Source organism: Aquimarina acroporae (genome assembly GCF_023195925.1).
GTDB classification, from domain to species: Bacteria; Bacteroidota; Bacteroidia; order Flavobacteriales; family Flavobacteriaceae; genus Aquimarina; species Aquimarina acroporae.
Map to the genome: position 1 here is coordinate 1 of NZ_JALPRE010000016.1, position 57,671 is coordinate 57,671.

Here is a 57,671-nt window from a genome sequence, read left to right on the forward strand (position 1 = left end):
AACTTCTCCGGTAGCAGCATTGATACCTGTGAACTGTGCCTGGTCCGCTCCTCCACTGATCGTATAGGTAACTCCTCCAATTGGAGTACCTGTAAGCGCAGGGGCACTAGCCGTATAAGGGGCGTTCTCAGGGGCATTCTCTGTAACATTAGCTAAATTTGGATCACAAGTATTAACCGAATTATTTGTTACTGCGCTAGTAGAATTCTGAGGGCTACCAGAAATAGTTGGAATACCAGAACTATTAACCCCTGTAGCAGAGTTTGCCAAGTTCTCATCTACCGTAAGATTTGAAAAGACAAAACTACCTGCTCCTTCTAAAGCATCAGGACAACCATCATTATCACTATCAATATCTAAATGATTTGCTACACCGTCATTATCAGTATCTAGACTAGTACAATATGTGAAATTTGAAAACAAGAAAGTAATATTTCCGCTATTTGCCACATTACCATCTTGTCTTAATTTATTGGTTATTACACTAAAAGAAGTAATTCGACCATCAATGCTTATATCTGAATAATTAATTGTTGTATCTCCTGAACCATTTGTAAAAGAAGTTATTGTCGGCGATAAACTGTTATTCCCTGTAATAACATGCGAACTCCCACCTGAAGTAGTTGCATAGGAACTATTAGGAAAAGTCGAAGGCGACATTAAGTATCCAACATTTATACTCTGTACACCAGGTCCAGCAGCATTTACAGTAACTTTATCTCCTTGATCTATTCCTGACCATCTAAATTTAACATTAGATACTGCCTGACTAAATGTAAATATATACGTAACATTTTCACCTATTCCATCGTCGATTGCTTGTCCTTGCACCCTTAATGCTGTAGTATTTTCAACCTGTAATTGAGAGAGCGTACCTCCATTTACCTGATTTACAGTTGTAGTTAAGTCTACATCAACACCATTGAAATCAAAAATATTATTGATTTCCCCTACGGCATTTTGGTTTCCCGCTGGTGCAGTTCCAACATTAATATCTGAACTGGCACAGTTTAATCCTTCATTAGTATCTAAAATTCCGTCATTATCATCATCGTCATCACAAGCATCTCCAACTTCGTCATTATCACTATCTACTTGAGTATTCATAACTGTTGGACAATTGTCTAATACATCGCTAGTTCCATCACCATCAGTATCTATAACAAAACCATCAACAGAAGAAGCTACATTGGTTCCCGCTATTGCCGTAATAATTGTAGGGTCATCTCCCTCAGTTTGAATTGCGTTTGTAGGAAGATCTGTATCTGAATCTAAAACATCAATAGTTGTACTACCAGGGGGCACCGTGGCACTATACGTTCCATCAGGATTAGTCTGAACGGTTTGAGTGTTTCCATTTGCATCAGTTATTACAATGGTTACAGATCCAATTCCAGATTCACCGCCATTTTGGCTTCCATTACCATCTGCATCATTATACACCAATCCGCTAATCGTTCCAGGGTTTGCACAGGTTACTGCACTATTCGCTATACCTGTAACCGATTCTCCGCTAGCACCACTTGTTGCTCCATTAGTAGGAAACTCTGTTACTGCGGCACTAGTGGTGGTTCCGTTTGATCCTCCATTAATATTAATAGTTGGTGTACCCGCTGAGATAGCCACGAATCCAGCTCCTCCTCCTCCTCCGGGACCTTCACTTTCATTATTGGTGATTAATTGATCACCTCCATCCCCTCCATTTGCACTTAAAGTTAATGTATTCGCAATAGAAGCTGCTCTCAAGACAATACTTCCACCACCTCCACCTCCACCTGGTGCGTCGTTATGACCTCCTACTGTTGGTAGAGCGTTGGCTCCATTAGCTATTATATTTCCAGAACCTGTAATCGAAGTAGCTCCTAGCAAGATCATACCACCTCCGTTTGCAGCATCTTGACTAGCACTATTATTTCTATCTCCAGCTCCTCCTCCTCCTCCGAGGAATATTCTATTTTGTTCATTAGCAATAAGAGGTCTTCCTCCCAGTCCTCCAACTGGATCACGTCGGTCTCCTGACCAAGCACTATTTCCTGGAGCTATGGTTAATGCATTTTGATTACTCGCACCATAAGAGTACCCTCCTCGTCCTCCACCTGAAGAATTTGTAAGAGCATTTCCATTGGCTATATAATCTGGATCTAATGTCCAAGCCGAAGAACCTGTACACGTCGAACACATTACTCCTGCCCCATTAAACCAAGTATTACTATTATTACCATTGGATCCTCCTCCACCTCCAGAGTTGTGTCCATTTCCACCACCTCCACCATTGGCAGGGGCTCCTCGTCCATATCGCCCTCCTAGGGCATCATAATCTGCTTGATAACCTACAATACTCTCACCTTTCTCAGCAGAATCTCCGCTGCTGGCAGTTACATAATCTGATTCTAAATTCGCTCCAGTAGGAGACGTACTATTTTCAATTTCTCCTCCTCTAAACCCGAGACCAGAAGCATCAATATCCCCTTCTATATCAATAGTAACAGCATTTATCACCACTACACCACCTCTTCTACTACCGGCAAAATCTTCCCAAGCCAAAGGTACAACCGACGCTCCAGCCTGAATGGTAAGTGTATTGTATTGAGGTACTTTGACCACTTGAGTTCTTCCCGCTACAAAATAAGAATTCGCCACAGAGCATGTGAGTGTAATCGCGTTTATCGATACTGAAGAAACGTAGGCAAATTCATATAATCCAGAACTTCCATAATCCGTAATATCACCATAACTGACCGTATTAGTCGTATTTATAGTAGCTCCTTGAGCTTGGTAAATTAGGACAAGATCACCACTTGCTAGTCCTCCTAAATCTGAGGCCACATCATTTACATCGATAGTTGTATCTCCCGCTGTAATATCTGAAGTTACTGGACTGTAAGTATTTAAAACTGTGTTGGCTGCTGTAACTATTAAATCTCCATCCTTACCAGATTGAGCATTAAGGGAAAAATAGGTTGCCATTAACAGAATCAAAAAAGACAAAACTCTTCCTTGACCCACTAGACTTGGAGTAATTTTTTTCATAGTTGACGATGTGTTTACAATCTCATCTATAAAAAACGATAAAGGGGATGTTTTTTATAGATTATTTACAAAACCGCATTAAAACTAAAATTCACATTACGGTTTTACCGTAATTCGACACGAAAATAGTTAAAATAAACGTTAAAATGACATATTCTGTCGTTTAATTACCTACAAAATATCGATAAAATGCATTTTATATCGATAAAAAGCATATTTATATTCGTTAATAATCATCTAGGGGAAACTGCTAAAAATTACCAAATAACCTAAATACTGCATCTTCTCAAGAACCAATTATTTGTCTAATTAACAATTTACCGGTTTACTTATTGTTAGGTTTGGTGTTGCAAAAGTTGTACATAAAATTAAAAATTTAACAATTATTCTTATGGTTTTCCATAACAAAATCGACAAAATACACAGTGAAGCGATAAAAGACACTATAAAATCTAAAAAATACTCTTTCCTTATATATTATTTGATAGTGCAAATCTATCTCTGGTTGATTTTTTAAATATTATATTTGCATCCTTATTTGATAGATTTATGAAATTTACTGAGGAAATCAACAGAAGAAGGACATTTGGAATTATATCACACCCTGATGCAGGAAAGACTACACTGACCGAAAAACTTCTTCTTTTTGGAGGTGCTATACAAGAAGCCGGTGCCGTTAAATCTAATAAGATAAAAAAAGGCGCTACTAGTGACTTCATGGAAATTGAACGCCAAAGAGGTATTTCTGTAGCTACATCTGTACTAGCATTTGAATATCAGGACATCAAAATCAATATTCTAGATACTCCTGGACACAAAGATTTTGCTGAGGATACATTCAGAACATTAACCGCAGTAGATAGTGTAATCGTAGTAATCGATGTAGCCAAAGGTGTTGAGGAACAGACAGAGAAATTGGTCTCTGTATGCAGGATGCGAAATATCCCTATGATTGTATTCATCAATAAACTTGACAGAGAAGGGAAAGATGCTTTTGAATTATTGGATGAAATTGAGCAAAAGCTTGGTTTAACCGTTACTCCATTAAGTTTTCCTATAGGAATGGGGTATGATTTTAAAGGTATTTACAATATTTGGGAAAAAAACATTAACCTTTTTAGTGGAGACAGTAGAAAAGATATAGAAGAGACCATAGAAATCTCAGATCTTTCTTCTTCAGAACTTAATACTTTAATTGGTGATGATGCAGCCGATACGCTTAGAGAAGAAGTAGAGTTAGTAGAGGGTATTTATCCGAAATTTGAAAACAAAGAATACCAAAACGGAACCTTACAACCTGTGTTTTTTGGTTCGGCATTAAACAATTTTGGGGTAAGAGAACTTTTAGATTGTTTTATCTCTATTGCTCCACCCCCACGCCCTAAGGAAAGTGATATAAGACTGGTAAAACCTGAAGAACAAGACTTTACAGGATTTGTTTTTAAAATACATGCCAATATGGATCCAAAGCATAGAGATAGATTAGCGTTTATCAAAATTGTTTCGGGGACCTTTGAACGTAATGTACCGTATTTACATACAAGGCATAAGAAAAAATTAAAATTTTCTAGTCCTAATGCATTTTTTGCAGAGAAAAAGGAAATTGTAGACATTTCATACCCTGGAGATATCGTTGGTTTACATGATACCGGGAACTTTAAAATTGGCGACACGCTTACCCAAGGAGAAATACTGCACTATAAAGGAATTCCTAGCTTTTCTCCAGAACATTTTAGATATATTAATAATGCTGATCCTATGAAATCTAAGCAACTAGCTAAAGGAATAGATCAATTGATGGATGAAGGTGTAGCGCAGTTATTTACATTAGAATTGAATGGGCGTAAAGTAATTGGAACCGTAGGAGCACTGCAGTATGAAGTTATTCAATATCGTTTGGAGCATGAATATGGAGCAAAATGTACATATGAAAACCTCAATGTTCACAAAGCATGCTGGGTAGATCCTGAAGATCCTCTGAATGAAGAATTCAAAGAATTTAAACGAGTAAAGAATAAATTCCTTGCCAAAGACAAACAAGGACAATTGGTATTTCTAGCTGATTCTTCATTTAGTCTTCAGATGACACAACAAAAGTATCCTAGTATTCAGTTTCATTTCACTTCTGAATTCTAGAGCATTCTAACATAAGTTATACATTAGCATAAAGGTAAATACAAAAAAAGACAAAAACCCGCTTAAAACTGTTTATTTTAAGCGGGTTTTAAATTTTAAATTATGAAAAACAATACTATTTTTCATATCTATAGGAAATACCTATACACTAAGCTTCTCCTGTAGGTCCAAAATTCATAGGAATTGGAACCTGTTCATAATCTTTTATTTCTCCATGAGCCGATTCGAAACGATTAACATTATCATTCAGAGCTTTCAAAAGTCTTTTTGCATGTTGAGGAGTTAAAATAATTCTACTTTTAACCTTGCTCTTTGGTCTGCCCGGCATAATATTTACAAAATCAATCACAAACTCTGAAACAGAATGATTGATTATAGCTAAGTTACTATAGATCCCATCTGCAACCGCCTCATCAAGTTCTATATTTAATTGATTCTGCTTTTGGTTTTTGTTTTCGGCCATATTAAAGGTCTTGTTTATTGCTTTCTATAAAAAAGAAAGCCTGCCTAAAAAGGCAGGCTCTATAATTAGTTATAATTAACTTCTTGTCGCTGTTCCATTCTATCTTCATATTCTTCTTTGGAACCTACAATGATACTTTCATAGTCTCTCATACCTGTACCTGCTGGAATTCTATGTCCAACAATTACATTTTCTTTAAGACCTTCAAGTGAATCAACTTTACCGCTTACCGCAGCTTCGTTTAATACCTTTGTAGTTTCCTGGAAGGAAGCTGCAGAGATAAATGACTTAGTTTGTAGCGAAGCTCTTGTAATACCTTGCAGTATTGGAGTCGCTGTAGCTGGAGATGCATCTCTTGCCGTTACTAAGTTTTTATCATCTCTACGTAAAACAGAATTCTCATCTCTTAAATCTCTTGGAGAAATGATCTGACCAGGTTTTAGGTTTTCACTGTCACCGGCATCTTCAACTACTTTCATTCCAAAGATTGCATCATTTTCTTCGATAAAATCAGATTTATGAACTAATTGATTCTCTAGGAAAATAGTATCACCTGGATCCTGAATTCTAACTTTACGCATCATTTGTCGTACTACAACTTCAAAGTGCTTATCATTAATTTTTACACCTTGTAATCGATATACTTCCTGCACTTCGTTAACAAGATATTGTTGTACCGCAGAAGGCCCTTTAATTTTAAGGATATCTTCTGGAGTTACAGATCCATCAGATAACGGCATTCCCGCTCGTACATAGTCATTCTCCTGTACCAGAATCTGGTTAGAAAGTTTCACCAAATACTTCTTGATCTCTCCTATTCTAGATTCAACAATGATCTCTCTGTTACCTCTTTTGATTTTTCCGAAAGAAACAACACCATCGATCTCGCTCACCACTGCTGGGTTAGAAGGGTTACGAGCTTCGAATAATTCGGTTACCCTTGGAAGACCTCCTGTAATATCACCCGCTTTAGCAGATTTACGAGGAATCTTCACTAAGATCTTACCTACTCCAATCTTATCATTATCATCAACCATAAGGTGTGCACCTACTGGTAAGTTGTACGAACGAAGTACTTCGTCTCCTTTACCCATAATTAAAAGGGTAGGGATTTTCTTCTTATCTCTAGATTCAGATATCACCTTTTCCTGGAATCCGGTTTGTTCATCAATTTCTACCTGGTATGTAATACCCTGTTCAATATTTTCATATTTCACTTTACCGGCAAATTCTGAGATGATTACACCATTATATGGATCCCATTGACAGATCACCTGATCTGTTTCTATTTTATCTCCATCCTGAACGAATAACTGAGAACCGTAAGGAATTAGATTTGTACTTAAAACGATTTTCGTTTTAGGATCAATTACCTTAATCTCAGAAGTACGAGAAATTACTACATCAATTTCATTTCCTTCTGTGTCTTCTCCTTTTACAGTTTTTAATTCTTCAATTTCAGCTTTACCTGCAAATTTAGATTTTAACTGATTCTCTTCAGAAATGTTACCTGCAATACCTCCTACGTGGAAGGTACGTAATGTAAGCTGAGTTCCTGGTTCACCGATTGACTGTGCGGCAACTACACCAACAGCTTCTCCCCTTTGAACAGTTTTACCTGTAGCAAGATTACGTCCGTAACATTTTACGCAAATACCTTTCTTGGCTTCACAAGTCAGAGCAGAACGCACTTCAACAGACTCTACTGGAGAGTTCTCTATAATTTCGGCTGTTGCTTCATCTATTTCAACACCTGCTTCTACAAGAACTTCTTGTGTCAATGGATTCACCACATCTACTAATGAAGTTCTACCTACAATTCTTGCAGCTAATCCTTCAATAATCTCTTCATTCTTCTTCAGCGGTGTAACTTCAACTCCTCGAAGCGTACCACAGTCTTCAATATTTACAATAACATCTTGAGCCACATCAACCAAACGACGTGTAAGGTATCCAGCATCTGCCGTTTTTAATGCGGTATCTGCAAGACCTTTACGAGCACCGTGAGTAGAAATAAAGTATTCAAGAATCGAAAGCCCTTCCTTAAAGTTAGAAAGAATCGGGTTTTCGATAATTTCACCTCCGGCAGAGTTAGATTTTTTAGGTTTTGCCATCAATCCACGCATACCTGTCAACTGACGAATCTGTTCTTTAGATCCCCTAGCTCCAGAGTCAAGCATCATATATACCGAGTTAAACCCTTGTTGGTCCTCTCGAATACGCTTCATAGATAACTCTGTTAACTCAGCATTGGTCGAAGTCCAAATATCGATTACCTGATTATAACGTTCATTGTTTGTAATAAGTCCCATGTTATAATTGGCAACGATATTATCAACCTGACTATTTGCATCAGCAATCATTGTATGCTTTTCTGCAGGAATAATAATATCTCCTAAACTGAATGATAATCCTCCCTGGAATGCGAAATTATACCCTAGGGTTTTAATTTCATCAAGGAAGCTTGCAGTTTCAGGAACACTAGTTACTTTAAGAATTCTACCAATAATATCTCTTAAAGATTTCTTAGTTAAAACCTCATTTACGTATCCACCTGCTTCAGGTACTTTTTCATTAAATAAAACTCTACCTGTCGTGGTTTCTATAATTTGATTAACAAGTTCTCCTTCTTCATTAAAGTCTTTTGTTCTAACTTTAATATTTGCATTAATATCTAATCGTTTCTCGTTATACGCAATGATAACTTCTTCTGGAGAATAAAACGTTAATCCTTCTCCCTTGATTTCCAATTCAGGAGTAGATTTACGAGACTTAGTCATATAGTAAAGTCCCAATACCATATCCTGAGAAGGTACGGTTACCGGAGAACCGTTTGCAGGGTTAAGAATATTATGAGAAGCCAACATCAATAATTGAGCTTCTAATATTGCTTCTGGTCCTAAAGGTAAGTGTACCGCCATCTGGTCACCATCGAAATCTGCATTAAATGCTGTACATACCAATGGGTGCAACTGGATTGCTTTACCTTCTATAAGCTTTGGCTGGAACGCCTGAATACCTAAACGGTGAAGCGTAGGAGCACGGTTCAATAATACCGGATGTCCTTTAAGAACATTCTCTAAGATATCCCAAACAACAGGCTCTTTTCTATCTATAATCTTTTTAGCAGACTTTACAGTTTTAACAATACCTCTTTCAATCAGTTTTCTGATTACAAAAGGTTTGTATAATTCTGCTGCCATATTTTTTGGAAGACCACACTCAAATAATTTCAATTCTGGTCCTACAACGATTACCGAACGAGCAGAATAATCAACACGTTTACCCAGTAAGTTCTGACGGAAACGTCCTTGCTTACCTTTTAACGAGTCTGACAATGATTTTAATGGTCTATTTGAATCTGTTTTAACAGCAGATGCTTTACGTGTGTTATCGAATAATGAATCTACAGATTCTTGAAGCATACGTTTCTCGTTACGTAAAATTACTTCAGGAGCTTTGATCTCCATTAAACGCTTCAAACGATTATTACGAATGATTACACGACGATATAAATCGTTAAGATCTGAAGTTGCAAAACGACCACCATCAAGAGGTACTAACGGACGTAATTCTGGTGGAATTACCGGTACCACTTTAAGGATCATCCACTCTGGACGATTCTCTCTATTTTTATTAGCATCACGTAACGACTCAACAACCTGAAGACGCTTTAAAGCTTCAGTCTTACGTTGTTTAGATGTTTCGTTATTTGCTTTATGTCTCAATTCATAAGAAAGGGCATCTAGATCGATTCTTCTTAAGATTTCGATTAAGCATTCTGCACCCATCTTAGCGATGAATTTATTTGGATCATTATCATCTAGATAAAGATTTTCCTGTGGAAGACTATCTAAGATATTAAGATACTCTTCTTCTGTAAGGAAATCCATTTTCTGAACAGGTTCTCCCTCTTCATTTTTAGCGATACCCGGTTGAATTACCACATAACGCTCATAGTAGATAATCATATCAAGCTTCTTTGAAGGAAGCCCTAATAAATATCCAATTTTATTAGGTAGAGAACGGAAATACCAAATATGCGCTACAGGAACAACAAGATTAATGTGTCCTACACGGTCTCTACGAACTTTCTTTTCTGTTACTTCAACTCCACATCGGTCACATACGATCCCCTTGTAACGAATTCTTTTATATTTACCACAAGCACACTCAAAGTCCTTTACAGGTCCAAAAATACGCTCGCAAAACAAACCATCACGCTCAGGTTTGTGAGTACGATAATTAATAGTTTCAGGTTTTAAAACCTCTCCATTTGATTGCGCCAAAATAGATTCTGGAGAAGCTAAACCAATAGAGATTTTGTTAAATCTCTTTACTGCATTCTTATCATTATTTCTTGCCATAATATATGGTTGCTAAAGAATTATTGTAATTTAAATTTGAATAGTCATTAGAATAACCTGTATGCTTTCTGAAATTCATCAGAAGCATACAGTTATCATATACTATTCCTCTAATCTGATATCAAGTCCCAGACCTTTCAATTCGTGCATTAATACGTTGAACGATTCTGGCAAACCTGGTTCTGGCATAGGCTCTCCTTTAACAATACTTTCGTATGTTTTAGCTCTACCAATAACGTCATCAGATTTTACAGTCAATATTTCACGAAGCGTACTTGAAGCTCCATAAGCCTCTAGTGCCCAAACTTCCATCTCTCCAAAACGCTGACCTCCAAATTGCGCTTTACCTCCAAGAGGTTGCTGAGTAATCAACGAGTATGGTCCAATAGAACGAGCGTGCATCTTATCATCTACCATGTGACCAAGTTTAAGCATGTAGATCACACCTACAGTTGCTGGTTGGTCAAAACGATCTCCGGTTCCACCATCATAAAGATATGTGTGCCCAAATCTTGGTATTCCCGCTTCATCGGTAAGCTCATTAATCTGATCAAGAGAAGCTCCATCAAAAATAGGTGTAGCAAACTTTCTACCCAATTTCTGTCCTGCCCATCCTAATACAGTTTCATAAATCTGACCAATGTTCATACGCGAAGGTACCCCAAGTGGATTAAGTACAATATCTACTGGTGTTCCATCTTCTAAGAAAGGCATATCTTCTTCTCTTACGATACGAGCAACAATACCTTTGTTACCGTGACGACCTGCCATCTTATCACCTACTTTAAGTTTACGTTTCTTAGCAATGTAAACCTTAGCAAGTTTAATAATTCCTGATGGTAATTCATCTCCAACAGAGATTGTAAACTTCTCTCTTCTTAAATTACCTTGTAAATCATTTTCTTTGATCTTATAGTTGTGAATTAAATCAGCAACCATTCTATTAAGATCATCGTCGGTAGTCCAGGTTCCTTTAGTAAGGTGTGTATAATCATCAACACTATTCAGCATTTTTTGAGTATACTTTTTACCTTTTGGAAGTACTTCTTCTCCTAGATCGTTCATAACCCCTTGAGAAGTTTTTCCACCAACAATAGCAAATAATTTATCTACCAATTCAGACTTTAACAGTTCGAATTTTGTATCATAAGATCTTTCAAGGATTTCGATATCTTCTTTATCCTGAGATCTTTTTCTCTTATCTTTTATTGCACGAGCAAATAATTTTTTATCGATAACTACACCGTGTAACGAAGGAGAAGCTTTTAAAGAAGCATCTTTAACATCACCAGCTTTATCACCAAATATCGCTCTCAATAATTTTTCTTCCGGAGTAGGATCGCTTTCTCCTTTTGGAGTAATCTTACCGATAAGAATATCACCTGGTTTGATTTCTGCACCAACGCGAATCATCCCGTTTTCATCTAGGTCTTTAGTAGCCTCTTCAGAAACGTTAGGAATATCATTGGTTAATTCTTCATTACCAAGTTTGGTATCTCTAACTTCAAGAGAATACTCATCGATATGAATAGAAGTAAAGATATCATCTCTTACCACTTTTTCAGAAATCACAATTGCATCCTCAAAGTTATACCCTTTCCAAGGCATGAAGGCTACTTTCATATTTCTACCAAGAGCTAATTCTCCATTTTCTGTAGCATATCCTTGACATAATACCTGTCCTTTAGCTACTTTATGTCCTACTCTTACAATTGGTTTAAGATTGATACTAGTTCCCTGATTGGTTTTACGGAACTTGATAAGATCATATGTCTTAGAGTCTCCATCAAAACTAACCATTCTTTCTTCATCGGTTCTATCGTATTTGATAGTAATTTTATTAGCATCTACATATTCTACAACACCAGAGCCCTCAGCGTTAATTAAAACTCTCGAATCTGAAGCTACTTGACGTTCTAAACCTGTTCCTACAATAGGAGCATCTACTCTTAATAATGGTACTGCCTGGCGCATCATGTTTGATCCCATCAAGGCACGGTTCGCATCATCATGCTCCAAGAACGGAATCAAAGATGCAGAAATAGAAGCAATCTGGTTTGGTGCAACATCTGCATAATTTACGTTGGTTGGTTCAATAACTGGGAAATCCCCTTCCATACGTGCAATTACCTTATCAGACTCAATTGTTCCATCTTCTTTTAATGGAATATTGGCTTGAGCAATAAGCTTCTCTTCTTCTTCTTCTGCACTTAAATATGTGAATCCACTAAGGTCTACTTTACCATCCTCAACTTTACGATAAGGTGTTTCAAGGAATCCCATTGAGTTCACTTTTGCAAATACAGAAAGAGACGAAATTAAACCAATATTCGGTCCTTCAGGTGTTTCAATCGGACAAAGTCGCCCGTAATGTGTGTAGTGTACGTCACGCACCTCAAACCCGGCTCTCTCTCTTGATAAACCTCCTGGTCCTAATGCAGAAAGTCTACGTTTGTGAGTGATCTCTGCTAATGGATTTGTTTGATCCATAAACTGAGATAACTGGTTGGTACCAAAGAAGGAATTGATCACCGATGATAATGTCTTAGCATTAATCAAATCGATAGGTGTAAACACCTCATTATCCCTTACGTTCATTCGCTCACGAATGGTACGCGCCATACGAGCTAAACCAACACCGAATTGCTGAGATAACTGCTCTCCCACGGTTCTAACACGACGGTTAGATAAGTGATCGATATCATCTATCTCTGCTTTAGAGTTAATTAACTCAATTAAATATTTTATAATGGTAATAATATCTTCTTTGGTAAGCACTTGCTTATCCATTTCAATATCAAGACCTAATTTCTTATTCATTCTGTAACGACCAACCTCACCTAAGTTATAACGCTGATCAGAGAAGAATAACTTATCTATAATACCTCTTGCCGTTTCTTCATCTGGCGGTTCTGCATTACGAAGTTGACGATATATATGTTCTACCGCTTCTTTCTCAGAGTTAGTAGGATCTTTTTGCAATGTATTATGAATAATTGCGTAATCTCCTTTCTGATTATCTTCTTTGTGAAGTAGAATGGTTTTTGCTCCAGATTCTATGATTTCTTCAAGATGATCTTTATCAAGAACAGTATCACGATCTAAAACAATTTCGTTACGCTCGATAGATACCACTTCTCCAGTATCTTCATCCACAAAGTCTTCATGCCACGTATTTAGAACACGAGCAGCTAACTTTCTTCCTAAAACTTTTTTCAACCCGGACTTAGAAACTTTTACTTCCTCTGCAAGGTCGAAAATTTCTAAAATATCTTTATCACGTTCAAAACCAATTGCACGGAAAAGTGTAGTAACCGGTAATTTTTTCTTTCTATCGATATAAGCATACATCACGCTATTAATATCGGTAGCAAATTCTATCCAAGAACCTTTGAAAGGAATTACTCTGGCAGAATATAATTTTGTTCCATTTGCGTGGAACGATTGTCCAAAGAATACTCCCGGAGATCTATGTAACTGAGAAACTACAACACGCTCAGCCCCGTTAATACAAAAAGTACCACTAGGTGTCATGTAAGGAATAGTACCAAGATATACATCCTGTACAATAGTCTCAAAATCTTCGTGCTCTGGATCTGTACAGAATAATTTAAGACGTGCTTTAAGAGGCACACTATAAGTAAGACCTCTTTCAATACACTCCTGAAGGTCATACCTTGGAGGGTCAACAAAATAATCTAAAAATTCAAGTACAAATTGATTACGAGTATCAGTAATCGGGAAGTTTTCCATGAAGGTATTATAAAGACCTTCGTTTCCTCTTTCTTCAGATTTTGTTTCTAATTGAAAGAAATCCTGAAATGATTTGATCTGGATATCTAGAAAATCTGGATATTCAGGTCTGTTCTTTACAGAAGAGAAATTCAATCTTTCAGTTTGCGTTGCTAACATCAATGGACGGAATTAAATTAAAATTTTTAAAAGGGGTGCGTATAAAAAAACACTTAACATTTATATACGCAAAATGGTTTAGACCTCAGAGAATACTCTCTGGGTCTAAACCTATGTGTTAATCTATGGTAAGCTTACTTAAGCTCAACCTCAGCTCCAGCCTCTTCTAATTGAGTTTTAAGAGCTTCTGCTTCATCCTTAGCTACTCCTTCTTTAATTGGTTTAGGAGCACCATCAACTAATTCTTTAGCATCTTTAAGACCAAGACCTGTTAATTCTTTAACAAGCTTTACAACTGCTAATTTAGAAGCACCTGCAGCCTTTAGGATTACGTCGAATTCTGATTTTTCTTCAGCAGCATCTCCACCTCCAGCAGCAGCTCCACCAGCTACAGCAACTGCAGCAGCAGCAGGCTCAATACCATATTCTTCTTTTAATATATCAGCTAACTCATTAACTTCTTTTACTGTTAAGTTAACTAATTGTTCTGCGAAATCTTTTAAATCTGCCATTTTCTATCGTTTTAAATAATTTTTTTTAATTGAAATATAATTTGTTAAAAAGTGCGTACACTATTAAATGATTATCCTTCTTTTTCGGATAATGTTTTAAGGATACCTGCAAGTTTACCTCCACCTGACTTTAATGCAGAAACTACATTCTTAGCAGGAGACTGTAATAAGCCAATAATATCTCCGATAACTTCTTCTTTAGACTTAATGCTAACTAAAGCGTCTAAGTTTTCGTCACCAACAAATATAGCTTCTTCAATAAATGCTCCTTTTAAAAGAGGTTTTTCAGATTTCTTACGAAATTCTTTGATAACCTTTGCAGGTGCATTACCAGCCTCAGCAAACATAATTGAAGTGTTACCTTTTAATACAGTAGGTAACTCTCCAAAATCCTTATCTGAATTCTCCATAGCTTTTGCTAATAGAGTATTCTTTACTACTTTTAATGATACATTAGCTTTGAAACAAGCTCTTCTCAAATTTGAAGTTGTTCCTGCGTCTAAACCTGAAATGTCGGCTAAATAAATATTAGCGTTTTCAGCTAACTGAGCAGTTAAGTCTTCAATTACTAGTGATTTCTCTTCTCTTGTCATAATCGTTTATCTTAATTACCCAGCAAAGTTTTTCGCATCCACTTCAACACCAGGGCTCATTGTAGAAGACATGTATATTGATTTAATATACACTCCCTTTGCAGCTTGAGGTTTTAACTTTACTAATGTTGTTATTAATTCTTTCGCGTTACCCGCTATTTTTTCTGCGTCAAAAGAAGACTTTCCAATAGCAGCATGAACGATACCAGTTTTATCAACTTTAAAGTCTATTTTACCAGCTTTAACATCAGACACAGCTTTAGCCACATCCATTGTTACCGTTCCTGTTTTTGGGTTTGGCATTAATCCTCTAGGTCCTAAAACACGTCCTAAAGGCCCTAATTTACCCATAACGCTAGGCATAGTAATGATTACGTCAACGTCTGTCCAACCACCTTTGATTTTATCAAGGTACTCATCTAAACCTACGAAGTCTGCACCTGCCTCTTTAGCTTCAGCCTCTTTATCTGGAGTTACCAAAGCTAATACTTTAACGTCTTTTCCTGTTCCGTGAGGTAAAGTTACCACACCACGTACCATTTGATTTGCTTTACGTGGATCTACGTTCAAACGAACTGCAAGATCTACAGAAGCATCAAAATTTACGTTTGTTATTTCTTTTACTAAAGCAGAAGCTTCAGCCAATGTATAGGCTTTATTCTTTTCAACCTTAGCTTGGGCTTCTTTTTGCTTTTTAGTCAATTTTGCCATTTTGTAATCGTTTTTTGATTAAAAAGGAGCTTGTCCTTTTACGGTTACACCCATTGAACGAGCAGTACCAGCGATCATTTTCATAGCAGACTCTACTGTAAATGCATTTAAATCCTGCATTTTATCTTCTGCTATAGCTTTTACCTGATCCCAAGTAATACTTGCTACCTTCTTACGGTTAGGCTCACCAGAACCTTTCTTCTGTTTTGCTGCTTCCAGTATTTGAACTGCTGCTGGAGGAGTTTTAATAACAAAGTCAAAAGACTTATCGCTATAAACACTAATAACAACAGGTAATACCTTACCTTGCTTATCTTGTGTTCTACCATTGAATTGCTTACAGAATTCCATGATATTCACTCCGGCAGCACCTAGAGCAGGTCCAACTGGTGGTGATGGATTTGCAGCACCTCCACGAACTTGAAGTTTTACAACTTTACTTAACTCTTTAGCCATTTTTCTAATTTTAAATTAGAATTGTTCTACAGTTGGAAGCAAAAGAACAATTCTGGAATATATAATGTAACAATTATTATACTTTTTCTACTTGCATATAACTGAGTTCAAGTGGAGTCTTTCTACCAAAAATCTTCACCATTACTTCTAGTTTACGCTTTTCTTCATTTACCTTTTCTACAGTACCATTAAACCCATTAAAAGGTCCATCTATTACTTTCACAATCTCTCCTACTGTATACGGTATAGCAACGTTATCAGTTTTTACCGCTAACTCATCTACTTTACCTAACATTCTATTAATCTCTGCTTTTCTAAGCGGTACAGGATCTCCTCCCTTAACTTCACCCAAAAAACCAATAACACCATTAATAGATTTAATAATGTGAGGCACTTCACCTGCCAGGTTAGCCTCTATCATTACATATCCTGGAAAGTATACTCTTTCTTTATTGATCTTCTTTCCATTTCGAATTTGCACTACCTTTTCGGTAGGAACAAGAATCTGAGAAACAAAATCCTCAAGACCCATGTGCGCAATTTCTCGCTCTATATAGTCTTTAACTTTATTCTCTTGACCACTAACAGCCCTTACCACATACCATTTCTTCGAATTATCCACTTCAGCCATTACAGTAATTTAAGATTTAACCCAAGTAAAATATTGTTCTATAACCCTACTAAATACGGTATCAACTCCCCAAATAGCCAGAGAAAAAATCACTGAAAAAACAATTACTACCAATGTCAACCTTTGAGCTTCAGACCAAGGCGTCCAGGTTACATGATTTTTCAATTCATTGTATGAGTCGGTAACATAATTTATTAATCCAGCCATTGTTATTTATTTTTCAAGCAAACAAGAACATCCTTTTTGCCATCATTATCATTTAAATCTTTAGTAATTTTTACTATGAAATTTACTAACTATTCTTGCACGGGTTGAGAGGCTCGAACTCCCGACACCTGGTTTTGGAGACCAGTGCTCTACCAACTGAGCTAAACCCGTATACATAAGTCAAGGTATTCGCTAGGCGAATACCTCACTTATATATAATATATGTATTAGTCTAAAATTTCGGTTACCTGACCAGCACCTACTGTTCTACCTCCTTCACGGATTGCAAAACGAAGACCAACGTTCATTGCGATTGGTTGAATTAACTCAACAGTAATAGTTAAGTTATCTCCTGGCATTACCATTTCTACTCCATCAGGAAGCGCAATGTTACCAGTTACGTCTGTTGTACGAACGTAGAACTGTGGACGGTAGTTATTGTGGAATGGAGTGTGACGACCACCTTCTTCTTTCTTAAGGATATACACCTCAGCTTTGAAGTTTTTATGTGGAGTTACAGATCCAGGCTTAACGATTACCATACCTCTAGAGATTTCAGTTTTCTCGATACCTCTTAAAAGGATACCTACGTTATCTCCAGCTTCACCTCTATCTAATATTTTACGGAACATTTCAACCCCAGTAATAGTAGAAGTCAATTTCTCAGCTCCCATACCAATAATCTCTACAGGATCTCCAGTGTTTGCCACACCAGTTTCGATTCTACCAGTAGCAACAGTACCACGACCAGTAATAGAGAATACATCTTCGATAGGCATTAAGAAATCTTTATCTACATCACGCTTTGGTAATTTGATCCACTCATCAACAGCAGCCATAAGCTCCATTACAGTATCTACCCATTTCTTCTCTCCGTTAAGAGCTCCAAGAGCAGAACCAGCGATTACAGGACCATTATCTCCGTCATACTCATAGAAAGAAAGTAATTCTCTAACTTCCATTTCTACTAATTCAAGTAATTCCTCATCATCAACCATATCCACTTTGTTAAGGAATACAACGATACTAGGAATACCTACCTGACGTCCTAATAGGATGTGCTCACGAGTTTGTGGCATAGGTCCGTCTGTAGCCGCAACTACTAAGATCGCACCGTCCATTTGAGCAGCACCAGTTACCATGTTCTTTACGTAATCCGCGTGACCAGGACAGTCAACGTGAGCGTAGTGACGATTTGCAGTTTGGTACTCAACGTGAGATGTATTAATTGTAATACCTCTTTCTTTTTCTTCTGGAGCGTTATCGATAGTATCGAAGTCTCTCGCTTCAGAAAGACCAGCTTCTGCCAATACCTTAGTGATTGCAGCAGTCAAAGTTGTTTTACCGTGATCAACGTGTCCAATAGTACCAATATTTAAGTGCGGTTTGGAACGATCAAAAGTTTCCTTTGCCATAATTAATTTATTTAATCTTAGTTATATATTAGTGTTCAATTTATACTTAGAACCTAGAGCCAATGACGAGATTTGAACTCGTGACCTCTTCCTTACCAAGGAAACGCTCTACCCCTGAGCTACACCGGCTTTTTAAACGAGTACAATGATAAACCAGAGCATCTTTACATTTTTAAAAGAAATCTGATTATCATCACAGTTATATAAACCCAATCTTAATACGATTAGCTCTCATTAGAGCGGGAGACCGGGTTCGAACCGGCGACATTCAGCTTGGAAGGCTGACGCTCTACCAACTGAGCTACTCCCGCTTTTTAACGACAATTTAATCAAATTAAAAAGTCTCTAAAAGTTTAATTTAAGTGGGGAGAGCAGGATTCGAACCTGCGAAGGTAAAAACCAACAGATTTACAGTCTGTCCTCGTTGGCCGCTTGAGTATCTCCCCTCAAAAAATTCAATATTTCAAGTTGAACTTTATCAATTTTGAGTGCGCAAAATTAATCAATTATTTTACAATTCAAAATTAATTTAAAAAAGCCTCTAAATTATTTATTTTTTTAGCTTTTTTTGAGCCGATAGAGGGACTCGAACCCACGACCTGCTGATTACAAATCAGCTGCTCTAGCCAGCTGAGCTATATCGGCTTTTCACTATGTTTTAGAACATAAAAAAGTCCGCTATTTCTAACGGACTGCAAATGTATAATAATTTATTTTTTAGACAAAACTATTTTGTAAAAAAAAAGTCAAACATGCGCATTTAATTTTTGCTTCCGTTTTTTAAGTTGTCTCTCCAGAGAACTAACACACTCATCTACACCTTCTTCAAAGGTTTTGTTGATTTTTTTAATCATAAATTCTCCTCCGGGAACGCTTAGCAAAATTTCGGTTACTTTGTTCTCTTTACCACTTGTATTCATCACTTTGAAAAATACATCTGCATGAATTATCCTACTAAAATATGTTTCAAGCTTATCTAATTTGGTTTGAGTAAAGTTCACCAACTTTTGATCTACATTAAAATTTACGGATTGCAAGTTCACTTTCATAGGTGTTAGTTTAATTGGTTCAACAATATATTAAGCTTAAAAGAGAAGTGACATGAATTCACTATTACTTTTTATTCCTTGGGTGAGATCGTTCGTAAACTTTTGCTAGCTGAGCTATACTATGATGCGTATAAACTTGAGTAGCAGCTAAACTGGAATGACCAAGTAATTCTTTTACAGCATTTAAATCTGCACCTTCATTAAGTAAATGAGTCGCAAAAGAGTGTCTTAGAATATGAGGACTCCTCTTTACTTTTGAAGAAGCCTTACTAAAATAACCATTTATGATGCGATAAACAAGTGTTTCATATATTTTAACGCCTTTTTTAGTTAGCAACAAAAAAGGATTAGACGTATCCTGCAACTTATGTTTTCTAAGCTCTAAATACACCACTAATGTTTCGCAGACTGAAGAAATTAAAGGCACAAACCTCTCTTTACTTCTTTTACCTAACACTTTTATTTGCCTTGTACTTAAATCAATATCTGAAATTTGAAGATTCACTAATTCTATTCTTCTAATTCCTGTAGCATAAAAAAGCTCGACTATTAACCTATCTCGAACACTTTCAAAATCACCATTATCTGTAAGTTCATTCAGCACGCTATCAACTTCATCAGATGAAAATGGAATTTGCAGTTTTTTGGAACTTTTTAATGCTTTATGTTTTGCTAAAGGGTTTTTCTCAATTTGTTCAGATTTTAAAAGAAATTTATAATAGGTTTTAAGAGAAGAAACTTTCCTATTAATTGTTCGGTTAGAAATATTGGCGTCTACCAAACTTACAATCCAAGCCCTAATTTGAGAGTAATGTGCCTGAGATATATCTGAATCTTCATATTCTCGTCTATAAAACTCTAAAAAAGAATTTAAATCAGCTTTATAAGCTGTAACTGTATGTTCTGAATATTTTTTTTCCAGAAACAGGTAGTCGATAAATTCAGAAATAAACATAAAAAAACCGTTGGACAACAAAAGTATGAAACTTTTATTACCTCAACGGTTTAATTTTATACTGAAAAAACGAAGTCTTGCGATTGCGCAAAACAGACTGCGTCTCAACTATTAAATTTCTTCTTGATCTCTTAAGTGCTGAATATACTGCGCTTTTTGAACTTGAGCTCTACGCTCTACAGAAGGCTTTGTAAATTGTTGACGTTTACGAAGCTGACGCATCGTACCTGTTCTATCAAATTTACGCTTAAAACGTTTTAACGCTCTATCTATATTTTCTCCGTCTTTTACTGGTATTATTAACATAGTTGCACCTCCTTTCTTTAAAAATTAGAGTGCAAAGATAATACAAAACTAGAATCTACAAAGCTTTTTTTAGTCTTGTTGATTTTTTTTAATCACATATCTAAAAGAAAACGACCTTTTACGCATCTCAAGGGGGGTAGTTCGACACATAAAAAACCGTTTTCTATTATGGAGTTTTAGTCAGTATATTATTTTAATGACCAAACTGTATACCCCTTTGGTGGCGCTTGAATTTTAACCCATCTTCCACCTTGAGTTACGGGCTCCCAACCAGAGTTACCTGTATAGTCTTTGATCCTTCTACTTGACCAATTTGTTTCTACCCATCTTTCTTTCCATGAGTTTGAATTATTTATATATACAATTAATCCATTTTTTCCTCCTCCACCATTTCTTTTTGCAATATACTCATCAGTATCAGTCCATAAATTGGTAGTACTTCCTCCTGCAAGGTTGTTATGAATCCAAATCAAGTTATTCATTTTAGATTTACTTAACCATTCTTCATAATCTCTATAAAATATGGCCGGATAACCTTCATGGGTAAGAATATATGCATAAGCCAATAGCTTATTGTTAATAATTTCATCTGTATCGTGATTCGCCACAAACGTAACCGCTCTTGAAGGGTTTCTTTTCCATAACATATCACCATTAAGCGCATTCAGGTTATTCCCCATAAATGCATCTCTCATTTTATAATAGCAACCAAAATCAAAAGCAGACATTTGTGCCTGGTTTACCCACCAGTTTAAGGTATTCACATTTCCGTCCCAATATTCTCCTACAGCAAAACCTCCTACAGCATTTCTAAATTGTCTTGGAACCCAAGGCTCAAAACCTTTCACATAATCAAACCTCCATCCATCAAATTTCATGGTATTCTTATAATATTTCGCAACTGAATTTGACCTTTTCCACAGCCAATCCTGAACATATCCTTTTTTATGACTTAAATCTGGGAAACCACCAAATATTCCGCTATCAGAATTATATTGGTCATTAGGGTGAAAATCATATTTGGTTCTATTAAACTTACCCGACAGCGGATTGAACTTGGTATAGGTATTTTTGCCTGCAAACTCATTCCATTCTAAATCTCCTCCACTATTATGATTTATAACAATATCTGCGATGACACTTAATTGATTACTGTGCGCTCTAGAAATCAGGCTTTCTAACTCAGCTTTAGATCCAAAACGAGTCTCTGTACTTCCCATTTGGTTATACTGACCAAAATCATAATAATCAAAAGGATCATACCCCATAGAAAAGGGACCATTTTGCGCTTTACTTACTGGAGGCAACCAAATGGCATCTATCCCAGCATTACTCCATGAGCTCACTTTACCTTTTACTACATTCCACCAGGTACCTCCCGCTGGAACATCCCAATAAAATGCTTGCATCATTACTCCAGATCCTATAGGCTTAAGGGCCTTTGCAGAAACTTCTAGGGAAGGCTCTGCCGACTCTACCGGAACGGTATCTACTACTTCATCCTTGGCGCAGGAAACGAACAAAAACGCCAGAATGACAAATCCATAAAAAAACTTGCTGATTTTCATATTTTTTTAGTGTTTGTGTTAATTTTTTTCAAATTACTGATTTGAAAAAGAACGAAAACGTTTGAAATATTACGAAAACGTTTTCGTGTTGATAAAACACTCATAATTCAATGAAAATACTAGTAAAAAGAAATACTGTTTTCAAGACATCGAAAGATTACTCGAAAACAGTATTTATATCAAATTAGGATTAACTGTGGTTAACCTTAACCTACCCGATTAAGTGGCAGGCTTATACTCTTTTTTATCGATTACCATTTTGGCTATGATTTCTCTTAATATCTCTGAAGTTCCTCCTCCAATAGGCCCCAACCTACTATCTCTAAACAATCTTGCCATAGGATATTCTTCCATATACCCGTAACCCCCAAGCAGTTGTAGACATTTATATGCTACTTTATCCGCCATTTTGGTAGAGAGCAACTTAGACATAGAAGCTTCTTTTACCACATATTGCCCAAGATCTAATCTTTTGGCAATAGAATAATTGAACTCTTTACACATTTCCATTTCACTCGCCATATCGGCTACAGCATGTCTTAGTGCTTGAAATTTATCGATAGTCTTACCAAAAGCTTCTCGTTCAGACATATATTGTATTACATAGTCTACAGCAAATTCTGCTCTAGCATGAGCATTAATTCCCATTATCAATCGTTCCAGGGCAAAATGTTGCATTATATAAGAAAAACCTTTGTTTTCTTCTCCCATGAGATTTTCTAAAGGAACCTTTACATCATCAAAAGCTATTTCACCCGTATCTGAAGCACGCCACCCCAACTTATCTAATTTGGTAGCCGATACTCCAGGTGTATCGCGATCCATTACAAATATACTTATCCCTTTATTTCCAAGTTCTGGGCTAGTTTTAGCCGCAACTACTAAATAATCACTATACACCCCATTGGTAATAAACGTTTTTGAACCATTAATCACATAGTGATCTCCATCTTTGACCGCAGTAGTTCTCATACCGGCTACATCTGAACCTCCAAAAGGTTCTGTTATCGCTAAACATCCTATTTTTTCACCAGAGATACTTGGTCTTAAGTATTCTTCTTTTATTCTATGATCACCTTCCTTATTAAGGTGTGTCATTGCCAGATAAACGTGAGCCCAGATAGCTGCGGCAAATCCTCCTGAATTGATTTTTTGTAATTCTTCTAAAAGAATAACTGTATAAAAAAGATCAAGCCCTAGTCCACCATATTCTTCGGGATATGCTATTCCAAAATATCCCATCTCCCCAAATTTCTCCCAGATAAAACGGTCTATAACACCTGTTTCTTCCCATTTTTCAATATGTGGCGCGACTTCCTTCTTTAGAAATTCCTTTAAACTTTGCCTAAACAATTCGTGCTCTTCAGTAAAATACATACTATTCATCTGTTCTTTTATAGTTTTAAAATACAGACCTGCCTTATGCAGGTAGTAATCGCCAGAGTTTCATAGTTAACTATGACTTTTTTTACAAACTCTATAACGCAATCTTTACGTGTATTGTTAATAATATTACCATTTGATTAAAATAAATCCATTTGAAGCCGAAGAAACTCCATTTAAATTTAGGATTTATCAAAATTTACAGCAATTTTTTCCGATTATTATTTTAATGTCAAATATAATGCTATTCTATCGATTTTTTCCAAATAAAACCCGTCGATTTTTCCTAATTCTTCAAAATCGGAAATTTCTCCATATTTTTTAATAAAATCTCTAATCTCGAGAGCCGTTTCAAAATCAAAATAAGGGATAGCTATCAATTCATTGATACTGGCTGTATTAATATTAACCTTTTTAATTTGCTTCCCTTTTTTCACAGTGTAACCAGATAGAATCTTTTTTCTATGATAATCATATAAGCCCTGTACATCTTTCAATTGAATATCATGAGCAAACCCTCCTATTTTATTTCTATATCCTACAATTCTTTCGGCAACAAAACCAGGAATATTAACCTCTTTTTCCAACTCTTGTATAGTAACTGTATTTAAATCCAACTTTTGATAGAAAGTTTTGCGAAATATTTTATGTTGTTTTCTTTTTGTTTTACGCTTCGAAACCCAATCTGGAAATTTAAAAAACGGAGAAATATTTTTCAACACAGCATCTGAAACTCCTGTTACTTTTTGAAAATCTGAAATAGAATATAACCAGTTGTTCTTACTTCTATATGTATATAACCTATCTAACTCTTCGGGGGAGAGCCCTAAAACATACCCTTTATAATCGTTCAAAAAATTAGGATTAAAAGGTCTTAACTTATACTCTCTTTTAGATATCGATTTACTAGCGTATAAAGAAACAGCTTGCTTACTGAGTTCTTTCACCTCTGCTATTTCTAGCTGTTCTTGTTCATTTATCGATCTAAAGCTGAAAAAGATAAGTATCAAAAACAAAAAAATCGACAAAAGAAAAATCCCATTTCGAAAACGTGAATGTATTTCAAAATGGGATTTCATACTTTATTTAGTGTTATTTATTATTTTTTTGAAGCTTTAATAGCATCAAAATATCTCTTAAGTTGCTTTTTAACTACCGGGAACAAGAAGTATAACCCGATCATATTTGGGAATACCATGGCAAAAATCATTGCATCAGAGAATGCCCAAATTGAATTCATACTAGCAGCCGCTCCTATAACTACAAAAGTTAAGAAAAGTAATTTGTAAGTTAAGTCAGCTTTTTTACCTCTACCGAATAAAAATTTCCAGGATTGAAGTCCGTAATAAGACCATGAGATCATTGTTGATACTGCGAATAAAACTACAGCAATAGTTAAGAATATATTAGAATAAGGTATAAAAGCACCAAACGCTTTTGCTGTAATACCAGCACCTTCGTAGGATACTCCGTCAATCATTACAGCCCCGCTTCCATCACCACCGTAAACAAAAGCACCATTAGCATTAAAAATAATAATAACCAATGCTGTCATTGTACAGATAACTACTGTATCAATAAACGGTTCTAATAAGGCAACCAGACCTTCAGAAGCTGAATATTTCGTTTTTACTGCAGAGTGTGCGATTGACGCAGATCCTGCTCCAGCTTCATTTGAGAAAGCCGCTCTTTTGAAACCTACTAATAGCACTCCTATAACACCTCCTACACCTATTGCTTTAGGATTAAATGCTTCTGTTACGATTAATCCAATTGCATCATCTATAAATGAAAAGTGACTAAAAATAATATATAAACAAGCGATTATATACATCACTGCCATAAATGGAACCACTTTTTCTGTAACTGAAGCGATACGCTTGATTCCTCCAATGATAATAATTCCAACTAATAAGGCCAGTATCAATCCGATCACTGTTCCAGCCGCAGCACTTTCTAATCCAAGCAATTCTTTTAAAACCACTGTTGCCTGATTCGATTGCGCAGCGTTTCCACCTCCAAAGGACCCTCCAATACAAAATATCGCGAACAAAACCGCAGCTATTTTACCAAGCCAAACAAAACCTTTTTCTTTAAGACCTTTACTTAAGTAATACATAGGCCCACCGTACACGGTACCATCTTCACCTACATCTCTATATTGTACTCCAAGCGTACATTCTACAAACTTTGTAGACATTCCTAATAAACCACAGATGATCATCCAAAATGTTGCACCAGGTCCTCCCAATGCAATTGCCAGGGCTACCCCCGCAATATTACCATTACCTACTGTTCCCGAAACCGCAGTAGCCAATGCCTGAAAGTGAGAAACCTCCCCTTCTTTTGATTCGTCTCTAATCGTATCTTTTATATCTCCATCTACAGCAGCACCTGGATCCCCTACTCCATGACCCTCAACATCATCATATTTACCTCTAACTACATTTATAGCTCGTCCAAAATATCGGATATTCGGAAAACCAAAATAAATTGTAAAAAACAATGCACTTAATACTAATAAAATGATTACAAAAGGTGCACCACTAAATACCTCGAAGAAAATTACTTTTGAGAAGAAGTCTGAAATTGGCTTAAAGCCTTCATCTATTCTTTGGTCAAGGCCTTTTTCTGTGGTCTCTTGTGCTATGGTAATAAAAGGAAGTATTAATGCTAAAATTGAAAGAAGAAATCTCTTCATGATGATGTGAGTTAATTGAATTTAATTGTTATGAAGCCAGCAAGATGCTAAAAAAAACAGTTGTTTACAATTTTTTAAAGGTTAAATGTTTTGTAATTGCTAAATATCAAACTCTTTATTTAATAGGTTAATTTGCTCAGGTCTACCGAGAACAACCACCTTACTACCAGGCTTTAGAATTGTATTTGCTTCTGGGTTCACGATGTATTCACCCGCAGGAGACTTGTACCCTATAATAGTACATCCCGTTCTTGATCTCATATCTATATTAAGGATAGTTCTTTCCTTTTGATCTTCAAACATATCTTCAAAAGAAATCTCTTCAATATTTATAGATCTTTTACCCACAATAGAAAGGTTATCTAAAAATTCTATTAAGTCAGGAACCACTACCAAAGAAGCCATATGATCTCCTCCTATTCTATCTGGCATAATTACATTGTCTGCACCAGCCAATCTAATTTTTTTATACGATGCATCTCGAGAAGCTCTACTTATAATCTTAAGTTCTCTATTAATTTGTCTTGCGGTTAGTACTATAAATAAATTATCTGCATCCTCTGGCAACGTACATATTAAACATTCTGCATTTTTAAGCCCTGCTTCTATTAACACTTCATCTTCTGTCGCGTTTCCTTTTAGAAACAATATCTTATCACTTTGGTATCTTTCTATAATCTCACTATCATTTTCGATAACAATGAACGGTTTATCGTAGGCCATTAGTTTTGCGGCCGCTTGTTTTCCATTTCGACCATATCCTACAATAATGATATGATTTTCGAGCTTATGAATCATTTTTTGCATTTTTCTAAGTAATACTCTCTTTGGATCATTTTTACTAACTATATATTCTGTAATAACTGAAACAGAATACGCAAAAATCACAACACTAGTTGAGATTAAAAATACCGTAAATAATTTCCCATTATCATCTAAGGGTTGTACTTCTTCGAAGCCAACAGTCGTCATTGTTATGACTGTCATATACAATGCATCTACCCAAGAGTAGTTGGAAAAAAACTTAAACCCAAGTACCCCAATAGCCACTACTACAGCTAGTAGCGATATTGCTATATATATTCTAGGTCTACCCCAGTTCTGAATTTTTATCATAGGTCGAAAACAGACGTTCTTTTTGTGTATATTAGGTCTTTCAATTTGAGCCAAAAGGCCATATTAAGATATAATACAAATCCGAGGCCAGCCGTTGCAAAAGTTAAGTAAATAAAGAACAAACGAACGTTCTTAGCTCTCATTCCAAACCGATCTGCCAACCTTGAAGATACATAAAATCCGTTTCGTTCTAAAAAGTGTCTTAGATTAGATAACATATCGCAAAATAAATATATTATCTTAAACTTTATCCCGTAGTAAGCAAATAATTACCAATGGCACATTTTAAACATGCTTTTTTATCGCAATACTCATTTCTAAGTTGCAGGACTGCCTGTGAATGCATAGCATTTTGTATAGACCATTGTAAATTTGAGAAATTATCTACTATTTTATTCTTCTCTGGCTCTATTTGATTGATTACGACTAGCACTTCATCTTCCCAATTTTTCCCCATTGTTTTTGAATAAACAAATTTTAAAGGGAGAATGGTGTTTATTAGGAGTAAATCGACAAATGGCTTTGTAATTTTCTTATTTCGAAAAGTAGATTCCTTGCTAAACGTGTAATGATTCTTCCAAAACTCACTGATCTCGACGGACTCGAAAAACTCATAAAACTCTTCTTTTGTTTTTAACAACAGTATCTTCTGAAATAGTTGAGTGCTAGCACCATACAAACTGGCTAATTGTGCTAAACGAATCGTTGGAAAATTTGGAGGTCTTAGTCTAAAAAACTGAATTGGAAGCACTCCAATGCGATCAAGATTAAATTTGTTTTTTAAATAGCTGTATTCTGTAAAAAGATTATTTGCATATTCGTTATTACCCCACATCTTATCAAGTTCTCCTACTTGCCCGAAGAAAAGTGATTCGACTTGTTTGAGATTGCCACTACATTTTCGAAGTATTGCAAAATTGATCGATTCGGCCATACTCAAAAATGCTTCCCCATTTACTTTTGATCCAAAACTCTTTGCTAATAATTTAAAGAGTACTTCTTCCCAATTATTTGATGATTTTATTAGTAACTGAGTTATCAAACCTGTTTTTTGTTCTAACCTTTCTATATATAATCGCTCTTGCCAATTAGAAATGACAAAATCAGAAACATTATGCAGTTCATCTTCACAAACAATCCATTTTTGGCTTCTATTCTTAAAAAGCTGAAGATATTTGTGCAATACATCTGTAGAAACATAATCTTTTAATTGTAGTGTAGAAATTCTTGTAGCGTCTTTTCTATAGATTTCGGTATCATCTTCCCAGACTACATGAAGAATTACATTGTCATACATACTATCTTTTTTATGATGATGCACATACCAGTCGCTGGATTTTTGGTGAATTTCGACGGTACCCGCCCACTTTTGATCGTTGATTGATAAAAGGGCATTAAAAAAATCTGGCCCTGACTCTTTGGTATTGTGGATTCCCAGTTGATACAGAAAAATCTCTTCACCTGCTGTTGATCTTAAATTGGTAACATCAAACTTTTGATATTTCCATAAGTAATGTAGAAAATCTTCGTTCATCCTATAAAGTATTAGAAGTTTATGATTGAAATGCTACTACATCTTCAGGTAGGATGAACAAAATCGTAATATGCATTTTTGATATAGAACCCGAAAATAATAAATTTTAAATGAATAATGTAAGCCACATCAACGAACTTTGACTAACCTTCAAACTAACGCTATCATGAAAAATTTACTTAAATCAATTTTCATTTCTATTTTCCCTTTAATTGCTACATATTTCCTGATTGATGGTATTATTCACTTACTCAATCATGGTATTTCCTACAGATACATTGGGCGAATAACAACTGCAATTGGCATCGCATCCTTTTTTATGCTGCTATTTATCAAACCTGTAGCCAGAACCGATGCAAATCTTAAAGTTTACACAGCGATTGTAGGGATCGGATTCATGATAAGTATGATTTTTGGTGGCATTATTGAAAAAGCTATTAATGGATCCTTTCCCAGTATTGGTATGTTTCTTGGTTGGGTTTTATATATTAAATGGTATTCTATTTTTGAAAATAGAGGCCCAAATAATGTCTTGTCAGTTGGAAAGGTCCTTCCTGAACTTATCCTAGAAGATGGAACTAAAAAAGAAGTAAAAACTTCAAGTTTCTTAGGGAATCCTTCAATATTTTTATTTTATCGAGGAAATTGGTGCCCCCTATGTATGGCACAAATAAAAGAAATCTCAGCCCAGTACAAAGAGTTAGAAGAAAGAAATGTAAATACTGTGTTTATTAGTCCGCAACCCCATAAAAACACAAAATCATTAGCTAAAAAATTTGGACTTAGTTTTAACTTCCTTGTAGACACCAATAACAAAGTTGCCAAGCAACTCGGGATACTTGCCAAAAATGGTTTACCTATGGGCTTTCAAACTTTAGGATATGATAGCGATACCGTTTTACCCACTGTAATTATAACTGATGCTCAAGGAAAAATTATTTTTTCAGACCTCACCGATAATTATCGCGTTCGCCCTGAACCAGAAACTTTTCTGAAAATTTTAGATCAGAACTAATCATTACGCTCAAAAGATAAATTGCTGTATTTAATTGAAAACCTTAAAGTTTAATTGTTATAAAACCTCATTTTTACAATTTTACCTCTTTTTTGATGTGCTTAAAACCTAATTTTAGCATCAAAAACATACTTTTCTACCGTAAAAAACAGGGTAAAAAGACATAAAACTCTTAAAATCAAGTTAATTTACCCCAAAATGTACTATTGGTAAGATTTTATGTATTAATGGAAAACCTTGCAACAATTTCATTTCTTTACTTTGTTATAGAAATAAAGGGAAAACTATTTCAAAAACGACATAAAGATTACAAAACCCTAAGCTAAGTTGAGTTTGTGTTAGGTTATAGATGGTTGCTATTTTTTAGTGACCATCTTTATTTTATATCATAAAACAATGTCGGGATAGATATCAAACTTATTGAAAAATGCTTTTCTAAATTTTGAAGAATTCGAATAGTTAAGAGTTTCCATAACTTCTTTAATAGACAACCCTTCTCCGAAAATCATATTATACGAACTTTCTAATTTTTTATTATTAAAAAATTCTAATGGGGTTTGATTATGAATCTCTTTAAACATATTAAAGAAATTGGTACGACTCATATGAGCCATAGTCGCTAACTGATCTACCCCTATGAAGGGTTCATGTAAGTTATCTTTTAGGTAATTACTTACCTTATAAATATTTCCGACCTGCGCACTATTAATATTAAAAGGGTTGCTTTCGGTTTCCCATTTAAGAACATCTTTCCAAAAAGTTTCAAGTAAACGAATTCCTCTTGCTATAAAATACAAATAGTTCTCTACGGTATCTAAATCGGGTTGTACAATTTGATCAAAAAGATTAGACTGTTTATAAGAAAGGTAAAATTTATGTATGTGTTGATGTGAATAGCGTATATAACTATCTACTCTTTCAGCCATATCGCTACTTTTCATAAAATACGGGGTGGTATAAGAGCTTTTTAATACGATCATTGTCGATTTCACCACGGCACCTTTGGTAATGAAGACTTGTTCTCCTTGTCGCGCATGCATACACCTCATGTTACCGGGTGTATAACTATCTGAATATTCGCTAACAATTTGATTTTCCTGAATTTGATGGCTTAATGCATATTTTCTAAAGTGAAGAATAATATCTTTTTCCTCTATTGGTCTTCGAATATATTCAATATCTGCATTGGCTTTATAGTTATTAACCAGTAGAAAAACCTCTGGAGATATTTTATAATATGACAAGTATCCCTCAGCAATTTCTGGTGGAAAATATATACGATCTGAGGTACTTTCAGGGTCAAGTTGTGACCTGAAATAGTTTCTAAGTTCGTCTATATCAGAAAAGTCAAATGTATATTTGTACATACTCCCTCATTTTACGCGCACCTTTATTTTAAATAGATCAATTTCCCCCGTTAAAGTTGCGTAGTACTTTCTAATAAAATTAGAAAATAACCCCTTCATCAGCAAATAACGCTAATAGAGGGGTTAAATTATTTAAATATAAAAATTTATTTTATATGGCTTATAACATCGTATTTGGTGATAATATGATGTTTCCCGTTTTCTAATGCAACGAGTACTGCAGGATTGCCGTTTTTGATAAGTTTTGAGATATCATCAAGAGAAGCCTTTGCATTTACGATTGGAAAAGGTTCTTGCATTACTTCTTTTATTGGCGTACTATCCATGTCTTTATTTTCTATAAATGCTTTGAACAAAGCACTCTCGTCTACAGAACCTACAAAACCTTCACTATCTACCACCGGAATTTGAGAAATCTGAAATTTACGCATACGCTCTATAGCGTGCGAAACCAACTCTTCGGTCTTCACCGTGACTAGTGGTTTGTCTTCGTGATCCCTTATAAGGTCAACTGCTGTGGAAACTTCTTCTTCAAGGAATCCTCTTTCTCGCATCCAGTCATCATTAAACATCTTTCCAACATATCGACTACCATGATCATGATATAACACCACAACCACATCATCCTTTGTAAAATGTTCTTTGAGTTGTAACAAACCCTTGATAGCTGCTCCGGCACTATTCCCTAAAAACATCCCCTCTTCTTTGGCTAGTCTTTGAGTATAGATAGCGGCATCTTTATCGGTTACTTTTGTAAATCCGTCTATCACAGAAAAGTCAACATTCTCGGGAAGAATATCTTCTCCAATACCTTCTGTGATGTAAGAGTAAATTTCATTTTCGTCAAAAATACCTGTTTCATGATATTTCTTAAAGACCGAACCGTAGGTATCTACCCCCCAAATTTTAATATTTGGATTTTGCTCTTTTAGATACTTCCCTACTCCAGAAATAGTTCCACCTGTTCCTACACCAACTATAAAGTGTGTTACTTTCCCGTTGGTTTGTTTCCAAATTTCTGGCCCAGTAGATTCGTAATGCGCTTGCGCATTTGAAGGGTTATCATACTGGTTTACATACCATGAATTTGGCGTTTCTTCTGCCAAACGCTTAGAAACAGAATAATATGATCTTGGATCATCAGGTTCTACATTGGTAGGACAAACCATTACTTTTGCACCTACTGCCCTAAGAATATCCATCTTTTCTTTCGACTGCTTATCTGCCATCACACAAATAAGCTTATACCCCTTAACAATAGCGGCAAGAGCCAAACCCATACCTGTATTCCCAGAAGTTCCTTCGATTATGGTACCTCCAGGTTGTAACCGACCATCAGCTTCAGCATCTTCGATCATTTTTAATGCCATACGATCTTTTACAGAATTCCCAGGATTGAATGTTTCATATTTGGCTAACACTAAGGCATCAACATCTTCAACCAATGCATTCATTTTAACCAAAGGCGTATTTCCAATAGTTTCTAATATATTTTCTGCGTATTCCACACTAAGTAATTTTAAGATCCCCAAGTTAGGGATATTTTGATTGCAAAGATACAATCTAGATTATCGATTTCAATACCAGCTTAACACTTTTTATAGAACACTTCTCTTTCATTTTGATAATGTTTTCTCAAACACTTTTAATCTATTTATAAAAATGAACGGGAACCAATTATGGTTCCCGTTCCAGAATAAATACAATACTTATTGATTGTGTTTACGTTACTTATTACTTCTTAGGCATCATAACGGATTCAATAGTGTGAATAATTCCATTACTCGCTTCAATATCATTCATCATTAATCTACCTGCATTTCCGTTTTTATCTATCATATAAATTCTATCATCCTTTATCGTAGCAGTTAATCGTTCGCCCCCTAAAGTTTTTAGTTTCACACTACCTCCAAATTCATTTATAGCTTTTACCATATCTTGCTTGCTTACCAAACCAGGGATGATATGACAATTCATAATAGACTTAAGTCGTTCTACACTTTCTGGTTTCTTTAAACTCTCTAAAGTTTTTGGATGTAACTTCTCTATTGCTCCATTTAAAGGAACAAAAACAGTATAAGACTGGTCTCCACTAAACATTTCTAAATACTCTGTAGATTTAATCATTGAATATATGGTAGTAAACCCCACATCTACAGATATAATTTCTGATAATAACGGTTTTTTTTCTTCTTCCCCTTTAACATCTACCTGGGCAATGAGTTTATCATTTTGTGTTTTAGAAATGTTCTTTTTAGATTGGGTACAAGAGCTAAAAATAAATACTACCAGGACAATTAGAGAATACGATTTTGTCTTAAAATTCATTATGAGGATTTTGTTTCCAAATATATTTTACTGAAAAACAAGAAAGGGTTATAAATGAGAATTCGTAGGCTTCAAATTAGTAAGTGTTTTCTACATGTAGAAACTAAGAATTTAGCGATAGGATTTTATTTCGGATATTTAGTTTATTCGAATCGAATAGATTTCGTTGGTGATATTTTGGATACAATATAAGACGGTATAAGCAACATAATAATACACAATATCATTGTTCCTAAATTAAGTAAAAGGATGTACCCAATATCTATATATACCGGAGCTGTACTCACATAGTACGTTTCAGGATTTAGACCAACTACTCCATATTTTTGCTGAATAAATAGTAATCCTATTCCTATTAAGTTCCCCCAAAACAAACCAATGGCAATGAGGTATGCTGCATTGTATAAAAAAACTTTTCTAATGGTCCAATCTGCAGCACCCAAAGCTTTTAGAATACCAATCATAGGTGTTTTTTCAAGGATCAAAACCAACAAGGCGGTAATCATATTGATACCTGCTACTAGAATAATAATAGCGATAATCCCAATAATGTTGAGATCAAAAAGCTTGAGCCATTCAAAAATGGTCCCATACTTTAACGTAATGGTTTGACTATCTAATGTAGATGGAATGTTTTCATAGATCTCCTGCCCTTTTTGGTCTATTTTCTCAAAGTCATCAATATATACCTCAAAATTTCCTACCTCATCTGCTTTCCACTTATTCATTCGCTGTACATGTCGTATGTCTGCAAATAAATAGGTCTCATCAAATTCTTGAAATCCCGAATTGTATATCCCTACAATTTCGAACGCCCGAATGTAGGGTTGTGAATTCGATTTGGCATTTTTTTTAAGAAAATAGGTAATAGCTTTATCTCCAACCGTCAACCCTAATCGGTTTGCAAAATGAGCAGACAACACTATTTCGTTATTTAGTTTCCCTTGAAAATCTGGAACACGACCTTCTGCAATATATTCCTTAAAAAAATCCCAGTTATAGTCTTTGCCAATTCCTTTTACCACTACTCCATCAAAATCAGTTTCGGTACGTATTAATCCGATCTTTGTCGCAACACCCTGCAAATGAACAATACCATCGACCCCATCAAATTCTGGATAAAATTCTTGATTCGTACTTATCGGAATTAGCGATTCGACACTACTATTATTATCAAAACTACTAATAAGTATATGGCCATTAAATGCGGCAACTTTTTCTCGAATTTTGCGTTGTAAACCTATACCTGTGGCAACGGTTATCAGCATCATAATCATACCTATTGCAATGGCAGAAATAGCAATTTTTACAATTGGAGTTGAAATGCTACTTTTATGTTCCTTACCTTTGATAAGGCGTTTAGCGATAAAATACTCGAAATTCAAGCTTAACTATGGTTTTTATTAGAACTGCATTCAAAAATACATTTTTATTCCTTTCCTTAATTTTTATTTCATGTTTTAGTGAAATAAAAACCACTGCAGGAACCACTAACGGAACTATCAATAAACCTATTTCTCAAGAATATATTGTTCAAGATAGCCTAATAACAAAAACCAAAGTGATTGTTGGGGCAAACCAAACTTCAGAGTATATTCCATTACTGGCAAATAAAAAAGTTGCTGTTGTTGGTAATCAAACTTCTGTGATTTTTAAAGATACTATTCCCAATCAAAATTATACACATCTTGTAGATTCTTTACTTGCTAGTAATATTACTATACAAAAGGTTTTTTCTCCCGAGCATGGGTTTAGGGGAAAAGCTGATGCTGGTGAATTAGTTGCGGATAGCAGGGATATAAAGACCGGACTTCCTATTTTTTCTCTACATGGGAAAACCAAAAAACCATCTAACGCTTCTTTGGTTGGAATTGACATCGTAGTTTTTGATATTCAAGATGTAGGGGTACGATTTTACACCTACATATCTACATTACACTATGTGATGCAGGCCTGTGCAGAAAACAAAATCCCGGTAATCATACTCGATCGCCCAAACCCTAATGCGCATTATATAGATGGTCCAACAATGAAGCCGGAACATACGAATTTCCTGGGAGTACACCCAATACCGCTAGTACATGGTATGACTATTGGGGAATATGCAAAAATGGTAAATGGACAAGGTTGGTTAGGTGATAATCTACAATGCGATATTACCATAGTTCCTATAAAAAATTATACACATAATACCGAATACACTTTACCTATCAGACCTTCACCCAATTTACCCAATGATATGGCCATTAACTTATACCCTAGTCTAGGCTTTTTTGAAGGTACAACCATTAATGCTGGTAGAGGAACCGAAACTCAATTCCAAATTTATGGATCTCCCGATTTGTCTATCGATAAATTCGATTATGCCTATATCCCTAAACCGAATTTTGGTGCAAAATATCCAAAACACCGCGGTGAAGTCTGCTATGGGCACGATCTAAGAACTACAAAACGCTTAAACGCTATTAACCTATGGTGGTTAGTTGATGCTTACAAACACTCTACTAACAAAGAAAAATTCTTTAATACAAAGTCGTTTACAGCTCATGCCGGAACCGAAAAATTACAGCAACAAATTATGGACGGTGTAAGCGTAACAGAAATTAAAAAATCTTGGAGTGATGATTTAAAAAAATATAAGGAAATGCGTAAACCCTATTTACTTTATAATTAATATTTGGTAACCAAGAAAGCTAAATCTTCATAATAACGGATACGTTGTTAGCTCATTATAGCAATACTTCACTATTAAAACCTGCAGTAATCTCTGCAAAAATCAACATTTAATGGGTAACACTAAGACGTATTTTGACATAAACTTTATGTATATACTACCTATGTGGTAATACGCATAAAACGTTTAATCATATAAATCAAATTCATTGTGAAAATTAGAATTGAAGAACTTAAAAACAAACACAACACTTTAGTAAGAGCATCATTATCTACAATATATGGTGGTAGCGGAAACAACTGCAATGATGACGATGAGGAAGAAGAATCTAGTAAAGGAACCCCGCAAACAGTAGGTTATAATTTAACGTCTGGAACGGCGGTTTAATGCCTTCATAATTCATTAGGATGAATATACTTTATTCACCCTAATGAATTATGCTTCTTCAATTTTTTTTAGTTAGCCCCGTATCTAAAGTACACCTACCTCTCTTCCGTTTTTGCCAAAGTGTAATCCTCTAATTTTTCCTCTATTACACTGTCCATATTTATGAAATACATGCTCTAATTATATGAACTCCCTGTTTTCAGGGATGTATTTTAACCCTAATATTCAATAAATTTGTAGAATGATCCCTTTTTCTAGAAAAAACATTCTTTTTTTTTGTTGCATACTATTTGGCCTTAATCTCTTTGGGCAATTTGAAAAAACAAAACTACCTCCTCCTTCTGGAAAAATTAACACATATAGGTATGAAAAAAAACAATTAGAACAAGCACATGATTTTTTGGGTACACCAAAAGAACTAGAAGCATATAACACTAGCCACCGAATTTTAAAAAATACGATTTACAAATCTAGTATTATTAATGCTTCACTACTCCTAGGAATATATTTCAATGATAGAAATCTAGCTGACTCTGCATTATTCTATGGAAATCGTTGCGTTAAAATACTTGAAAGAGGAAAAGACTCTATTTCTATGATTAAAAAAGCCCGAGCTTACAACATCATAGCCAATGCCTATGGAGATAAAAGCTTATTAGAAGAAAGTAAAAAATGGAATTTAAAAGGGCTTAAAATTTCTCAAAAATATCATGATAAAAAACAGTATTATCGAAAACTCCATAATCTGGCCTCTACCTATATAAGACTAAAAGATTATGATTATGCCATAGAACTTTTGGAATCTTGTCTGACTTATAAAAAAGATCCTGAATTAACTTTTACTTCTTACGTAAGCCTTGCCAGCATATATTCTTTGAAAAATAAATATGATCTTGCATTATCTTTTCTAAAGAAATCATTAATCCACTTTGAAAACAAAAACGATAGCGAATCCAGAAAAAAAGTAATTGTCTTGCAAAATATTGGTGTACAATATCATCTATTAAAGAAATATGATGATGCTATTTCTTATTATAACAAAGCATATGTTATAGGAAAGAAAAAAGGATACCATAGACCTACCTTAGATGCGCTTACGAATATTGCACTAATTCATAGGGAGAAAGAAAATTTTGAAGAGGCAATACAAGCCTATAAAGAAGCTCTCATCATTTGTGAAGATTTAGGTTTCTTAGACAAACAAATAAACATTTATGCTAATTTGAAAAAAATAGCTAAAAGCACATCAAATTTCAAAGAATCTATAGGTTATTTTGAGAAAGAAATCGAAATAAAAGATTCGATTGTAGAACTTCAAAAAGCCAAAGAAATAAGAGAGTTAGAGGTAAAATTTAAAACCGAACAGAAAGAAAAAGAAATAAAAATTTTAACAGTAGAAAATACCAATCGCCAACTAAGATTAAAAAATCAGGAAGAAGCTATTAAAAACTTAAGGCTGGAACAAGAAATTGAAAATAAAGAAAATGAAAATCAGATTCTAGCTTTTCAAAACGCTTCAGAAAAAAGTGTGAATGAAATTAGCTTATTAAAAAAAGATCAAGAGATTAAAAAAGCCGAACTAGAGCGACAAAAAGTAATCAAGAATACTATTTTATACTCGTTTCTGGTACTTCTTATACCAATCATAGGTTTACTAATTATTTATTATCAAAAACTTCAGGCTCAAAGTGAACTTAATAAAAAACAAAAAGAAATAGGTCAGCAAAAAATAAGTGCGCTCCTCAAAGATCAAGAGCTTGCAGTTATCAAAGCTTCTATAAAAGGCCAGGACAAAGAACGAAAAAGAATCGCTCAGGAATTGCACGATAGTATAGGAGGTAATTTAGCGGCCATAAAACTGCAGCTCAACCATACAAAAACAAATCAAAACTCCTTTTTACAAAGTATTAATAAACAACTAGATGATACTTATCACCAAGTAAGAAGTCTTTCTCATACTCTTATTCCCAAGAAATTTTCAGAGAACCATTTCTGTGACGTAATTGAAGAGTATCTCAATAATATTGGTAATGGCACCGATTTACAAACATCTTTTGAGGCTTACCCGAGAAATAAAATCAATGCAATAAACCAAAACGTTAAACTTGAAATTTTTAAAGTAATTCAAGAACTTATTACAAACACGATTAAACATGCAAAAGCGTCCTCCATGGATTTGCAATTTTATTTGTTAAACAATAACTTAAATATTTTATTTGAAGATAATGGATTGGGCTTCGATGTTACTACCTTTACCGAAGGTATTGGTTTAAGGAATATCAAAAACCGATTGCAAGGAATGGATGGGCAATTAAACATCGATTCTAGAAAAAACCGAGGAACAATAATAAATATAGAAATAAACAACCTAGAAACTAACCTACATGAAGTATAATATAATCATTGTTGATGACCATAAAATGTTTTTAGATGGGTTACTAAGTATTTTAAGTAATGAAATCGACTATAATATTCTATTAACCGCAAAAAATGGAGAACAGATTATAAAGTATCTGGATATTAACAAAGAAGAAAAAGTAGATCTTATTATCACAGATATTTCCATGCCAGAGATGGATGGGATTACATTAAATACATTGGTCAAAGAACACAATCGAAATATTAAGACTTTGGTGGTCAGTATGCATAGCGACCCCGACCGTATTGATACACTCATAGAAAATAATGTAGACGGTTATGTTCCTAAAAATGCTGAAAAACAAGAGCTTTTAAAAGCAATAAAATCAATTTTGAAAGGTGAAAAATACTTCTCTAAAGAAATAAAAGACATTTACTTAGAAAATAAACTTTCAAATAAAAGAAAAGAAGAAATAAAACTCACCAAAAGAGAAATAGATGTGATTACATTAATTGCTCTTGAGCACACTACCCAAGAGATCGCAGATAAGCTTTTTTTGAGCAAACATACAGTAGAGAGTTATCGAAAAAACCTAATGACCAAGCTTAATGTTAGAAATATTGCAGGATTAACAAAATATGCTCTTAAAATGAATTATATAGAACATTAATGTGTAATACAAGGTCTATTTTGATGCTATTCCTCTATTCCTAAAACCATCACCCAATCTGTAACTTAGAATGATACCATGAGTATTATTCACTGGAGCATTTCTAACCGTTTGGTTGTAATTGTAAATTACACGTAAATGATCAGATAGATATACCCCTGCTAGAAGGTTTATAGATGAATTGGTTCTATACCCTGCACCAACTTCGATTTTATTTTTATAACTAACCATGGTATTAAAATCGAATTGTGCCGGAGCTCCAGAAACATATTTAGCCAGTATACTGGGGTTTATTAAAATCTCCTCAAAACGTGTAGCAAAGAAACGATATCCTACATAGGCATAATATGGTGTTTCTATATTTATATTATCCTCAGATGATAAAGAATCTCCTAACAGATTAGGTACCGAGAAACCTAAATATAAATGGTTTCTATTATACAAAAAACCTAATCCTACCGTAGGAATTACAGTATTAATATTAGCAGCAAAATTAGGATCATTAGGTATTCCTAATTCTAATAAATTTTCATCATAAATCATCGCTCCGGCGGTAACTCCAAAAGATAAAACATGTGGATTGTATGACCACCATCTTGCTCTATTATAATTATGATCAAAGAATATTTTATAGGAGTATGCCGCAAACAAATTTGTGTTTGTTGTCACTCCTACTTGATCACTAAAGACCCCAGCACCAAATCCCATTTTTTCAGACTTCAAGGGTGAATTAAATAATAACCCAATATTTCGAGGGCTGCCATCTACAGTATTAAGATACCCTCTATTGCTTAAGGTAAATTCTGAACTAGGATCAAAGCCTGCATGAGCAGGATTAATTATCACCGTATTGTAATTGTAATTTGCGAATACTGGTGTCTGTTGTGCTGATACAAAAAAGCAATTTCCAATCAGCATAATAATCGCTATAACTATGTCTACTCTTTTCATTAAATTATCTTTTTATAACAAGGAAACCATTTGACTTTTTTAAGTTATGACTACCTTCTATTTCGATAGAGAAAAAGTATGTGCCTTCGGGAAGTCTATCACCTCCTAAACCTCTTTTTCTATTGGCAATTCCCCTAAAAACTCTTGATGTATTATTATACCCTTCAACCTCAAACACCAAATCTCCCCATCGATTGAAAATAGATACCTTGTTATTAGGGTAATTTTCTATAGTATCTATTTCCCAAAACTCATTAATACCATCGCCATCTGGAGAGAAACCATATTTAGTTTCATCTTCTTCTAATGGCCTCACAAATACGGTTATGATATCTTCGGCGATACATCCGTCATCTCCAGTAAAAACGACAGTATATGTAGTTGTCTCGCTTGGGTTAGCCACAGGATTTGCTATACTTGTATTGTTCAATCCTGAAGATGGAAACCACGTAAAATTACCTTGAGTAGAGGCTATTGCAGCCAATTGCACATCATCTCCTTCTGCTATTTCTTCATCTTCACCAGCATTTACTTCGCAAACTGTTGGAGATGTATCAACAATAATTACATCAAAACTGCAACGAGAAGAATTACCTGCATCGTCTATTACCTCAAAAATGTTGGTCGTAGTTCCAATTGGGAATTCAGCCCCTGAAGGCAAACCAGCTACTTGTTGTACAGAGCGAACTGAGCAGTTATCAGATCCAGTTATATTAACGTATGTAATAACAGCTGTATCTAAACCAGGATCAACATTTTGTGTAACATTGGCAGGACAATCAATTACTGGATTTGTGGTATCATTAACTGTAATTGTTTGGGTAACATTTATACTATTTCCTGCTCCATCAGTCACACTGTAGGTACGGGTAATTACTTCTGGATTAATATTACCATCACTTGCATCACTTACAAAGGCTACTATAGGAATACCTCTACAATTATCTGCCTCATCGGTCACTACATTTATATCTGGGACTGGAATATCTGAAGTACAAGCTACATTTATCGGTACAGGATTGCTAGCTGTAGGATTGGTAGTATCATTTACTGTTATTGTTTGAGTAACATTAATACTATTACCCGCTACATCGGTCACACTATAAGTACGGATGATTATTTCTGGATTAGTATTACCATCACTTAAATCACTTACGAAGGCAACCATAGGAGTGCCTCCACAATTATCTGCCTCATCGGTCACCACATTTATATCAGCGATCGGAATATCTGAAGTACATGCTACATTTATCGGTGAAGGATTACTAGCTGTAGGGTTAGTAGTATCATTTACTGTAATTGTTTGAGTAACATTAATACTATTACCCGCGGCATCTGTCACACTATAAGTACGGGTGATTATTCCGGGACTTGTATTTACATCACTTACAAAAGCAACTACAGGTATACCTCCACAATTATCTGCCTCGTCGGTCACTACAGTACTATCTGCAATTGGAATATCAGATACACATGTTACATTTATAGATGCAGGATTACTAGCCGTAGGATCAGTAGTATCATTTACTGTGATAGTTTGAGTAACATTAATACTATTTCTCGCCGCATCGGTTACACTATAAGTACGGGTGATTATTCCGGGACTTGTATTTACATCACTTACAAAAGCGACTACAGGTATACCACCACAATTATCTGCCTCGTCGATCACTACAGTACTATCTGCAATTGGAATATCAGATACACATGTTACATTTATCGGTGCAGGATTACTAGCTGTGGGATTGGTAGTATCGTTCACTGTAATCGTTTGTGTAACATTAATACTATTACCAGCCCCATCGGTTACACTATAGGTACGAGTAATTACTTCTGGATTGCTGTTACCATCACTCACATCACTCACAAAGGCAACCACTGGGGGCACTCCGCTATTGTCAGCTTCGTCTGTTACCACCAAAGGGTCTGGAGAAGGCACATCTCCCGAACATTGAACGCTAATTGGAGATGGGTTACTAGCAGTAGGATCTTCTGTATCTGAGGTAGACAAGGTAGTCACATTATCTATGTGATAAATCTCTCCTTGATTACCAACCCCATCTTCCAAAAATAGATATACATCATAGGTTGTTCCTGCAGCCAATGATGAGATTATTTCTGAAATGTCTGTATTTGCGGTATTCATTAAAAAACTATCATTTTCTGTAGCTCCAGTTCCATTTAGAATATCGTCGTGATCGGGATCCCCAGAAAAGTTTCCTGGATAAATTGCATAATGAATAGTTCCTGTTTCTGGACCATTAACCACAAGAGTAAACCCAACTGTAGTTTCATTAATAGCTTGAGGATATCCCATATTTAAAGGCTCTGCAAAATGATCCCCACCAAAAATTACATAAGCTTCTCCTGTCCTTTCTGTACTACCAATAGGCGTTTCTCCTGGACTACCGACTATGAAATCTGCGATTCCATCTCCATTAATATCACCACCTCCACTCACAGGTCTTCCTATGTTAGATGTCCTAAATCCAGGAATAACAAATCCATTAGTACCATTAAGAGTACTTTCTTCAATTGGATTTGGGAAGCCACTTGTACTACCAAATACTATATAAGCATTGGCATCTGATCCAGATTCACGTCTATAAACAGATATAAAATCATTAATTCCATCTTGATTAATATCACCTATGGAAGAAGATGTTAAAAAGCCAGGCATTCTAAAACCAAGGCTATTGTCTTCAATATCACTCAGAGGTATATGAGCTGGAAAAGGGTCAGAAGACTGCTTACCGAAGATTGCACTCCTTTCAGAATAAAAGTCATCTACACCATCGCTATTTACATCTCCTAAACTTCCGACAAAAACTAAGAAACCTCCACCAGAGTTATCAACTGTAAAACCATTTGTCCCATCTAAGGCCACTAAATCTTCTACTATAGAAAAAGAAGGTTTACCAAATAACACGCGGGTTCTCTGGCCTCCGGAAGAAAGTGTACCTGATCTTGACCATTCACCAATAATAATATCATCAAAGCCATCGTTATTTATATCTCCAGCCCCACCGACCAAATATGCTGCTCTAGAACTAGGAAACGAACTGGTTCTAAACCCATTAGTCCCATCTAAATAAGCAGTATCAATAAGTTCAGGAAAATTAGATGATCGCCCAAAAACAATAGCAGCTGGGCCGCCAATAACGTTACTTGCTACAAAGTCATCTATATTATCCCCATTAACATCTCCAAGTTTTATTATTTCATTAGAAGAGAAGAAAGAAAAATTCATCCTAAATCCATTTCCGCCACCGATAATATAATCTATATTTAGTGTTGGAGCAAAAGCAGTGGATCTCCCATAAATCACAAAATCAACTCTGGAAGCAGAAATTGCTAAATCATCAATCCCGTCACCGTTAACATCACCTATACCCTCTACAGAGTTCCCCATACGTCTACTCTCATCGTCGCGCCCTTCAATAACAAATCCATTAGTTCCATTTAATGTGGTTATATCAAATGAAGCAGGAAATCCAGTATTACTTCCAAAAATCACATAAACTGCACCTGCCAAGTCTACGGTTCCTATATCTGCATTGTTAACCCCTAAAGCGAGATCTTCAAAACCATCATTATTAATATCACCAATAAATTTCGCTTCCGCACCAAATTGTGATGAAGGGTCAATACCAGGTATCCTGAATCCATTAGTACCGTTGAGTGTTGCTACATCAAAATTAGCTGGATATAACTGTTGCGCATGAATATTGACCTTGAAAAAAACTAGCAAAAACAATATAAGTTTGTATAAGACTCTATTTCTTTTTGTATTCCCCATAATTAAAAAAATTATTGACCTCAAAATTAAATTTCAGTCCACTTTGATCTATCACTAGAAACCGTGATTTACATTATCATATACCCCCCTGTTTTCAGGGTGATCTTTTTTACCGAAAAAGGTGTTTTTAGCTAGAGCTGTCTACATCATCTTTGTACTGTGATTCTGAAGAAGCGAAATGAAGTATTTAGACTACATATAGTTTTGAGGAACACAAAGTAAATAATCACTAACCCTTTAAATATAAATATTATGACTTGGGGAATTACATTAATCTTATTAAGTATTATTGCAGTACCTTCTTTATTACTTGCAAAAAAACCAAACGCGAAAGAACTATTAGAAAAAATTGAACCTTATCAGGGATGGATCGGATTAGTATTCTGTTTCTGGGGTGTTTGGGGAATTATCTCAGCTGTATTAAACATTGGTTGGCTTACTACACACCCGATTTGGTGGATCACGCTTTTAGCAGGAAATGTAGTAGAAGCTATTTTAGGTTTCATGCTAGGATTTGGACTCATTAACAAGTTTTTCTTATCTAAAAGTGAAGCCGCCAAAGAAAAAGCAGTACGTCTACGAGAAAAACTAGCTCCTAAACAAGGTAAACTCGGTGTTCTGGGACTTATCGTTGGTGCCTGGATGATTGTTGCATCATTTCTGTTTATCTAAAAAACCTTCAAGTTATCGTAATTCTATAGCTCTAAAAATAGTTAACTAACTTCTATACTATGATCATATTTGGAACTGGTTCTTCGACAATCGCACCTCAAAAACTGGATAAGGGAAACTGCCCTCATTGCAATACACAAAATAATATGTGGGTACAAGGATATAAAAAGTACGTTCACGTTTTTTGGATCCCATTTTTCCCAATTGGTAAAAAGGTGTATACCGTCTGCGGGCATTGCAAAGGAGCTTTTGAGAAAAGAGAAATTCAGAATCAAGAATTACTTGAGAATTTTGAAGACTTTAAAAGAAGCCATATTAAAACACCTTGGTATCACTTTATTGGGCTCATTATTCTAGCCTTCGCTATACTCTTTATTATGGCGATGCCATACCTGGCAAAATAAAAACTAATCAATTATTAATTAACATCTAAATTTTAAAAATGAAAACAAAAATTTTAATTGTACTTGCTATTCTAGCTTTCGGAAGTAACGCTACAACTTACGCTCAAAAACTAAAAAAATTCGGTAGTTCTGTTGAAAAAAAGATAGGACCAAAAACCATCAAGGTACCATATACCGATGTTGTGTCTTACTTAGGGTATGCTGCTCCTGGAAATGAAGATGAAGTAAAAGACGGAAAGAAATTTTATTACATCTATGTTTGGATTCCTGCAGTAGCTCCAGAATTAGGTGTTAGAATGATGTCTCCTGTTGGAAAAGCAAAAATAAAAGGAGCAACTTCTTCTCAAGCATATCAAGATAATGCCAGTTCTAAGGACTTTTTTGACACTTACGTGACTTTAGAAAGATCTGACATTGTGAGTAAAGACAATATTAGTGAAGACGCTGCAAAAAGTGCAAACTGGGTAACTCTAGAGCGTAACGATGATAGTAGTGAAATGCCAAAACAACCTAGTGGAAGCAACTACAACTCACTTTTAAGATATAAGAGTCAAGCTAGCGATCCTTTAAAAGCACTTACAGTTGGGTTATACAGAATTGGTTTCACAACGTATAAGACAGGAGAAGTAAAAGGTACTTTTCTTGCGCAGGTGGCTGCCCCCATCAAGTTACCTGGAGTAGTTATGGCGAAAACAATTGCTGATTTAAAGAAAGGGTTATAATATATTATTTGGAATATGATCAACTGACCCAGTTAACCCTTATGTCTTACTTCGGTAGCATAAGGGTTATACGTTTTAATTCACTTTAAAAATTAGAGATGCAAGAAAAGAATAACGAAAAACCCGAAGAAGAAAAAAATCTTTTGGATGATATCCTTGCCAACGCAATCTCATCAACCAAAAAGTACGAAGAAACAAATGCTGGTCTTGAAACTAAAAAATGTAAAAGTTGCGGAGCGGCCAGACCTGAAGATACCGATCTACAATACTGTGATTTCTGCGGAAATCCATTTTACTAATTCTAATTCCTTACATTAAGATGTCTTTCAGTAATACACAACACAGGTGGGACAGTTTTCTCAAAAAAATCGAAGAACGTTTCCAAGAAATACTCCAAAAAACAGAAGCTGCTTTACCCATGCTATTTGAAGCAACAGATTTTGAAACAACCACTTTTAGCAATGCATGGCAAGGAATTTACTCACAAGCCACTGATCTTATTTACAAAATAGATGATACATGGCAAGAAAAAGTTGAAGATGCCTTTTTGGATATTGGTGTAGATTTTGGCTCAGAAACTTTTAATAAAGAACGAGATAAAGGGCATACTCTCAGGTTTAATTTAGAACAGCAATTAAAAAAATACGAAGTCAAAATTTTCGCAGATGCAGCAAATAAATTATTGATAGAGGTCAAAGATATTTTAACCAAAGATTTTTGTTGTACCCAATGCCAGGCAAAACTTCCTGTAAAAGATAATTTCTTCAGATCCTACTATAGCACCTGTTCCTATTGTCAAACTGTAAATACATTTGAACCTGGAACCAAAGCCAGGAATATTGAGCATTTTGCCATACATGCCCTAGGAGAAGAAGCTGGTTTAACACATTACTTACGCTACGAAGAATTTAAATTCCAAAATCATCTAAGAGATTCTGAAATATATAGTAAAGTAGCGTTAGCATCGCAATATCAAAAATATGTAGAAGCGTACCTAAAAAAACGCATCGAAATCATACCCGAATATGAAGACAGGTATGAGAAAGACCTCAAAGCCAAAACGGCATTTTTAACCAACTACCAATAATTTATAAAAGAAAAAGATATGTCAAATTCATTTAGTAATCAACTGCGATCGGTAATCGAATGGCAAAATCCAAAGCCAGAAACTCTTTTTGAAAAATGGACCGAAGATGGAGATGAAATTAAGAATGCTTCGAAACTTATTGTAGGCCCAGGACAAGGATGTCTTTTTGTGTATGAAGGTGAAGTAAAAGGCTTTTTTGAAAAAGAAGGGCTGTACGATCTTAAAACTGGGAATATTCCATTTTGGACTACGATCAAAAGTATTATGTACAAATTTGAATCTGCACATAAAGTTGGGATCTACTTTTACCGAAAAGCAGAAATGCAAAATATACGCTGGGGAACTCCTTCGCCCATTACCTATAAAGACCCAGTTTATAACTTTCCTGTTGGTTTGGGCGCTTTTGGAAACTTTTCTTTCAAAATCACTAAGCCCATTGATTTTTTCACAAACGTAATAGCAGGAGATGATTATTATCCGGTTAGAGCCATACAAAAGGTGATACTCTCCAGAATCACTCAACCGATAAGTGATTTTCTTGCAAATGCATCCTTTAGCTATGTAGAAATTGACAAACATCGAAATGAAATAGCAGCATTCTCAAAGAACGCCAGTATCGAGATTTTTGATGATTTGGGATTTGAATTACTGGACTTTAGAATAGAAGGCACCAGCTTTGACGAAGAAACCAAGACAAGAATAGGTAGAATTGCAGATATGAGCGCAGAAGCTCAAGCTATGAAAGAACTTGGGGTTAGTTATCAAGATTACCAACAGCTGGAAGCTTTAAAAAATATGGCAAAAAATGAAGGAGGCGGAAACCTAGGTATGCAAATGGGAGCTGGACTGGGAATGGGGCAAATGTTGGGTAATATGATGAATAACCAAAATAATCAAGGGCAAACTTCTTCACCTCAGCAAAACGCTCTTAATCAAAATAACTCGCCAGAAGATGATCTAATGCAAAAACTTGAAAAACTAAAGAAAATGTTTGATGCAGGATTCATCGATGAACAAGAATACAAACAGAAAAAGCAGGAAATATTATCACACTTATAAAAACAAAAATCAATCACTAAAAATTTAATAGTATGAGCACAGTAAATGAACTATATCAAAATGTAACCGGAAAAAACAAAGACGAGTATCGAGATTATTTAACACAACTAGATCGTATGAATTGGCATAGCTATGACTATTCTACATGGCCATGTGCAGATTTATCTTTTCAGAATCTAGATGCCAGTGAAAATCATGATGTTTGGCCATTTAAACCTAATCTTAACGAGCCTCATTGGGTAGATCTAAATAATCAATTCCCGGTTGGTATTAGAAGATACGGATACGTGCATAAATTTGAAATGCCAGAGCAAGTTCGTGAACTTTCGCATGACGATGCATCTAATATTCTAAATGAAATTAAAAATAGTAAAGGAGATAATGATGAAGCGTTTAACAATCAAATTCAAGAATACGGTTTTTCTAATGAAAAACATTTTTTATGGGGAATTGCTTTACTGGATGATGCACAGGAAAAAGCATATGATGCCGCCGATGACTTTTTAAAAGAGCAACAAGCAAAGTTAGATGCTCAAATGAATTCTCATATAGAAGCCGCAGAAGCCGGTGGATTATTAGATCCTATTTCGGGGATCGATATGGAAACTTGGGCAGCAGCCAATGCCAAAATTGCCGGAGGTATGGATCTTGAAGAAGTTCTGCAAGTTGTGGGAACCGAAAAACCTATCTGGGATGAAGTTTCTGCAGAGTGGAACGCAAGAATGTCTCAAGACACTACATTTGCCATTGCCAAAGTATATGGAGACGCCTTTACGAATTCGAATATTGGAAAGTTTTCCTCCAAGGAAACTAATGAAGAATCTGGAGCAGAAACTAACACCGCAAACAGCGGCTTAACCAATGTCATGGAAGACTTTGAACTTTATGTAAAGATTATGTGTCATCAAAATATGGGTGCCACACAAGGAAAAGATGCTGCTTCAATTTTACAGGAGTATGGACTTTCTGTTAACGACTGGAGCTCTGTTGGAGCTCACTGGACGCCAAAAATGGCTACAGATACTCGTATGGCTCTAAAAATGGGAGAACTCATGGAAAAATATAACGCCGAATTTGCATCGGCCAAAGCTGGAGATGATATAGATTTCTAAAATATAATTATTGTTGTAAAGATGACTCGAAATTTATCTGATATCACAAAACACTACAATCTAATAGGGTAAAGTCGGGTCATCTTGTTTTTACATTGTTAATGATATATTAATTAACAATTGGTGTTCTTTCTTGTATAAAAACCCATATTTGTCTATGTTTTGTATAATAAATTACTCTACAGTATATAAACAGGTCTAATTTATCAAGAATAACTATAACTAAATCAATTATTATGAAAACAAAAACCTTAATTTTATTAAGTGCATTTGCCCTAGTTTTTACTACTGCTGCTCAAGCTCAAAAATTAAAAAAGTTTGGAGGTTTAACTGAGAAAAAAGTCGGTCCTAAAACTATTAAAATTCCTTATACTGATGTAGTATCGTACTTAGGGTATGCTGCTCCTGGTAACGAAGACGAGGTAAAAGAGGGGAAAAAATTCTACTATATCTATGTTTGGGTTCCTGCTGTTGCTCCAGAACTTGGTGTGAGAATGATGTCTCCAGTAGGTAAAACGAAAATTAAAGGAGCTACCGAAGCTACTGCATATACTGAAAACGCAGGATCGAATGATTTCTTTGATACTTATATTACCTTAGAGCGTTCAGATATCGTTAGTAAAGACAAAATTAGCGAAGATGCTGTTAAAGGTGCTAACTGGACAACTTTAGCAAAGAATGATGACAGTAGCGAAATGCCAAAACAACCAAGTGGAAGCAGTTATAACTCTCTGTTAAGATATAAAAGTGAGGCTAGTGATCCTTTAAAAGCACTGACTGTTGGATTATATAGAATTGGATTTACTACCTATAAAACCGGTGAAGTAAAAGGTACATTCTTAGCACAAGTAGCTGCTCCTGTTAAATTACCTGGAGTTGTAATGGCAAAAACTATCGAAGATTTAAAGAAAGGGTTATAATCATATAGTCTTACAAATAAAACACTACTCAATAACCCCTATATTTTAAAGAATATAGGGGTTATTAAATTATAACATAGCCTTCATCTTTTCAACAATATTATATGCAGCTGGACAAATTGCTATATTCTTTAAAGTTAAATTGGAGATTTGTTGAAATTTTTTACGGTCAGTATGTGGATATTCACGACAAGCCTTGGGTCGTACCTCGTATATAGAACAATAGTTATCTGCCCCCAGAAAAGTACAAGGAACCTCTTGCAATACCAAATCCCCCTCTTCATCTCTTCGTAAATAAGTTTCTTCAAATTTCTGAGGCTTTATTTTGAAGAACTTGGCGATACGCTCAACATCTTTATCTGTAAACAAAGGTCCTGTTGTTTTGCAACAGTTTGCACATTGTAAACAGTCTGTTTGTTCAAACTCATCATCATGTAAATTTTGCATGATGTGATCCAACTTTTTCGGGGGCTTTTTTTTAAGCTTTGCAAAGAACTTTTTGTTCTCGTTATGTTTATCTTTGGCCAGTTGTGGCAATTGATCTATAAATTCCTGCATAGGTACAAAATTACAATTTACGATTTACTCTTTAAGAACATGAGCAAAGATATCTTTGGTGAAGCGATGAAAGACTTTTTTAACCAACAGTATACTGAGGATATTGTGGTACAGGCTCCAGATTTCGACGATGATGTTATACCTATACCCTACCTGTTTCGAGACTATTCTAAAATGCCAAAATTGGAACAAATGGCATTAGATCTTTCGTATGGAAAGACTCTAGATGTGGGGTGCGGAGCTGGTAGTCACTCTCTATATCTCCAAAATAAAAAGAACCTTGATGTTACTGCTATCGATATTTCTGAAGGAGCAGTAGATATAACCAAACAAAGAGGAGTCAAGGTAGCACTTAAAGAAGATATCTTTGCGCATAAAGAAAACTCTTATGACACACTTCTATTTTTAATGAACGGTAGTGGTATAATAGGAAAACTCGAAAACATTGATCGTTTTTTTAATCACCTAAAAACCTTACTAAATCCAAATGGACAAGTGCTAATAGACTCTTCTGATATTTCATATTTATATACTGATGAGGAAGGCGGTTTTTGGGTAGATGCCTCTGCTGGGTATTATGGAGAAATGCAATATCGTATGATCTACAAAAACCTGTCCTCAGACTGGTTTGATTGGTTATATATTGACTACAACACACTGCAAAATGCCGCAAATGCTAATGGTTTTATCTGCGAATTGTTACTTGAAGGAGAAAATAACGACTACTTAGCTAAATTATCTCTACATAGCATGTAAGATGGTATAATCTTTGTGGCAACAGAGTTTTGCGACGTTAGTTATATAATTACGTTTATAAAACACAATGAACCACACCTTAACTAAAACTAAATCTCGTGCAAGTAACTAAGTTTTTAGCATACCTTTTCTTTTCTGCCTTTATCATGGTGAGTTGTTCAGACGATGATGATAGTACACCATTATCTGCGACATCTATTCCTGCAGAAAATCGTCAACCTCTTGGGAGTTCATCAAACGACCTTTTGAGTAGTACCAATTTTACAAGTTTAACAGTAGAAATGGTTTCTGTACAAGGTTTTGAACCAACCATAACTGCCGTAAATGCTTTTAAACAGTTTCTAGAAGATCGTTTATTTAAACCCGACGGTATCACAATTAATCAACGCTCTATAGCATCATCGAACCTTGCTCCTTTTACTATAGAAGAAATTGCTGAGATTGAAAACAATAATCGATCTTTATTTAATGCAGGAGATGAAATCACTGTGTATGTATATTTTGCAGATGGAAGCAAAAGTGGAGATACCAATAGACAAGTTACTTTAGGTTCTGCTTATCGTAATACTTCAATAGTAATTTATGAAGGCACTTTAAGACGATTGAGCACAAATCCTAATGCTCCCATGCTAAATATTATAGAAACTGCAACTTTAAACCATGAATTTGCTCATCTATTAGGTTTAGTAAATATAGGAACCCCATTACAATCGAATCATGAAGATCCTGAAAATAGTGGTCACTGTAACGTACCTAATTGTTTAATGGAGGCTGCAATAGAATTTGAAAGCGGTATGATGAACATGGGAAACACTGTACCTCAACTTGACGCACAGTGTATTGCCGATTTACAAGCAAACGGCGGCAGATAGTCCTTAGTTACCGTAGACTTGCTCTCCATTAATATATGTTGCCTTAACCTTAGTATTAGGGATTTTATCCTCTTCGATTTCCATAATATTATCTTCAAGGATAACAAAATCAGCAAATTTACCACTGGTAATACTTCCTTTTTCTGTTTCTTCAAAATTACTATAGGCTGCCCAAATGGTCATTCCTTTCAGGGTTTCTTCTCTACTTAATGCATCCTCTTTCTGAAAACCGCCTTCAGGATATTGTTTAAGATCCTTTCTCGCTACCGCAGCATAAAATGTATAAAATGGGCTTACGTGTTCTACAGGATAATCTGTACCAAGTGCCAGCATCCCTGTTTTATTTAATAGTTGTTTATAAGCATAGGCTCCTTTTATTCGCTTCTCTCCCAATCGTTCATCTGCCCAATACATATCACTGGTGGCATGAGTGGGTTGCACACTCATTACCAAGTTATTATTTAAAGCTTCAAATTCTTCTGGCGCTACTACCTGTGCATGCTCAACTCTCCATCTTCTATCTGACTTGTTCTGTAGTACATCATAGTATGTTTTCATCACCACTGCATTTGCAGAATCTCCAATAGCATGTGTATTCATTTGAAAAGGAGAGCCTGCTAATCGTTTAGCCAGAGTTTTAAACTCTTCTACTCCAATTACCATAGCTCCATGATGATCTTCTTTATCACTATAAGGAGCTTTCAATACTGCTCCTCTAGATCCAAGAGCTCCGTCGGCATATACCTTAAAAGAAGATACATTGAGTTGATCTGTTTTATGCACACCATTTTTAAGATATAAATCAACATACTCAGGTACATTGCTTACCATAACATACATTCTTATTTTTAGAGCTTCCTTTTTCTGAAGACTATCTATAATTGAGATCACTTCTGGACCAAGGCCTGCGTCATCTACTGTCGTCAATCCATAACTAAAATTTATCTTTTCCGCATCTTTCAAGGCTTGAATCTGTTCTTTAACTGTAGGTTTTGGAACCACTGCATCAACCATACCCATTGGAGTATCTACCAACACTCCGGTAAGTTCACCATCTTTTAGGATCACCTCACCTCCAGGAACCTTAGTTTCGGCAGTAATACCAGCCATATCAAGTGCTTTTTGATTTGCTAGCATTGCATGTCCATCCACCCTGCGAACAGCGACCGGAGTATCTGGAAATAGACTATCTAACCTCTTTTTGTTCGGAAACTCCTGAACTTGCCAATCATTCTGATCCCATCCCCGACCAGTAATAAATGTCACATTTTTTTGCTTCTGGAAAGCTATGATGCGTTCCAGCACCTCATCATAGCTCTGCGTACCTACAAGGTCGACCTTCTGTAGTTGCATTCCTAAATTGTAGAAATGACAATGAGCATCAATTAAACCAGGAACTATAGTCTTTCCATCTGCATCAATGGTTGTGTCTGAAGAATATGAATTTAATATTTCTTCACTACTACCTACCCCTATAAACTTACCATCTTTAATAGCAAAAGCTTCTGCTTTTGGGTTTGCATCTTCGACAGTATAAACATTGGCATTAATAACAACCAAATCTACTGGCTCAGGTTTCTGACATGAAATAATGAATAAAGAACTAATGAATAAAAAAGCAATTTTCTGCATAATATTGTTGAGTTGAGATGTGTTTTAAAAGGCTAAAAATAGCGATTCACCAGAAGTGAAAAGGTTAAGGTTTTCTTAATTTGAATACTGTTTCCCTAGACCACCTGTTTAGAAAACACCCTAGTAGGCACTAAACATTTAACTTTACTATAAGAAATAAAACCATAATTTTATCTGTAATAGATACTAGCTCATCTTCGCTTATACTAAATCAGGTAAAATGAAAGGTTTCAAAACTGCACTCCCAAACGTTTTTGTCATCATATATAAAACTGTATTCTTGTGTTCTATTTTTTTGGCTCAATCATGTCATAAGTCTATTGATATTGAAAATGAAAAGCAAAAAATTCAAGCATTGATTGATTTAACTGAACAAGCACATTATAAAAAAGATGCAGAGTTATTTTTTCGGCCTAATGCTGAACAATGGTATGATGTAAGAAAAGGAAATGTGCAGATCGTTAATAAAGCAAATAAAATAAAAGGCACTCAATCTTATTTGGAGGCAATGGATTTTGATGAAATGATTAAACGCTCTGACCCTATTATTGAAATTTCTGATGACGGAACAATGGCAAGTTATATTGGCTCTATAACAGTTAAAGGAGTTTTGGGCGAACAACCAGTTTATTGGTTAGTATCCTGGCAAAATGTGCTTAAAAAAATTAACGATCAATGGAAAATTATAAGCACAGCAAATACAGAAGCTGATGAAATTACCACTACACTACATATTCTTGATCAGGTAAAAATACATTTAGGTTTTGTAGACGCTGCTATTCCTTCATCTATTTATGCATTGGCGCACTGTGAAGGTCCCGAAAAATGGTTTAAAACTCTTATACTATCTCAAAAAAATGATGGTAGAATGGAGCAGCTTTATGATCAAAAACATATCATTTTAAAACATGGAAAAAATTCCTCATGGAGTAAGGATTTAATAACAAACGAAGTTAATAAAAATTTAAGCCCTGAAGTAACACTTTTTACTCGAGCTCATGAGTTACATTGGTTAAGCATCGCACCAGAGACAAGATATAAAAATCCTAGATTCATTGGGTTTACCCAATTTAAGAACCAAAATGCATTTCACATTCAATTCAAAAACAGTATCGACCAACCAGTAAATTTTTATTACAGTTTCGATTCTTTTCTTCCTCTTGGATTTGATATTACCATCAATGATTCTGGAGAAAAAGTAACCACTCTTTTTGAAAACTGGCAGAAACAAGGAGCTTTTTTTGTATTTCATAAAGCTAGTTTCATTCAAGCTCAAGACACGTATAACTATGATTTTGTGGACATCAAAATAAATGCAACGTCTGTTCAAGATATGAATAACAAAAACGCTATGATTAAACAACTCTAATAAGATACATACTATGTGGGAAGAAAAATTAGCAATCTATGATCAACTCATAGCAAAGTGTCCCAGATTTGAAAGAAAAGGAAAAACCATGCCTTACACCTCGGCCAATGGATATATGTTTTCTCTCTTTAATAAAGCTGGAGAAATAGGAATACGATTTTCTAAAGAAGTACAAGAAAAATACATGAAGGAGTTTGAAACTACCTTTTACAAATCATATGGAGCTACTATGAAAGGCTATGTACTAATTCCTGAAGTAATGTTGAAAGATCTTGACAAACTAGCTCAATACTTAAACGAAAGCTACGACTATGTAATGTCTTTAGACCCAAAATGATAATATACACCCATCAGATCGATACCTATAGTTGCAAGTAAAAGCCCGGTTTAACGCACCAATTTTATTAAAAAAACTTTAGCTTTATACACTATTTTATAGCCAGCTTACAGCATGACAGAACTAAAAGAAAAATACGGATTCCCTTTATTTACAAAAGAAACAAATTTGGTCTACCTAGGCCATGAACGAAAACTTATTATATCAGATGTTTGGGCATTTTGGGATTATGTCATTAAAAAGAAGAATACCGATAAGAAATTTTTACTTTCTCTACTTGAGCAGGCCAAAAACTTCTACAACGCTGCAGAAAATGCTCCTTTAAACACAAAACCTTTACTCTTTTACTATTCATTTCTTAACCTTGCCAAAATAGTATTGAACTTAGAATATAACTATGGTCAGCACATCAACTATCTCCATGGAATAAGTGAGCGTAATAATAATACATTTCATAAAAGTGGGGTAACCTTACAACCCATAGAGACCAGCAAAATAAAAGTAGCCTCAGAATTGTATCGATTGTTTAATGGTGTAACTATAGAAACCAATACCACGATTAACCTCAAGAACCTACTCTCACATTGTGTTGGTATTCACAGAGCATACAGTGAAATTTATAGAAAAAATGAAGCTTTTTGTAAGCTGTCTAAGACCGAATATTTCAAAAACGGTAAAGAAATAGGGATAAAAGCCAAGATACAATGTGATGGTCGTGATATTTCGAGCTTAAAAAAACTGGGATACAATATTGAAAAAATAGATGGTATCCCATATCTTATTGAGACCTTACAAACCGATAGGTATAGCCCCGCACGAGAAGATTATTATATGCTATCGCAACAAATCTTGAATAAAGGAATATGGTATTATGTAGGAGATAGCGGTTACAATATGTACGTATCCAAACAAAAACAACATCGATATCCGACCGAGATGATTATTTATTGCACCATCTTTTACTTAGGTTCAATAACCAGATATCGACCAAATCTATTTAAAGAGATTTTTAATGATATGGAACAATGGTTGATGAGTGAGTTTTTAACAACACAACCGAAACAATTTCTGTATCTAACCACTGCAAAAATGCTAGGACAAAAGGTATTAAAAGCGTATACAAGTTTCTAAAAAATAAGCCTTAAGAACAATATTGTTCTTAAGGCTTATTTTTAAGTTAAATTTTGACTATTTACTTTTTGCTATCCAATCGTTGATTTTATTTTCGAGTAATGCTAAAGGAACACAACCTGTTTCCAATACTTGATTATGAAATTGTCTGATATCAAAAGTATCGCCTAGTTCTCTTTCTGCTTTACTTCTTAATTCTCTAATTTTCAACTGCCCTATTTTATACGATAAAGCTTGTCCAGGATTTGCCATATATCGTTCAATTTCAGAAGTAATCCCAGCTTCCGATTCGGCTTCATTATCTAAAGAATATTGAATCGCCTGTTCCCTGGTCCATCCCTTGGAGTGCAAACCTGTATCAACTACCAAACGAATGGCTCTATGCATTTCAGCTCCTAACATTCCAAAATACTGATATGGATCTGTATAGAGGCCCAATTCTTTT

49 protein-coding genes and 5 tRNA genes (1 of these 54 running past the window's edge) are annotated in these 57,671 nt (G+C 35.2%); 19 read left to right on the plus strand and 35 right to left on the minus strand.

Annotated features, from left to right (window positions below; translation table 11 throughout):
- The coding region (locus M0D21_RS19785; RefSeq protein ID WP_248332720.1) for a beta strand repeat-containing protein at positions 1-3,030 on the minus strand (3,030 nt) is incomplete at its 3' end.
- Positions 3,031-3,579: 549 nt separating this feature from the next.
- Here M0D21_RS19785 and M0D21_RS19790 point away from each other — a divergent pair.
- The gene (locus tag M0D21_RS19790) at positions 3,580-5,166 is read left to right on the plus strand and encodes a peptide chain release factor 3 (protein WP_248332722.1); all 1,587 of its coding nucleotides are present in this window, start codon (positions 3,580-3,582) and stop codon (positions 5,164-5,166) included.
- 148 nt (positions 5,167-5,314) lie between these two features.
- Here the strand turns inward: M0D21_RS19790 and M0D21_RS19795 are convergent, their stop codons facing one another.
- The 25 genes from M0D21_RS19795 to M0D21_RS19915 form a co-directional block, all read right to left on the minus strand.
- Positions 5,315-5,629, minus strand: coding sequence for a DUF3467 domain-containing protein (locus M0D21_RS19795; protein ID WP_248332724.1), 315 nt, complete (start codon positions 5,627-5,629; stop codon positions 5,315-5,317).
- Between the two features lie 65 nt (positions 5,630-5,694).
- Positions 5,695-9,996 (minus strand): DNA-directed RNA polymerase subunit beta', encoded by a 4,302-nt coding sequence (gene rpoC, locus M0D21_RS19800; protein WP_248332725.1) that lies wholly within the window; start codon positions 9,994-9,996, stop codon positions 5,695-5,697.
- Between the two features lie 102 nt (positions 9,997-10,098).
- Positions 10,099-13,908, minus strand: a complete 3,810-nt coding sequence (gene rpoB, locus M0D21_RS19805; RefSeq protein WP_248332727.1) for a DNA-directed RNA polymerase subunit beta — start codon at positions 13,906-13,908, stop codon at positions 10,099-10,101.
- Between the two features lie 134 nt (positions 13,909-14,042).
- A complete protein-coding gene (gene rplL, locus M0D21_RS19810; protein WP_248332729.1) occupies positions 14,043-14,420 on the minus strand; it encodes a 50S ribosomal protein L7/L12 in 378 nt (125 codons plus the stop codon).
- Between the two features lie 71 nt (positions 14,421-14,491).
- Entirely contained in the window at positions 14,492-15,013 is a 522-nt protein-coding gene (gene rplJ, locus M0D21_RS19815) for a 50S ribosomal protein L10 (protein ID WP_248332731.1), read from the minus strand.
- Positions 15,014-15,028: 15 nt separating this feature from the next.
- Positions 15,029-15,724, minus strand: coding sequence for a 50S ribosomal protein L1 (rplA, locus tag M0D21_RS19820; protein ID WP_248332733.1), 696 nt, complete (start codon positions 15,722-15,724; stop codon positions 15,029-15,031).
- Between the two features lie 18 nt (positions 15,725-15,742).
- Positions 15,743-16,180, minus strand: a complete 438-nt coding sequence (gene rplK, locus M0D21_RS19825; protein WP_248332735.1) for a 50S ribosomal protein L11 — start codon at positions 16,178-16,180, stop codon at positions 15,743-15,745.
- A gap of 76 nt (positions 16,181-16,256) precedes the next feature.
- Entirely contained in the window at positions 16,257-16,811 is a 555-nt protein-coding gene (nusG, locus tag M0D21_RS19830) for a transcription termination/antitermination protein NusG (protein WP_248332737.1), read from the minus strand.
- 9 nt (positions 16,812-16,820) lie between these two features.
- On the minus strand, positions 16,821-17,018 hold the full coding sequence (gene secE, locus M0D21_RS19835) for a preprotein translocase subunit SecE (protein WP_248332739.1): 198 nt from the start codon (positions 17,016-17,018) through the stop codon (positions 16,821-16,823).
- A 98-nt stretch (positions 17,019-17,116) separates the two neighbouring features.
- A tRNA-Trp gene (locus tag M0D21_RS19840) sits at positions 17,117-17,189 on the minus strand.
- 56 nt (positions 17,190-17,245) lie between these two features.
- Positions 17,246-18,433, minus strand: a complete 1,188-nt coding sequence (gene tuf / locus M0D21_RS19845) for an elongation factor Tu (RefSeq protein WP_248332741.1) — start codon at positions 18,431-18,433, stop codon at positions 17,246-17,248.
- 57 nt (positions 18,434-18,490) lie between these two features.
- A tRNA-Thr gene (locus M0D21_RS19850) sits at positions 18,491-18,562 on the minus strand.
- A gap of 109 nt (positions 18,563-18,671) precedes the next feature.
- Positions 18,672-18,744: transfer RNA gene (locus M0D21_RS19855), tRNA-Gly, on the minus strand.
- A gap of 52 nt (positions 18,745-18,796) precedes the next feature.
- Positions 18,797-18,879 (minus strand) — tRNA-Tyr (locus tag M0D21_RS19860).
- A gap of 125 nt (positions 18,880-19,004) precedes the next feature.
- A tRNA-Thr gene (locus M0D21_RS19865) sits at positions 19,005-19,078 on the minus strand.
- A 101-nt stretch (positions 19,079-19,179) separates the two neighbouring features.
- On the minus strand, positions 19,180-19,482 hold the full coding sequence (gene hpf, locus M0D21_RS19870; protein WP_248332743.1) for a ribosome hibernation-promoting factor, HPF/YfiA family: 303 nt from the start codon (positions 19,480-19,482) through the stop codon (positions 19,180-19,182).
- Between the two features lie 64 nt (positions 19,483-19,546).
- A complete protein-coding gene (locus tag M0D21_RS19875) occupies positions 19,547-20,437 on the minus strand; it encodes a tyrosine-type recombinase/integrase (protein WP_248332745.1) in 891 nt (296 codons plus the stop codon).
- A 111-nt stretch (positions 20,438-20,548) separates the two neighbouring features.
- Positions 20,549-20,743 (minus strand): 30S ribosomal protein S21, encoded by a 195-nt coding sequence (rpsU, locus tag M0D21_RS19880; RefSeq protein WP_248332749.1) that lies wholly within the window; start codon positions 20,741-20,743, stop codon positions 20,549-20,551.
- Between the two features lie 188 nt (positions 20,744-20,931).
- Positions 20,932-22,311, minus strand: a complete 1,380-nt coding sequence (locus M0D21_RS19885; RefSeq protein ID WP_248332751.1) for an alpha-amylase — start codon at positions 22,309-22,311, stop codon at positions 20,932-20,934.
- Positions 22,312-22,530: 219 nt separating this feature from the next.
- The gene (locus M0D21_RS19890; RefSeq protein ID WP_248332754.1) at positions 22,531-23,697 is read right to left on the minus strand and encodes an acyl-CoA dehydrogenase family protein; all 1,167 of its coding nucleotides are present in this window, start codon (positions 23,695-23,697) and stop codon (positions 22,531-22,533) included.
- Positions 23,698-23,915: 218 nt separating this feature from the next.
- Complete coding sequence (locus M0D21_RS19895) at positions 23,916-24,704, minus strand: ComEA family DNA-binding protein (RefSeq protein ID WP_248332755.1); 789 nt, start codon at positions 24,702-24,704, stop codon at positions 23,916-23,918.
- 89 nt (positions 24,705-24,793) lie between these two features.
- Positions 24,794-26,395, minus strand: a complete 1,602-nt coding sequence (locus M0D21_RS19900) for an alanine/glycine:cation symporter family protein (RefSeq protein ID WP_248332756.1) — start codon at positions 26,393-26,395, stop codon at positions 24,794-24,796.
- Between the two features lie 99 nt (positions 26,396-26,494).
- Positions 26,495-27,511 (minus strand): potassium channel family protein, encoded by a 1,017-nt coding sequence (locus tag M0D21_RS19905; protein WP_248332757.1) that lies wholly within the window; start codon positions 27,509-27,511, stop codon positions 26,495-26,497.
- Positions 27,508-27,729: a PspC domain-containing protein gene (locus M0D21_RS19910; RefSeq protein WP_248332759.1), complete on the minus strand. Its 222-nt coding sequence runs from the start codon at positions 27,727-27,729 to the stop codon at positions 27,508-27,510. The genes M0D21_RS19905 and M0D21_RS19910 overlap by 4 nt, the downstream gene beginning before the upstream one ends.
- A gap of 29 nt (positions 27,730-27,758) precedes the next feature.
- Positions 27,759-29,045 carry a DUF2851 family protein gene (locus tag M0D21_RS19915; RefSeq protein WP_248332761.1) on the minus strand — a complete coding sequence of 429 codons (1,287 nt, stop codon included), beginning with the start codon at positions 29,043-29,045 and terminating at the stop codon, positions 27,759-27,761.
- Positions 29,046-29,211: 166 nt separating this feature from the next.
- On the opposite strand from M0D21_RS19915, the gene M0D21_RS19920 reads away from it, so the two are divergent.
- Entirely contained in the window at positions 29,212-30,060 is an 849-nt protein-coding gene (locus tag M0D21_RS19920; protein WP_248332763.1) for a peroxiredoxin family protein, read from the plus strand.
- A 386-nt stretch (positions 30,061-30,446) separates the two neighbouring features.
- Here M0D21_RS19920 and M0D21_RS19925 read toward each other — a convergent pair whose 3' ends face one another.
- The 4 genes from M0D21_RS19925 to M0D21_RS19940 all read right to left on the minus strand — a co-directional run bounded on the left by M0D21_RS19925 (position 30,447) and on the right by M0D21_RS19940 (position 35,140).
- The gene (locus tag M0D21_RS19925) at positions 30,447-31,427 is read right to left on the minus strand and encodes a helix-turn-helix domain-containing protein (RefSeq protein WP_248332765.1); all 981 of its coding nucleotides are present in this window, start codon (positions 31,425-31,427) and stop codon (positions 30,447-30,449) included.
- Between the two features lie 146 nt (positions 31,428-31,573).
- Entirely contained in the window at positions 31,574-32,935 is a 1,362-nt protein-coding gene (locus M0D21_RS19930) for a pyridoxal-phosphate dependent enzyme (RefSeq protein WP_248332767.1), read from the minus strand.
- Between the two features lie 226 nt (positions 32,936-33,161).
- Positions 33,162-33,755, minus strand: a complete 594-nt coding sequence (locus M0D21_RS19935) for a fasciclin domain-containing protein (RefSeq protein ID WP_248332769.1) — start codon at positions 33,753-33,755, stop codon at positions 33,162-33,164.
- Positions 33,756-33,898: 143 nt separating this feature from the next.
- Positions 33,899-35,140, minus strand: a complete 1,242-nt coding sequence (locus M0D21_RS19940; protein ID WP_248332771.1) for an ABC transporter permease — start codon at positions 35,138-35,140, stop codon at positions 33,899-33,901.
- Positions 35,141-35,148: 8 nt separating this feature from the next.
- Here M0D21_RS19940 and M0D21_RS19945 point away from each other — a divergent pair, with 8 nt between their 5' ends.
- From M0D21_RS19945 to M0D21_RS19960, 4 genes are all read left to right on the plus strand, one after another.
- Positions 35,149-36,429 (plus strand): exo-beta-N-acetylmuramidase NamZ family protein, encoded by a 1,281-nt coding sequence (locus M0D21_RS19945; protein ID WP_248332773.1) that lies wholly within the window; start codon positions 35,149-35,151, stop codon positions 36,427-36,429.
- A 210-nt stretch (positions 36,430-36,639) separates the two neighbouring features.
- The gene (locus M0D21_RS19950) at positions 36,640-36,816 is read left to right on the plus strand and encodes a hypothetical protein (RefSeq protein ID WP_248332774.1); all 177 of its coding nucleotides are present in this window, start codon (positions 36,640-36,642) and stop codon (positions 36,814-36,816) included.
- 241 nt (positions 36,817-37,057) lie between these two features.
- Positions 37,058-39,211, plus strand: coding sequence for a tetratricopeptide repeat-containing sensor histidine kinase (locus tag M0D21_RS19955; RefSeq protein WP_248332776.1), 2,154 nt, complete (start codon positions 37,058-37,060; stop codon positions 39,209-39,211).
- Positions 39,201-39,845: a response regulator transcription factor gene (locus M0D21_RS19960; RefSeq protein ID WP_248332779.1), complete on the plus strand. Its 645-nt coding sequence runs from the start codon at positions 39,201-39,203 to the stop codon at positions 39,843-39,845. Before M0D21_RS19955 ends, M0D21_RS19960 begins: the two co-directional genes overlap by 11 nt.
- A gap of 15 nt (positions 39,846-39,860) precedes the next feature.
- On the opposite strand, the gene M0D21_RS19965 is transcribed toward M0D21_RS19960, so the two are convergent.
- Together M0D21_RS19965 and M0D21_RS19970 are read right to left on the minus strand one after the other, a co-directional pair.
- The gene (locus tag M0D21_RS19965; RefSeq protein ID WP_248332781.1) at positions 39,861-40,796 is read right to left on the minus strand and encodes a PorP/SprF family type IX secretion system membrane protein; all 936 of its coding nucleotides are present in this window, start codon (positions 40,794-40,796) and stop codon (positions 39,861-39,863) included.
- A gap of 4 nt (positions 40,797-40,800) precedes the next feature.
- The gene (locus M0D21_RS19970; protein ID WP_248332783.1) at positions 40,801-44,547 is read right to left on the minus strand and encodes an HYR-like domain-containing protein; all 3,747 of its coding nucleotides are present in this window, start codon (positions 44,545-44,547) and stop codon (positions 40,801-40,803) included.
- 300 nt (positions 44,548-44,847) lie between these two features.
- Here M0D21_RS19970 and M0D21_RS19975 point away from each other — a divergent pair, with 300 nt between their 5' ends.
- The 8 genes from M0D21_RS19975 to M0D21_RS20010 all read left to right on the plus strand — a co-directional run bounded on the left by M0D21_RS19975 (position 44,848) and on the right by M0D21_RS20010 (position 50,571).
- Complete coding sequence (locus tag M0D21_RS19975) at positions 44,848-45,267, plus strand: hypothetical protein (RefSeq protein WP_248332785.1); 420 nt, start codon at positions 44,848-44,850, stop codon at positions 45,265-45,267.
- A gap of 59 nt (positions 45,268-45,326) precedes the next feature.
- Entirely contained in the window at positions 45,327-45,671 is a 345-nt protein-coding gene (locus M0D21_RS19980; RefSeq protein ID WP_248332787.1) for a zinc-ribbon domain-containing protein, read from the plus strand.
- 38 nt (positions 45,672-45,709) lie between these two features.
- Positions 45,710-46,393, plus strand: a complete 684-nt coding sequence (locus tag M0D21_RS19985) for a Lipl32 family lipoprotein (protein ID WP_248332788.1) — start codon at positions 45,710-45,712, stop codon at positions 46,391-46,393.
- A gap of 98 nt (positions 46,394-46,491) precedes the next feature.
- Positions 46,492-46,692 carry a hypothetical protein gene (locus M0D21_RS19990; RefSeq protein ID WP_248332790.1) on the plus strand — a complete coding sequence of 67 codons (201 nt, stop codon included), beginning with the start codon at positions 46,492-46,494 and terminating at the stop codon, positions 46,690-46,692.
- Positions 46,693-46,712: 20 nt separating this feature from the next.
- Positions 46,713-47,480, plus strand: coding sequence for a hypothetical protein (locus tag M0D21_RS19995; RefSeq protein ID WP_248332792.1), 768 nt, complete (start codon positions 46,713-46,715; stop codon positions 47,478-47,480).
- A gap of 18 nt (positions 47,481-47,498) precedes the next feature.
- A complete protein-coding gene (locus M0D21_RS20000; protein ID WP_248332794.1) occupies positions 47,499-48,539 on the plus strand; it encodes an SPFH domain-containing protein in 1,041 nt (346 codons plus the stop codon).
- Between the two features lie 32 nt (positions 48,540-48,571).
- Complete coding sequence (locus tag M0D21_RS20005) at positions 48,572-49,651, plus strand: DUF6620 family protein (protein WP_248332796.1); 1,080 nt, start codon at positions 48,572-48,574, stop codon at positions 49,649-49,651.
- Positions 49,652-49,887: 236 nt separating this feature from the next.
- The gene (locus M0D21_RS20010) at positions 49,888-50,571 is read left to right on the plus strand and encodes a Lipl32 family lipoprotein (protein WP_248332798.1); all 684 of its coding nucleotides are present in this window, start codon (positions 49,888-49,890) and stop codon (positions 50,569-50,571) included.
- Positions 50,572-50,640: 69 nt separating this feature from the next.
- Here M0D21_RS20010 and M0D21_RS20015 read toward each other — a convergent pair whose 3' ends face one another.
- On the minus strand, positions 50,641-51,129 hold the full coding sequence (locus M0D21_RS20015) for a YkgJ family cysteine cluster protein (RefSeq protein WP_248332800.1): 489 nt from the start codon (positions 51,127-51,129) through the stop codon (positions 50,641-50,643).
- A 39-nt stretch (positions 51,130-51,168) separates the two neighbouring features.
- On the opposite strand from M0D21_RS20015, the gene M0D21_RS20020 reads away from it, so the two are divergent.
- Both M0D21_RS20020 and M0D21_RS20025 read left to right on the plus strand, forming a co-directional pair.
- Positions 51,169-51,885: a class I SAM-dependent methyltransferase gene (locus M0D21_RS20020; RefSeq protein WP_248332802.1), complete on the plus strand. Its 717-nt coding sequence runs from the start codon at positions 51,169-51,171 to the stop codon at positions 51,883-51,885.
- Positions 51,886-51,983: 98 nt separating this feature from the next.
- Positions 51,984-52,757: a hypothetical protein gene (locus M0D21_RS20025; protein WP_248332804.1), complete on the plus strand. Its 774-nt coding sequence runs from the start codon at positions 51,984-51,986 to the stop codon at positions 52,755-52,757.
- 3 nt (positions 52,758-52,760) lie between these two features.
- On the opposite strand, the gene M0D21_RS20030 is transcribed toward M0D21_RS20025, so the two are convergent.
- A complete protein-coding gene (locus tag M0D21_RS20030; RefSeq protein WP_248332806.1) occupies positions 52,761-54,389 on the minus strand; it encodes an amidohydrolase in 1,629 nt (542 codons plus the stop codon).
- A gap of 220 nt (positions 54,390-54,609) precedes the next feature.
- Here M0D21_RS20030 and M0D21_RS20035 point away from each other — a divergent pair, with 220 nt between their 5' ends.
- The 3 genes from M0D21_RS20035 (at position 54,610) to M0D21_RS20045 (ending at position 57,226) form a co-directional block, all read left to right on the plus strand.
- Positions 54,610-55,758, plus strand: a complete 1,149-nt coding sequence (locus tag M0D21_RS20035; RefSeq protein ID WP_248332808.1) for a hypothetical protein — start codon at positions 54,610-54,612, stop codon at positions 55,756-55,758.
- A 13-nt stretch (positions 55,759-55,771) separates the two neighbouring features.
- Positions 55,772-56,095: a hypothetical protein gene (locus M0D21_RS20040; protein ID WP_248332810.1), complete on the plus strand. Its 324-nt coding sequence runs from the start codon at positions 55,772-55,774 to the stop codon at positions 56,093-56,095.
- Positions 56,096-56,209: 114 nt separating this feature from the next.
- Positions 56,210-57,226: a YaaC family protein gene (locus M0D21_RS20045; protein ID WP_248332812.1), complete on the plus strand. Its 1,017-nt coding sequence runs from the start codon at positions 56,210-56,212 to the stop codon at positions 57,224-57,226.
- 57 nt (positions 57,227-57,283) lie between these two features.
- Here M0D21_RS20045 and M0D21_RS20050 read toward each other — a convergent pair whose 3' ends face one another.
- Positions 57,284-57,671 carry the final stretch of a DUF885 domain-containing protein gene (locus M0D21_RS20050; protein ID WP_248332814.1) on the minus strand. It continues 1,406 nt past the right edge of the window, so only the last 388 of its 1,794 coding nucleotides appear in the window; the start codon falls outside the window, past its right edge; its stop codon occupies positions 57,284-57,286.

What these genes read in the sequence shown, in the direction of transcription:
- M0D21_RS19980 (WP_248332787.1), top strand. Translation starts at nt 45,327, where the DNA reads ATGATCATATTTGGAACTGGTTCTTCGACAATCGCACCTCAAAAACTG.
- M0D21_RS20000 (WP_248332794.1), top strand. Translation starts at nt 47,499, where the DNA reads ATGTCAAATTCATTTAGTAATCAACTGCGATCGGTAATCGAATGGCAA.
- M0D21_RS20015 (WP_248332800.1), bottom strand. Translation starts at nt 51,129, where the DNA reads ATGCAGGAATTTATAGATCAATTGCCACAACTGGCCAAAGATAAACAT.
- rplK (WP_248332735.1), bottom strand. Translation starts at nt 16,180, where the DNA reads ATGGCTAAAGAGTTAAGTAAAGTTGTAAAACTTCAAGTTCGTGGAGGT.
- M0D21_RS19990 (WP_248332790.1), top strand. Translation starts at nt 46,492, where the DNA reads ATGCAAGAAAAGAATAACGAAAAACCCGAAGAAGAAAAAAATCTTTTG.
- M0D21_RS19875 (WP_248332745.1), bottom strand. Translation starts at nt 20,437, where the DNA reads ATGTTTATTTCTGAATTTATCGACTACCTGTTTCTGGAAAAAAAATAT.
- M0D21_RS19975 (WP_248332785.1), top strand. Translation starts at nt 44,848, where the DNA reads ATGACTTGGGGAATTACATTAATCTTATTAAGTATTATTGCAGTACCT.
- M0D21_RS20045 (WP_248332812.1), top strand. Translation starts at nt 56,210, where the DNA reads ATGACAGAACTAAAAGAAAAATACGGATTCCCTTTATTTACAAAAGAA.
- M0D21_RS20005 (WP_248332796.1), top strand. Translation starts at nt 48,572, where the DNA reads ATGAGCACAGTAAATGAACTATATCAAAATGTAACCGGAAAAAACAAA.
- rplJ (WP_248332731.1), bottom strand. Translation starts at nt 15,013, where the DNA reads ATGACAAGAGAAGAGAAATCACTAGTAATTGAAGACTTAACTGCTCAG.
- M0D21_RS19915 (WP_248332761.1), bottom strand. Translation starts at nt 29,045, where the DNA reads ATGAACGAAGATTTTCTACATTACTTATGGAAATATCAAAAGTTTGAT.
- M0D21_RS19920 (WP_248332763.1), top strand. Translation starts at nt 29,212, where the DNA reads ATGAAAAATTTACTTAAATCAATTTTCATTTCTATTTTCCCTTTAATT.
- M0D21_RS20030 (WP_248332806.1), bottom strand. Translation starts at nt 54,389, where the DNA reads ATGCAGAAAATTGCTTTTTTATTCATTAGTTCTTTATTCATTATTTCA.
- M0D21_RS19955 (WP_248332776.1), top strand. Translation starts at nt 37,058, where the DNA reads ATGATCCCTTTTTCTAGAAAAAACATTCTTTTTTTTTGTTGCATACTA.
- M0D21_RS19885 (WP_248332751.1), bottom strand. Translation starts at nt 22,311, where the DNA reads ATGAAAATCAGCAAGTTTTTTTATGGATTTGTCATTCTGGCGTTTTTG.
- M0D21_RS19985 (WP_248332788.1), top strand. Translation starts at nt 45,710, where the DNA reads ATGAAAACAAAAATTTTAATTGTACTTGCTATTCTAGCTTTCGGAAGT.
- rplA (WP_248332733.1), bottom strand. Translation starts at nt 15,724, where the DNA reads ATGGCAAAATTGACTAAAAAGCAAAAAGAAGCCCAAGCTAAGGTTGAA.
- rplL (WP_248332729.1), bottom strand. Translation starts at nt 14,420, where the DNA reads ATGGCAGATTTAAAAGATTTCGCAGAACAATTAGTTAACTTAACAGTA.
- M0D21_RS20040 (WP_248332810.1), top strand. Translation starts at nt 55,772, where the DNA reads ATGTGGGAAGAAAAATTAGCAATCTATGATCAACTCATAGCAAAGTGT.
- M0D21_RS19905 (WP_248332757.1), bottom strand. Translation starts at nt 27,511, where the DNA reads ATGATAAAAATTCAGAACTGGGGTAGACCTAGAATATATATAGCAATA.
- M0D21_RS19900 (WP_248332756.1), bottom strand. Translation starts at nt 26,395, where the DNA reads ATGAAGAGATTTCTTCTTTCAATTTTAGCATTAATACTTCCTTTTATT.
- secE (WP_248332739.1), bottom strand. Translation starts at nt 17,018, where the DNA reads ATGGCTGGATTAATAAATTATGTTACCGACTCATACAATGAATTGAAA.
- M0D21_RS20035 (WP_248332808.1), top strand. Translation starts at nt 54,610, where the DNA reads ATGAAAGGTTTCAAAACTGCACTCCCAAACGTTTTTGTCATCATATAT.
- M0D21_RS19995 (WP_248332792.1), top strand. Translation starts at nt 46,713, where the DNA reads ATGTCTTTCAGTAATACACAACACAGGTGGGACAGTTTTCTCAAAAAA.
- M0D21_RS20010 (WP_248332798.1), top strand. Translation starts at nt 49,888, where the DNA reads ATGAAAACAAAAACCTTAATTTTATTAAGTGCATTTGCCCTAGTTTTT.
- M0D21_RS19890 (WP_248332754.1), bottom strand. Translation starts at nt 23,697, where the DNA reads ATGAATAGTATGTATTTTACTGAAGAGCACGAATTGTTTAGGCAAAGT.
- M0D21_RS19795 (WP_248332724.1), bottom strand. Translation starts at nt 5,629, where the DNA reads ATGGCCGAAAACAAAAACCAAAAGCAGAATCAATTAAATATAGAACTT.
- rpsU (WP_248332749.1), bottom strand. Translation starts at nt 20,743, where the DNA reads ATGTTAATAATACCAGTAAAAGACGGAGAAAATATAGATAGAGCGTTA.
- M0D21_RS19965 (WP_248332781.1), bottom strand. Translation starts at nt 40,796, where the DNA reads ATGAAAAGAGTAGACATAGTTATAGCGATTATTATGCTGATTGGAAAT.
- M0D21_RS20020 (WP_248332802.1), top strand. Translation starts at nt 51,169, where the DNA reads ATGAGCAAAGATATCTTTGGTGAAGCGATGAAAGACTTTTTTAACCAA.
- rpoB (WP_248332727.1), bottom strand. Translation starts at nt 13,908, where the DNA reads ATGTTAGCAACGCAAACTGAAAGATTGAATTTCTCTTCTGTAAAGAAC.
- rpoC (WP_248332725.1), bottom strand. Translation starts at nt 9,996, where the DNA reads ATGGCAAGAAATAATGATAAGAATGCAGTAAAGAGATTTAACAAAATC.
- hpf (WP_248332743.1), bottom strand. Translation starts at nt 19,482, where the DNA reads ATGAAAGTGAACTTGCAATCCGTAAATTTTAATGTAGATCAAAAGTTG.
- M0D21_RS19935 (WP_248332769.1), bottom strand. Translation starts at nt 33,755, where the DNA reads ATGAATTTTAAGACAAAATCGTATTCTCTAATTGTCCTGGTAGTATTT.
- M0D21_RS19925 (WP_248332765.1), bottom strand. Translation starts at nt 31,427, where the DNA reads ATGTACAAATATACATTTGACTTTTCTGATATAGACGAACTTAGAAAC.
- M0D21_RS19960 (WP_248332779.1), top strand. Translation starts at nt 39,201, where the DNA reads ATGAAGTATAATATAATCATTGTTGATGACCATAAAATGTTTTTAGAT.
- tuf (WP_248332741.1), bottom strand. Translation starts at nt 18,433, where the DNA reads ATGGCAAAGGAAACTTTTGATCGTTCCAAACCGCACTTAAATATTGGT.
- nusG (WP_248332737.1), bottom strand. Translation starts at nt 16,811, where the DNA reads ATGGCTGAAGTGGATAATTCGAAGAAATGGTATGTGGTAAGGGCTGTT.
- M0D21_RS19790 (WP_248332722.1), top strand. Translation starts at nt 3,580, where the DNA reads ATGAAATTTACTGAGGAAATCAACAGAAGAAGGACATTTGGAATTATA.
- M0D21_RS19910 (WP_248332759.1), bottom strand. Translation starts at nt 27,729, where the DNA reads ATGTTATCTAATCTAAGACACTTTTTAGAACGAAACGGATTTTATGTA.
- M0D21_RS19945 (WP_248332773.1), top strand. Translation starts at nt 35,149, where the DNA reads ATGGTTTTTATTAGAACTGCATTCAAAAATACATTTTTATTCCTTTCC.